Here is a 52029-nt window from a genome sequence, read left to right as displayed (position 1 = left end):
GAGAACGGCGACTTCACCGATCCCCTCTATTGGGGCTTGGAGTTTCCCGGGGGCGGCGCCATCTGCGCCAACGCCGGGGGCGCCTACGCCCGCTGCGCAAGCGCGGAGCGGACGCTCAACATGTTGAGCCTCGCTCGCCCTCTCACCCTGGTTTGGATTGACCGCGCTGTCTCAACCCCTTCTGGAGAATGAGCATGGACACCACGATCCCGCGGAACACGGCCGGCACGGCCGTCGCCAACGACAACGCCGCGTCCGACAGGGAGCCGTCCAGGCGGAAGCAGGCCGCCGCGAACCTGGTCAAAGCGATCACCGCGAAGGGAATGAGGGCGACCGCGGACGGCAAGCGGCTGTCTGTGACGGCTCACCTCAACGGAGCGTCGCAAGCCGTGGTGCTCCGCGGTGAGTCGGGCGACGTCCGGTGGTGCATGGTGTGGGAGCCCTTCCGCGCCGAGGAGGCTCCCGAGATCGAGCCGGTCCTTCCCATCGGCCAGGAGCAGGTGCTAGCCGGTCGGCTCCTGAAGGTCTTGGAGCTGGCGCAGATCCAGGTGTGACCGGGGTGCGGTACTGGACGTGCTTCCGCTGCTCCGCACGTTCACTGCGAAGGACGCGCACCGGGTTCACCAGCGCCCCAAGGAGGGCGCAGCGCAGCCGTAGCCGGCCTCTGAGCCGCCACGAGCGACACCGGAGACCAACCAGGAAAGGGGCGCGCTGTAAGAGGGGACGGCACGGCTCCACCGAGCCCCGACCGCCATCCGGCGTCGGGGCTCTTCCCTGTCCAGGTACCAGACAGGTACTAGACCGATGCAACTAGGGTGCCTTCAGGTCAATTTCCGTCCGCAATGTCGGGGATGCTGTCGTCATGGCGAACACGAGTGCGCGGATGCTGCGGTTGCTCTCCCTGCTCCAGACCCACCGGTACTGGCCCGGCACCGAACTGGCCGGGCGTCTGGGGGTGAGCCAGCGGACACTGCGCCGTGACGTCGATCGGCTGCGCGAACTGGGGTACCCGGTCGACGCCAACCGTGGTGTGGCCGGTGGCTACCAGCTGCGGCCGGGCACGGCGATGCCGCCGCTGCTGCTCGACGACGACGAGGCGGTCGCGATCGCCGTCGGCCTGCGCGCGGCGGCCGGTGGCGCGGTGGGCGGGATCGGGGAGAGCGCGGTGCGGGCGCTGGCCAAGGTCGTCCAGGTCATGCCGGCGCGACTGCGGCGCCGTGTCGACGCGCTGCGCTCCTTCACCGTGCCCGACCCGGGGAACGAGGGGCCGGCGGTCGACGCGGAGGCCCTGACCAGGATCGCCCAGGCCTGCCGGGACGGGGAGCGGCTGAGGTTCACCTACACCGCCCGCGGCGGTGAGCGCAGTTCGCGCCTTGTCGAACCGCACTGGCTGGTCGCGCGAGGACGGCACTGGTACCTGCTCGCCTGGGACGTCGAGCGCGACGACTGGCGCACCTTCCGGACGGACCGTCTCTCGGAGCCGCGCGCGACCGGCGTGCGCTTCCCCGCGCGCGAGGTTCCCGGGGGCGACGCCGCCGCCTTCCTGCGACAAAGGATCGCGGCGATCCCCACACGTCACCGCGTCGTGGTGGAGGTGCAGGCGCCCGCCGAGGAGGTGAAGCGGGTCGTGGCGGAATGGGGCGAGGTCGAGGCGACCGGCGAGCAGAGCTGCCGGCTGCGGATGAGCGTCGACGAACTGCACTGGCCGATACTGATCCTGGCCGCCCTGGAGGCGGAGTTCTCCGTGGTCGAGCCTTGCGAGCTGCGCGACCGGCTGCGCGACACGGGAAGACTGTTCCTGCGTTCCGTCGAGTCGACGGAAACCCCCTCTTCCGCGATAACGGACGGAAAGTGACCGCTTTATCGGCCACGGTTCTGCCATGACACAGCTCAACGAACAGACCGCGACGCTGCACGCCTACTTCGGCTACCGTGACGCGCCCGCCGCCCTGCGCTGGCTCGAAAAGGCCTTCGGGTTCGTCACGACCCTGGAGTTCCCCGACGACAACGGTGGCGTCATGCACGCCGAGCTGCGGCGTGGCGACGCGGCGATCATGGTGTTCTCCGACGACGAGGGCTATGAACGCGCTCCTCGCAAGGGGCCCACCTGCGGGCAGGGCACCTATCTCGTTCTCGCGAGCCCGGCCGAGGTGGACGAGGTGTTCGCCGCGGCGGTGGCGGCCGGCGCCGAGGTGATCTGGGAGCCCGCCGACACCGAGTGGGGCAACTACCGTTGCCGGGTGGCCGACATCGAGGGGTACGAGTGGACCTTCGGTGTCCACCGGCCCGGCGAGCCGGTCTCGGGGGAGTGGGATCAGGACTGATCTTCGCTGGGCGTGGTCGAGGAGAACCCCGAGGCCACGCCCACCGGGCGGGCGTCGTCGCTCTCCGGCGTGCTCCGTGGTCTTCCCCGGGGGACGGTCACGCTTCCGGTGAAGCCGCCGACCTCCCTCCCCGCACTGGACGCTGCGCGGTGGAGGTCGCACGGCCGTTGTCTCCGCCCGCAGGTTCCGGCCGGCCGTGGCCGGCGGCCCCGTTATACCCGGCCACCGGCCGGCTCGGCCGGAACCATAGCCCTTGGGAAGACGGGGCACCGACGGTCACCACGTCGCGCAGACGGTCTCCAACGGCATCGCCGCCGCGCACGGGGGAGCGGATGACGTCGACCACCCGGGCGAGGACGGCATCGGACGCGGTGGTGTGCCCAAGGGGACGGAGCGAGCGGTCCTCGCCCGGCCAACGGGGAGGGGTCGGCCCGGAGGCGCTGGTGGAGCGTACCGGCGCAGGACACGGAAAACGCCCCACCGCGTCGCGGGGGGCGTTCGACGTCATCGTCGGAGGCGAACTCCCCGAGCGTCCCCTCCCCGGGGCTAGCAGGGAGGGAGCCTTCGGTGAAGTCACGCCTCGTGGACGGCGGGCCGTCTCACAGGTCGATGCCGAAGGTCATCTCCAGGGCCTCTTCGACCATTTCCTCGGCGTCGCCTTCGACGACGGCTTCGGCGAACTCGCCCAGGTCCTCGAAATCAGGGTCCATTTCGTCCTCCTATGGGGGGTCAGCGGTACAGGTATAGCCCCTCGCGGGCCCTTGCGCCAGCCCGGTACCGGGGAGCCGCGGGATAGGTCCGGTCCGCAATGGAGGAAGCAGGGCGCGGGGAGAAACGCGCCTTCCCCAGCGCCCTTCACGGCCGCCCCCTTCCCGCCCGTAAACGGTGCCCGGCCGGGCCGCCCCACGGCGGGGCCTGCCCCGAAGACGCCGCCCCGTCGCGCGGTCCGCGCCGACGCCGGAATCATCCTTGACCGGCGGGCACGTGGCGCCGGCTGCGGCGGGAGTTCAGGCCAGCATGTCCTCGATGAGGTCGGCGGCGCGCCGCGTGCCGCCCTCGGCCCGCGCGTCGGCACGCAACCGTGCCGAACGGTGGGCGACCTCCGCGTCGGTGACCAGGTCGTTCAGGGCCGCCCGGAGGGCCTCGGGCGTGGCCTGCGCGGTGTCGATGCGGCGGGCCACGCCCAGGTGCACGAGCCGGTCGGCGTTCGTGAACTGTTCGGCGGCCTGCGGTACGGCGATCATCGGGACGCCGGCCAGCAGGCCCTCGCCGCAACCGCCCATACCGGCATGGGTGACGAAGGCGTCGGCCTGCTCCAGGATCGCCCGTTGCGGCACCCAGGAGTGCACCTCGAAGTTGGCCGGGATGTCGCCGAGCGGGGTTGCTCGACACCCCCCTACAAAAACGCCCTTGGGATGGTGCTGCAACACCATCCCAAGGGCTGAGCCACCACCTGTCCACACCAGGGAGTGACCTGTGGAGATCCTAGCCGCACTCGTCCCCGACCTCACCCGCGACGGAACGGCCTACACCGTCGCCGCCGTCACCACCGCCCTGTGGTGGCTGGCCGGCTGGCTCCGCTCCCGACGGGACTCCGACTCCGTGTGATGCCCGTGGCGCCGCCGTGCGCGACGCTGCGGGGACCGCACGGAGTCCACCCCCTACGCGAAGGAGCAGATGATGAGCAGCCAGCTGGAGACCCGCCGGGCGAACGCGGCCGGCTACGCGCTCGACCAGGCGCTCGCCGCCCGCCACGCCGGGCGGGCCGCCGACGCCGACTGGTACCTGAAGATGCACGCCGCGATCATGGCGAGCCCCGCGGCCGTGTTCGACGGCCAGGCGCCGCTGATCGAGGCCGCCCCAACGGGCGGCTACCGGCTCAACAGGGAGATGAAGGTCTACACCTCCTCCCAGGTGGAGGAGGTGCTGTGCCTGCGGCATGGCTGCACCCGTGCCGAGGCAGAGCGGGCCATGGCCGCGGCGGTGGCCGCGTGATGGCCGAGATCGTCACGTTCGGCTACGGGCACGGCGTGCCGCCCGCAGCGCACATCACCGTGGACCTACGGGTCCACTTCCGCGACCCGCACGTGTCCCCCGAGCTGCGGTATCTGACCGCCCGGGATCAGGTCGTGCGCGACGCGGTGCTGGCCACCCCCGGCATCCGCCAGGTCGTGGACGCGCTCCGGGCGGCGGTGCTCGCCTATCTGGCCGGGCCGAGCGGCGGCGACGTGACGGTCGCCGTCGGATGCGCGGGCGGTAGGCATCGTGCCGCGACCGTCGGGATGGAGCTCGCGGCCCTGCTGCTGCGAGACGGTGTCGCGGTGACGGTGGTCCACCGCGACCTGGAGCGGGAGGTGATCGAGCGATGAACGACTGCCCGTTCTGCGACATCATCCACGGCCGTGCTCCGGCACAGGTCGTCCGCGAATGGGACGACGCGATCGCGATCGTTCCGCTGCGCCCCGTCACCTACGGGCATCTGCTGGTCATCCCGACCATGCACGTGCCCGACGCGCTCGCCGACCCCGCGGTCACCGGGATGGTGATGCGCCGCGCGGTCGAGCTGGCACGCGAGCGGCGCCTCGCCGCGCTGAACATCATCACCTCGGTGGGCGCAGCCGCGACCCAAACCGTGCCCCACCTGCACATTCACATCGTCCTCCGCGTCGAGGGGGACGACTTGAAGCTTCCCTGGACCTGACCCCTGCTGAACCGAGAAGAAGGACGGCTTATGGGCTGGATGAGCCGGAAGAAGGACGACGACGAGACTCGACGTCGACAGCAGGACTCCCTGCGGGCGTCCAAGGAGATGAGGGCGCTTCGTCTCGCCGAAGCCGAGCGGATGCTCAAGGCGGATCCGACGAGCGAGATCGCGAAGGCCGCCGTGGAGGCGGCGAAGAAGCGCCTGTGACGTGACGCGGCCCGCCCATGGCTACCGACCTGCGGGCGGGCCGCTCTCCCAGTAAAGGAGTGCCACCATCATGACGCACGAGACCCCCCAGATGGAAGAGCCTGGGGAGCCGACGAAGGTCCGCGGGCTGCGGGAGACGCTCGCCGAGGAGCGTGCCCTCGCCGCGGTGGAGCGCGAGGACGTGCGTGCTCGCCGTGAGAGCGTCGCCGAGCACCGGCTCGCCCTCGCTCGGCTGCGGGAGCGCCTGCGGTCGGCGCGGCGGCAGCGTCGGGAGCGCGCCCTCGACGAGCGGGAGAGCATGGCGCTGGCCGGGCTGTACCGGCAGGCGTCGGTGTCGGGGGCGCGGGCTCGGGTGGCCGCGCAGATCCAGCAGTCGAGGGAGGCTCGCGCGCTGCGGGCGACGCGGGTCCGCTCGCTGTCGCTGGTCGTCGGCGTGCCCGTTCTGGTCGCGTTCGGCGCGTGGTCGACGGCGGGTGTGCACGCCGGCGTGACCGCCCTGCTGCACCTGCCGGCGGGGAGCGTCGGATGGTGGGCGGCGTGGATGGTGGAGCCTGCTCTGATGGCGGTGGTGTGTCTGATCATCATCGGTCGGGCGTGGCTGGCGTCGGCGGCGGATGGTGTCGCCGAGGGGGCGGGGTTGGATTCGCGGGCGACGGTCGCCGAGTGGGGGGCGCTGCTCGCGAGCATCACGCTGAACGTGGCGGGGGCGTGGCCGAGCGCGTTGACGTTGGAGGCGTTGGCGGCGATGGTGGCGCACTCGGTGGGGCCGGTCGGCGCCGCGGGGACCGCGTGGCTGCTGGGCGTGTTCACGGATTCGGCGACGCGGACGGCGCGCGCGGTGTGGGCGGCTCAGGGGGTGCAGTCTCTGGAGGAGATGGACTTGGGGCGGCGGGGTGCGGCGATGGTGGGGGTCGAGGAGGCGGAGGTCGCCGGCCGGGAGCTGGCGGCGGCGGACCGCGCCGAACCGGTCGCGAACCCGCGCCGGATCGAACCGGAGACCGAACTGCGAACCGAACCGGATCACGGGTCGGATCGGTCCGAGCAGGGCGGATCGCGAACCGAACCGGACCGCGAACCGGCTGTGGGTCCGGGGAGGGACCGGTCGAACGTTACTCCGATCCGTCGTCAGCGCGTCACCGACGAGGAGCTGCTCGCCCGTGCGCGCGAGGTGTATCAGCCGGGGATGACCGTGGGGCAGTTCCGGGCGCTCCTGGGGGTGGGGATGAAGAAGGCTCACCCGCTGCACCAGAAGCTGCGCGAAGAGGCGGTGTGACGTGGCCGGTAACGGAATACTCGAAGGTGAGACGGCTGGTAACGACCTCTCCGAAGGTAAGGGCGCGCCCGGTAATGAGGACGTCGTTACCCCTACCGGTAAGACCTCGAGGCCAGAGCCGGCCCCGGTGGGGTTGTTGCCGGTGGCCGGTATGGCGACGGGTGCGGTCGGGTCGGCGGCGAGCGCGCTGTACTCGGCGGCCGGCCCGTGGGGGTTGGCTGCGGGTGCCGCTGTGGCCGTGGGGGCCGGTGTCGCGGTCGCGCGCAAGCGCAAGGGCGGCGCGGAGGCGGCTGCCCGCAGGGCGATGCGGATGGGGCGTTCGCCTCGACTGCCGCGGTCGGGTCGTGGGGGCGTGGCGCGGTCGGGTGGCGTGGGCGGCTCAGGGAGGGGGCGTTCCGGGGGGGCGCCGCTGTTTGGCTCGTCGCGGCCCGGTGGTGTGGCTGGTGGACGCCGGCGTGGGCCTGGGGTTGCCGCCGGGGATGCGATCCGTGGGCGGCGTGCGGCTTCGGGGAGTCTGGGTCGCGGGAGTAGTGGTGGCGGTATCGGCGGGTCGGGTAAGCGCGGCGGTGCCGCTACCGGTAAACCGCTCTCCAGCATGTTCGGTAAGGGGAGTGGCGGTAAGCGTCGCGGCGGTCCGGCATCGGCTACCGGTCGGGGTGGTTTGCACCGCACCGGTAAGCGCGGCGGTACCGGTACCGGTAAGCGCGGGCCTCGCGTCGGGCGGGACGGTCTCACCGGTAAGGAGCGGGAACGGGTCCGTCGCGCTCATCGCTCCACTCGGGAGCCTCGGACCCGGGCGGGGCGGTTGCTGCGGCGGGCGCGCGGCCGGGTGAGTATGCGCCCGGCCGGCCGGGGTCTCGTGCGCGCTGGCCGGGCCGGTTACCGGTTGGGGCGGCGCGTTGGCCGGCTTACCCGCGTGGGGGCGCTGTGGCTGTGGGCGAAGGTTTCGCCGACCGCGGCGTGGGTGTGGGGCTGGTTTGTGCTGCGGGTGCGTGCGGCGTGGGCGGAGATGGCGATCTGGCGGTCTCTCGCCGACGCCGACGATGGCCTGCTCGACAGGTTCGACCCGATGCTGCGCGAGTCCGCGGAGGAGTGGGCGCGCAATGGTGGCGGCCGTGGGGCCGCTGGAGATGGAGTGATCGTGAATCTACAGGCGCAGAGGCGGATTCGGGCGGCGGCTCATGAGCTGGCCAGCGCGATCGCGGCCTATAACAGCGAGGGGATGTTGGAGTTCGTGGAGGGATTGGATGAGATCCCTGCGGCGCTGGCGACGGTGGCTGACGGGGTGCGCCGGTTGGCGGTCCAGTCGCTGGAGGAGCAGCCTCTCAACCCGGGGGTGATCGAGGCGATCGATCAGATCGCGACCGGCCAGTCGAACTTGGCGAACACCTCCATGCTGCTGGGGCCGCTGGCGCGGCACCTGCACCAGGAGGACATCGCCCGGCTGTACAACCAGCGCGTCAATGAGCACAAGTGGGATCAGGCTTACAACCAGCGGTAACGCGACCCTGGGAGGTGACGGTAATGGGGAGCAGGAAGCGGAAACGGGTAACGCTGGGCGAGTTCGGCCCGGTGTCGGGGCCGGTAACGGCGGCGGGTATGAGCCTGGCCGCAGCCGGGTGGGGGGGCGAGTTCGGCCTGTCGCCCTGGTATGCGGTGGCGACAGCGGGGGCGTGCGCGGCGGTGACGCTCGCCAACGCGGCCCGGGCGAGGCTGCCGGTGTTCGCGCGGCTGCACCATGTGGGCTGCTGGGTGGCCTATGGGGGGTGGACGTGGTCGGCGCTGGCGGGGACTCCGTGGGATGCGCAGTCGCTTGGCGCGCTGGCGGGGATCGCTGTGGTTACCGGTATCAGCGCGAAGGGTGCGGCGATCCACGTCGAGACGGTGGCTGACCACAGGAAGCTGGTGGAGGAGGCGACGCGCCGGCGTGGGCTGGCGGGTGAGTGGGAGCGGCGGCTCGCGACGGTGTGCCACATCAAGGGGGCACGTGTTACCGGGCTGTCGGAGTGGAAACGGCCCGTGCCCGGTAAGCCCGGTGAGACGCGCGTTACCGGTTACACCGTACTGGTAACGCTGCCGGACGGTGGTTACCGGTGGACCGACATCAACGCGAAGCGGCTGGAGCTTGCTTCCTCGGCGAACCTGCCCTCGGGGTGCGGGATCGAGGTGATGCAGGGCGAGGCTGCCCGCGAGGTGGTCATCGACGTGTCCACCGTCAACGTGTTGGCTGAGGATCTGCCGCTCGGGGAGATCGTCCAGCGCAGCATCTACGATCCGATCCCGGTCGGGATCCGCCGCGATGGCAGCATCATGCAGGTGAACTTGAAGTGGGCGTGGGCTTTGCTGATCGGCCAGACCGGCTCGGGCAAGTCCAACCAGCTCACGGCGCTGCTGGCCTACCTGCTGATGTGCGACGACGTCGTCGTCGTGGGGATCGACTTCAACGGGGGCAAGCTGTTCAAGCCCTATCTGCGGCCGTGGTTGAGGGGTGAGACGCGCAGGCCGGCGATCGCCGCGGTCGCGACGGATGAGACCGAGGCGGTGGGCCTGCTGAACTTCTTGATCAAGGGCATTTCGGCGCGGGCGACGGCCTACTCCGACCTCATGGAGCAGGTCGACGACGACAAGGTTCCGGCGTCGCCGCAGGTGCCGCACATCGTGGTGGTCTCCGACGAGTCCAACGACTTGCCGGCGTCGGTGAAGGCGAAGCTGGTCGAGCTGTCCAACCGTAGCCGCGGGGTGTCGATCCGCGGGGTGACGAGCGCGCTGCGGGCGGTGGATTTGGGCGGCAAGGGGCTGCCGATCGACCTGAACAAGCAGTCATCGGTGAAAATCAGCATGCAGGTCGACGACGATAACGAGCTGGGGTACCTGTTCTCCTGGGGGCGTCCGCCCCGACGGGAGGAGATTCCCGGCGTCGGGTTCGGGGTCGCTGCGGAAGAGGGGCGCAAGCCGGCCCTGTTTAAGGGGCCGCGGACCCGGCCGTCGACTGCGGCCGAGGTGGCGGTGGCCGCGGATGCGTGGCGGCCGGATCTGGACGAGGCCACGGTACTCGCGGACCCGGACTGGTGGCATGGGAGGTGGGAGAGGGCGAAGCAGACGTGGCTGGCGCCGAAGAAATCGTCCTCGCCGGCGCCTCAACCCGCGCCGAGCACGCCGGGCTCGCCGGCCGGGTCTACGCCGTCTGCGGCTGAGACGTCCACGCAGGTCCATGAAGGGGTGACTGCGATTTTCGAGCGGCTGGGTATCGAGGTGCCCGACGTGGGCCACGCCCAGCCGAAGGGCGCCGCGGTGGATCCGAGTTTCGAGGAGATCGTCGAGCAGGACCTCGGGGATGTGGGGATGCCGTCGCTGGTGTCGGAGGCGATCGAGTTGTGCGGCGACGAGGATCTGGTGCACATGGCCACGCTCGCCGACCGGTTCGGGGTGTCCTCTCGGCGGGTCGGGGAGCTGCTGCGCAAGGTGGGTGTGGAGCCGCGCAGGTCGCCGTGGCGCGGCGGCAAGGCGGTCGAGCGCGATGTTCTCGTGGCGGCCCGGGATCGGATCCGACGGGGCCTTCAGGTGGTGCCTGATGAGGTGTGGACGGTGTCTCCGGGTGGGGGGTGAGGCGCTACTCAGGCCGGTAGCGGCCCGGGTAGCGATACCGGAACCCTGGTAGCGCTACCCGGCCACAGTAGCCTTTTGACCTGCGAGAACGCTCTCGGTAGCGATACCGGGGGCACCTTTCATCCCCTCCCCCCGGGGGTGATGGAGATGCTTCGTGGGGGGTGTTCGGTAGCTATCGAAGGAGAGTCATGGCTGATATGGAGCGGCTGGCTCCCGAGCAGTGCGACGGGTTGGAGGCGGCGATCGCTGCGGCCCGGCGGATGGTCGAGGAAGCGGAGGAGCGCAAGCGGCGAGAGCGGGAGGCCGAGAAGAGGAAGAAGGGGGAGAATGGCTGACCGGGGTCGACCGGCCCCTATCTACCCCCCGAGGAGAATCCTGTGAGCATCACCAAGATCACCGTTGTCTGCAACAAGGATCGGGGCGCGTCGTGGCCCGCGTGCGCGGAGGCGTGGCAGCAGGGCCTCAAGGAGCGCGGCCTGCACGCTGAGATCGTCGGCGCCTCCGACGACGGCGCGCCGCTCGTCTCCCACCAGGGCGAGGTGTACGTGCTCGCCCGCGTGGAGGCCGAGGACGGCCTGCTCGTCAGCGCCGCCCCCTACCGGAAGTGACCATCCGAGGCGCCCGGCCCGTCCGCCGGGCGCCTCATGTTGACCCCCTGGAGTACACGTGGACGGCACCCCCGAGATCCTGCCGCAGCACATCCTCGCCCTGATGCACGCGCCGCCGAGCGCGGTGATCGTGGTGACCGGTGATGGGTGGGTTCGCGTGGCCGCGGCGGCGGGGCCGGGGGAGGTGGTCGTCTACTCCCAGGCCCGGCTTCTCGCCGAAGGGGTCGTGTTCACCCCGGACGGCCTGGAGGAGTTGGCGGGCCGGCTCACCGACGCGGTGGAGCGGCGGGAGCGGCTGGTCCTGGTGGCGTGACCCTGACATGCGAGAGGCCCTGCCTCTACCCTGACAGTGCGACCCGACAGGAAGGCAGGACCTATGTCTGATGGTACGACGTCGGAGAGTGTGGGGCGGCGGCTCGCCCGTGCCCGCAAGCGCCGCTCGCTCACCCAGGAGGGGCTCGCCCAGCGGTCCCGCTACTCGCGATCCCACATCGCCCAGGTTGAGCGCGGCCATAAGGTGGCGACGCCGGCGTTCGTGGCGGCGGCCGCTGCGGCGCTCGGCGTGAGCCCGGCCGAGCTGTACGGGCAGCCGTACCGGGGTTCCTCCGCCGAGTCTGATCGGGTGCACGCGGCGATCCCGGAGATCCGCCGGGCGCTCGCCTACGTCGGTGTCGGCCCCGACCTGGACGGCCCGGCCCGGCCGCTGTCTGAGCTGCGCGACGAGGTCGCGGCGGTGCGTCGGCTGCTGCTGGACACCCGCCTGGTGCAGGTGGGGGCTCGGCTGCCGGCGCTGCTGGAGGAGCTGGCCTGGCACGCCCACGAGACGGACGCGCCCGAGGCGTGGGCTCTGCTGAACCGCGCGTTGGCTTCGGCGGTGTCGTTGACGCGCCGGCTCGGCTACGCCGACTTGGCCGTGGCGCTGCTCGACCGCGGGGAGGACGCGGCTCGGCGCTCTCAGGACCCGCACCTGCCGTTGCTCGTCGCGCTGCCGCGGGCGCTGCTGCTGGCGGAGATGGCGCAGTGGCGGCCCGCGATGACGCTGCTGGACCGGGCGATCGCCCGGGTGGATCACGACCTTGCGGACGCCCGGGAGGTGTTCGGGTCGTTGCAGTTGCGGGCAGCGGTGACGGCGGCGCGGGCCGGGGATGCGGCGGCGGCGTGGGAGCGTTACGGGATCGCGGTGGAGACGGTGGAGCGCGGCCCGGTGGTGGACGTGCACGCCACCCAGTGGAGTGCCGGCAACGTCGCGTTGCACGGCGCGGCGGTGGCGACGGAGCTGCGGGACATGGACGAGGCGGTGCGCCGCGACCGGGTGATCGCGAGGGGGCGGGTGCTGGCGGGGTTGGCGGTGGAGCGGCGCACCCATCATGAGATCGACATGGCGCGGGTGCATGCCGAGGTGGGCGAGTACGACCGTGCGCTGGAGCGGCTGGCGGCGGCGGAACGGGTGGCGCCGGAGATGACGCGCCACCATCCGACGGCGCGCACGGTGGTGCGCTACCTGGTGGACGTGCGCCGCGCGCTCCCTGAGCCGTTGCGGGCGCTGCACTCGCGCATGGGGGCGTAGCCGGCCAACGTGTTGGCCGGGGGCCGGATGTTCCAATATGGAACATCCGGCGTTCGCGTTTTCGCCATGCTGTGATCATGGCTACCGACGATGAGATCGAGCGGCTCCGCGACCGTTTCGGCGGCGACTGGGACATCCGACGCTCCCCTGAGGGGATCACCGCGACGCACCGCCGCGAACAGCCCGACGCGAAGCGGGAGATGAGCGGGTTCCGCACCCGCGTGTCCGCGCTGGAGGGGAAAACGCTGGAGGCGCGGCTGGAGGTGCAGGAGGCGCTGCGCCGGGAGATCGGCTACCCCTACGTGCCGCCGCCGCGGTGGGAGCGCGGCGCGACGTAGGTGCCCCGGTGGGGGACGACGATGAGCACGCCGTCCTCGACGAGCAGGCGGATGGCGCGGCGCACGGTGGTGCGGGCGAGCCCGTACTCCTGGACGAGCTGGCTCTCCGAGGCGATCGCCCGGGCCGGACGCCAGTCTCCTCGGTGGATACGCGCTGTGAGGATGGCGGCGAGCTGGCGGTAGGGCGGGAGAGGGTGGCCGTGGTCGATGTGGCTGTCGGGTCCCAGGTCGCCGCCGAAGTCGATCATGGAGACGACGCTAGACCCGGGGACATATCGGACAGCGAGCAGCTACGTGTAGACACGTAGTGCGACGTGTCGATACAAGTGGGAGGGATATGGCAACCCCGCCGCCTCCTTCCGCGTCGAACATAAAGACGAGGAGGGAGGTAGTGAGACTCGCGTCAGACCCCCTGGGAGGAACCCCCGTGTACGTGACCCGCCCCCCGCAGTGCCGCCACCTCCTCCACCGGGCCGAATGGGAGGCCCTGCTCGCCGCGGTGCGCGGCCGTGGGTGCCGTCCCGAACTCGCCGAACGGGTCAGCGAGCAGACGCTGACGTTCCTGCGGGTGGACCGTGGCCGGCGGGGGCTGGTCGCCTCCCCGCTCGTGGATCTGGGGTGGCACGCCCTGATCTCGACGGGGCAGCCGTACCGCCGGCTCTGCGCGATCGTGGCACGCAAGGTGATCGCGCACCGGCCACGACCGGCGGCGGTGGGGGAGGAGTACGACGCGGCGATCATCCGCACGACGAACGCGATCCGCGACGCGGGCTACGACTGGGACCCGCTGGTATGGGGAGCGGGCGGCCCCGCCTGCGTCGAGTGCGGACAGGGGGTAGGAGCGTAACATTTCGATAGGGGACCCGCGCGCCGTGTGCGTCAGAACGTCTACGCGGGTCCCGTGAGCCGCCCATCTCGTGCGAGGAGATGGGCGGTTTCCTTTGCCTTGGCTGCGGATCGCAACCCTATACGTGAATACGGATCGCAACAAGGTTGCGATAGGGAAGCCTCCTAGGTCGAGGGTCGGGCGCGCTACCACTGATCTTGCGAGAGTGCCCCGGCCTTCAGGCCGGGGGTGAATCGCATCTCAAGAATGCTCTGGCCTCGGCTCAGTCCGGGCGTTTCTGTTGCGCGATGTAGTCCTTGACGACCTGGAGCGGGGCGCCGCCGCACGAGCCCGCGAAGTACGAGGGCGACCAGAACCGGCCGTGCATGATCGCCCGGTTGATCTGGCCGGTGAACTCCGCGCGCAGTCGGCGTGATGAGACGCCCTTGAGGCTGTTGACCAAGCTGGCGAGCGCGACCTTCGGCGGGTAGTGCACGAGGAGGTGGACGTGGTCGGCTTCGCCGTTGAACTCCTTCAGTTCCGCGCCGAAGTCCTCGCAGACCTTGCGCATGACCTCTTCGCAGCGCGTCAGCATCTCGTCGTTCATTACTCCGCGCCGGTACTTTGTGACGAACACCAAGTGCGCGTGCAGGTTGTAGACGACGGTTCTTCCCCTGCGGATATCGGGGTCCGGTTCCCATCTAGGTGACATAGACCAATGGTATAGAGTGGTCGCTATGCAGCTCCGGTACAGCTTCCGCGTGTACCCGAGCGCCGGTCAGCGCGCAGCGCTGGCAAAGGCATTCGGGTGCGCACGGGTCGTCTTCAACGACGCGCTGCGCGTCCGTGAGGAGGCCCGCGCGGCGGGGCTGCCCTACGTCACCTCGGCGGAGCTGTCCAAGCGCCTCACGGCCGCCAAGAAGACCCCGGAGCGGGCCTGGCTCAGCGAGGTCTCGGCGGTGATCCTCCAGCAGTCCCTGCGGGACCTGGACACCGCATACAGGAACTTCTTCGACGGGCTGAAGGGCAAACGCCCACGCATAGGAGCCCCGCGCTTCAAGTCGAAGCGGGACAGCCGGCAGTCGATCCGCTTCACCGCGAACGCGGCCTGGCGGATCACGCCCGGCGGGAAGCTGCGCCTGCCGAAGATCGGCGACCTCAAGGTCAAATGGTCCCGCACCCTGCCGTCCACCCCGACCACCGTGACCGTGGTCAAGGACGCGGCCGGCCGGTACTTCGCGAGCTTCGTCGTCGAGACGGACCCAGAAGTCCTTCCGCAGACCACGCATGAAGTGGGCATCGACCTCGGACTCGGGCACTTCGCGGTCCTCTCCGACGGGACGAAGGTCGACAGCCCGCGCTTCCTGCGCCGGGCTGAGAAGCGCCTGAAGAAAGCCCAGCGCGCCCTGTCCCGCAAGCAGAAGGGCTCCAGGAACCGGGACAAGGCCCGGCTAAGGGTCGCCCGCGCTCACGCGCGGGTGGCCGACGCGCGCCGCGAGTTCCACCACCAGCTCTCCACCAAACTGATTCGCGAGAACCAAGCGATCGCCGTGGAAGACCTGTCGGTGAAGGGCCTCGCCCGCACACGCCTGGCCAAGTCCGTCCACGACGCCGGATGGTCGGCGTTCGTGAGCATGCTGGAATACAAGGCCGCCCGCTACGGGCGGACCTTCGTGAAGATCGGCCGCTTCGAGCCGACCTCCCAGGTGTGCTCGCAGTGCGGCGTCAAGGACGGCCCCAAACCTCTGAGCGTCCGCGAGTGGACGTGCCCGGCCTGCGGAGCCGTCCTGGACCGGGACATCAACGCGGCGGTCAACGTCGCCAAGGCCGCCGGACTGGCGGTGTCAGCCTGTGGAGCGCAGGTAAGACCGGGACTGGTCCCGGCACCGCGCCGTGAAGCAGGAACCCACCCGAAGCGACCCACACACCCCGTGTGGGAGCAGGCGGGAATCCCGGGCCTTTAGGCCCGGGAGGATGTCAAGGTGTGCCCATTCGCCGCCCCCGACGGTCAGGGGCGGACACCCTGCCCTGGAGTGCTATGGAGTACGAGCTCGCCGTCGCCCTGGACGGCATCACCCTCGACGACGACGCGGCGGCCCTGCTCGCTGACGCGTTGGACGCTGTGCTGTCCGAGCGGCGCGGTGTCTGCTGGATGCACGCGGCCGGCGTGGGCGCGACGCCGGAGGAAGCCGTCGCGGAGTTGGAGGCCCGGGCGCGGACGGTAGCGCCGGGGCTGCGGGTCGTGGGCGTGGAGGTGGTCGGCGGGCTGTGAGGTCCGGCTGTCGCCCGTTCCCGCGTCGGGGGCGGGCGGTTTTGTGTTTCTTCTCTTCAGAGGCTTTTATTCAGAGGGGCTAGACAAGGGCGTACAGAGGGGCTATATTTATGAGTGTCAGCAGGAGAGAGGAACCCCCCGATGACGCTCACCACCACCGCCGCCGCCCAGATCGCCCGCGTCACCCGCGCGACCGTCACCACCTGGTGCCGCCTCGGAGCCGTCGCCGCGCGCAAGGTCGCCGGCCGGTGGGTCATCGAGGCCACCTCCCTCGCCCGCCGCATCGCCCTGGGAATCCGCCGCACCAAGAAGGAGACCATCGTGCAACACCTCACCCGCGCCGAGTACGAGGCCGCCGCCCGCCAGGCCGGACGCAAGCCTGCGCCCGACAACTACCTCCACGGGCGTCTTCAGCTGGGCGACTACGACGGGGAGCTGACCGGCCTCAAGCGCGCCGAGTACCAGCGCGCACTCGCCGTCGTCGCGGAGAAGGAGGCGGGCACCTGGTCCGCCCCCGCCAAGAAGAGCAGCAGCAGCTGCTACTACTGCGGCGTCCCCATCACCCGCCACGACGGCGAATGTGAGGACTGCGGCTCCCAGACCGCCGTGGCGAAGTGGCTCGCCTGACGCGCGCCCCGTCGCCCCGTAGGAGGTCCCCATATGTACTACCGCATCGACTGGGAGGCCCTGAACAGCCTCCCCCCGGCGGAGCAGATGACGGCCCTGGCCGACATCATCTCCAGCGTCCAGCGCGCGTGCAGCGCTGAGCGCGACCGGATCGTCCACCGCACCATCGAGGCCCTCGGCACCCAGAGGGCCGCCGCCGAAGCACTGGGCATGAAGCCCGCCCGCACTAACCAGATCGCGAAGGAGACTCCCGTGACCGTGCAGATCATCACCTGCGGCGGCCCCGCCGAGCTGTACCACCGCTACCCGGGCCAGCACGAGGCCCAACCGGTCCACGTCGAGATAGACCTGCGGCGCCGGACCGTCTCGGCCGACTATGACCCCGAGTCCGGGCCCGAGAGGGCCCTGGAGACGGCCGTCCACGACGGGTTCAAGCGCCGCTACCCGATCCCCGCGCTGACCTCTGCAGCAGCCAACGAGCTGCTGGAGCGCATCCGTCCCCTGGCGGAGCGGATGTGCTCAGACTGGGAGGAGCACTGGGACGGGAACAACCACGTCGCGGTGCTGGGCGGCGACGCCCTCGCCGCGGAGGCGGAGGTCGAGGCCCTGGTGGGCGACCCGCAGGATTGGGGAGACCACTGGGACGCCTCCGAGCGCGTCACGGTGTGGGACGTCGACGGCGCCATCAGCGGCGACGAGGTGGAGGAGTACGGCATCACCGCCGCCACCACCGACGCCGAGCTGGAGGGGATCGAGGAGCAGATCCTCGACGCCCTCACCGAGGTGTCGCCGTCCGGCGAGGCGGTCCTGGAGGGGGTGGATGAGTACCTGCGCTCCGAGCGCGACCGTCTCGTCGAGGAGGCGCGGGAGACCCTGTACTGGTCCCTGGTGGAGGGGGCCACTCCCGCTGGCCGTGCGGTCGACCCCGAGCCCGCTGGCCTCACCGTCCCCGACGAGGTCCTGTCCTGGGCCGAGGGGCACGGCTTCAGCACCGAGCGGCCCGACATCTATCTCCTGGTGGCCACCGAGGAGGACGCCGAAGATCTCGACGGCGAGATCGACTGGATGAGGACGCAGGCGCACCCGGATGAGGCCGGCAAGATCCGCACCGCCCTCGCCCAGCGTGACGCCTGAGACCGAGACGGCCCCGCCCAGGAAGTTCCCGGCCTGGTGATCGTCTCGCCCGACGATCGCATCTGAACACCACACCGAAGGAGAAGGAGAAGACCATGAAGGAAACCGCCACCCCCCTCGCCCCCGACACCTACGACGTCCTCGTCCGGCTGGACGAGATCATGGAGGTGTTCACCATGGTGGAGACCTACGGCCGGCGGGAGGTGGACGGCCCCGAGGTCGAGGCCGCGCTGGACGCCCTCCTCGCCCTGGACGGGCAGGGCGGCCTGCGGGTGAGCCGCACCCAAAACGGCCACCCGTCCTGGACGGAGACGGTCACCGTCACCGGACCCGAGGACACTTGGGTCACCGTCTCCCGGTGCTATAACTGGTACCAGGGCCACCTGAGCGGGTGGACCTTCGGCGGGTCGTGGCCCGGGTACCGCTTCCGCCGCGTGGTGCGGGAGGTGTACCGCATCGTGGAGAACAGGGAGAACCCGCAGGAGGGCGCGACCTGGGAGGCCGCGGTGGAGAGGCTCATCGAGATGGGCCTGTACGGGTGGGGCCGCCCCCAGCGGTCGGCGTGGGAGGAGGAGCTCCTCTCCGAGAGCGAGGCCCCCGCCTCGTTCCCCGAACGGGCGGACGTCAAAGCCTGGATCGGCGTCATCGGCGGCGTCGCCGAGCAGGTCGCGGCGCTGCCCGCCGAGTTCCACGCCTGGCCGTGGGGAGAACGGGTGGAGGACCTGTACCGGGCGGCGCACCAGGTGCTGGACCCCGCGCACCCCGCGCCGTCACGGCACGCCCGCTAACCGAGGAGTAGCGACGGCCCCGCCCAGGGCACGTGGGCGGGGCCACCCCCAGACGACCGTACCGAACCCCCTGAAAGCGGCCGTAATCCGTCAGCACCGGCGAGATCAGCGGAGTGGGTAGCGCGGCCGGGCGCCAGCGCGCTATGTTAGCTGCCAGATGCTCCCCGCGCATGCGGGGATGGACCGGATGTGTTGGTACACCCAACCAAACCTGTCTGGTAAGCCCCGCGCACGCGGGGATGGCCTCTTTTGAGGAAACTGCTGTATCGGATGGCCCCGAGCGGGGAACTGAAGGTTCCTCACTCGGGGCCGTTCGCGTTGGTCGTGAACTGGTTTCCCAGCCGCAGCAGCTACCATGAGGCCCATGAAGAAAAAGTTGCTGCTGCTTTCAGGCACGGCGCTGCCGTTGCCTGCGGCCATCCTGAGTGTGTCGCACCTGATGGCCGGCACGCCCCTCACGGAGTGGTCCGCCGTGCTGGGCGCCCTGGCGGCGGCTGGCATCATGCTGATGCTGTGGGGAGTGCTCACCCCCCCGCCTGCGGCCGGTGCCGCTTCGCGGTCTTAAAGCGCGAAAACGCCCCGCCCTCCGCGAAGGAGGGCGGGGCGTTGCGGGTCAGGAGCGGAACTTTGCGGAGGTGCGCAAAGTTTCCGTCCGGGCACGGACGGCAGCGAACTCTCAACCTAAGGTTGAGAGTTCGCCGACGAGCGCCCGCATCGCGGTCGGGTCCCGCCGCGCGGCGCGGTACCGGCCGGCGAGCTCCCGCGCCTCCGGGCTGCCCCAGCGGCGTGACATGCGCTGCTGGGGCGGGTGGTAGAGGTGCCACAGCGGGGCGCGGCCACGCCATCCCGGGCCGGCCAGAACGTTCAGGGCGAGCGCCCACGACTCGTCCTCCTGCCCCCAGCCGACGAACCGGGGGTCGAGCGGCACCGCGGCGTAGGTGTCCCGGCGCAGCACGACGATGCCGCCGCCCGGCCACCCCACGTAGGGCTGCTGGGTGAGGGGCATGCGCATGTGCGGCTCTGCGCCGGCGAGCACGTCGACGGTCGACCGCTCGCTCAGCCGGTGGACGCGGCCGTGCGGCATCGCCCACGCCGCGCCGGCCCGGACCGCGTCGATCGCGGCGTCGAGGCCGGGGGTCCAGCAGTCGGCGTCGGCGATGACGAGCACGTCTTCCTCGGCTGCGGGGAGCGCGTTGGCGACGGCGGTGGCCTTGCGCCAGGGGCCGCTGGCCTGTCCGATGAGGACTTGGTGGCCGGCGCGGCGCCAGCGGGTGACGGTCCAGTCGAGGGCGGCGCGGCGGTGGGGGCAGGGGTTGTCGGAGGCCCAGGGGAGGATCACAGTGACTCGATCGCGCGCACCCACGCCGCCAGCTCCTCCCTCGGGTCGAGCTCGACAGACCGGGCGAGCGCGCACTTCGACGCCGCCTCCCACCCGTTGCCGAGGAGATCGCGCAACGCCGCCTCCCATCCGTCCACGTCGTCGACGGCGATGAAGGTCCCGGCGTCGCCGAGAGCCTCACGCAGCCCGTCGGTGGGGGCGGCGATCGTGGGGATCCCCGAGGCGGCGGCCTCGACGGCGCACATCCCGTAGGACTCCTCCTCGCTCGGCATGAGCAGCACGCGGGTGCGCGCCCACACGTCCTCGCGCATCCGGTCGGTGTGTGGCTGCCAGGTGACGTTCGCCGCGACGCGGCGGTCCTGCCGGTCCTGCTGGTACCCGCCCTCCACCACCAAGAACTGCTGGTCGGGCATGCGCCGCGCGAGCTCGTAGAACACATCAGATCCCTTGGCGGGGATGGGGTTGACCAGCGTCACCATGTCCCCCGGGGTGGTGCGGTGCCGGTCGGGCCACACCGGCGGGTGCACCACCAGGTGCCGGCCGCGCATCCACCGGCGCAACGCCGCAGCGACATGCTGGCTGTTGGCGACGTACAGGTGCGCGCCCTGTTGGACGTCCCGGGCGATCCACGGCGCCGCCGAGTGCAGCACCTGCACCAGCCGGGCCCGGGCCGCCCGGGCGAGACGACGCGCCGCGGGAACCGACTTCAGATGGGAGACGACCACGTCGACGTCGAGCCGGTCCGGCGTTCCGGCGCGCACCGCGATCCCGTCCACCTCGGCGTCGGCCTGCTCGTCGGTGGCCCACACCTCGACCTGATGGCCGCGCTCGGCGAGCGCCCGCAGGAGCTCGTGCAGCATGATCTCCGCGCCCGCCCGGTGCGCCGGCAGGTAGTAGTGGGCCAGCGCCGCGATGCGCAACGTCCGCTCCTGCGGTATGCCGACGAGGCGCCGCATCGCCTCTACGGAGCGGCGCGCCCGCAGATACGCCTGATAGCGGGCCCGGTTCGCCCGGTACTGCGGCGAGCGCGTGGACGCCGCGGGCGCGTGGTAGAGGTGGGTGATGACGCCTTCGTGCCGCACCGGCTCACCCAGCAGCGTGGTGGCCGCCGTCCAAAACGCGTCGTCCTCGAACCCCCACCCGCGGAACCGCTCGTCCATTCCGCCGGCGCGCCACCAGGCGTCGGCACGGATCACCCACACCCCGCCGATCGGCCGCCGCGACTCCTCCACGACAGGCGCGTGCAACGGATCCACGCCGCGCGCGTACACCGCCAACGTCCCCTCCGGGGACAGGGCGCGATACCGGGTGTAGGGCAGGTGCAGCACGCCGTCTTCGCCGGCACCCGCGATGGCCGCGCGCAACGGGCCGGGCTCGGGGAGCGTGTCGGCGTCGCACAGCACCACCACCCCCTCGCCGGCCCGACGTACCGCTTCGTTGCGCACCCGGGCGCGGGAGAACTCGCCGTCGACGTCGACCACCATGTGCTGCGCGTCGGGGAGCATCTCCCGTAGCCGGGCCGCCACGTACTCGGCGTGGATCTCCCGATCCAGCTCGCCGCCGCGGAACGGTACACAGACGGTGACCTTCACCTGCGCCCCCTCGCCGCCGTCGCCGCGCTCCACAGGTAGTAGCCGAGCACGTCGCCCTCGTGCGCCTCGACGAGGCCCGGCCCGAGCTCGCGGCGCATCTGCGCGCCGCTCCAGTGTTCGCGGTGGATCTCGAACCAGTTCCCGCCCTCGGCGCCCTGGTCGTGGTGGGCGAGCGGCACCGACACGAGCACGTGGTGCGCCCAGTCCCGCATCCTCGCCAGCACCCCGCGCGCCTCCAGCTGTGTCATGTGCTCCAGCACGTCGGCGAGGATCACCAAGTCCGGCTGGCGGACGACGGTGTAGGGGTCGAGGTGGCGGATGTCGGAAACGATCACCCAGTCGTAGAGATTGAACAGGCCGAACGTGGTGATGTAGGGCGCCCACGCCTCCACACCGATCCACCGGCAACCGGGAGTCACCTCCCGCGCCAGCCGCACATAGGTACCCTCACCAGGGCCGACGTCGACCACCGTCGCCGGCGCGAGACGCTCGATCACGCCCCGCGCCCACTCTTTGCCCTCAGCGTCAGAGGTCGGCATCAGGACCCGCTACGGCCCTCAAGCCTGCGCTGCACGTAGGCGGCCACCGCGGTCAGCGCGGCCGTTCCTGCGGCGGCGGCGAGGGCCGGCCAGTCGATCACCTGGCCGACGACGACCTGGTCCGTGATGACGCCGGCGACGGCGACGAGGACGACCGAGATGAGGCCCTGGACGACGGTGCGCACCGCGCGGGAACGGGCGTCGGCGCGGGCCTCGGCCGAAGTGCCGGGCACCGGATTCGGGGAGCTGTGGGACATCGGATTCCTCCAGTAGAGAAGCCCCGGCCACTTCGGCCGGGGCGGGGTCAGATGAGGGCAGCGAGCGGGCCAGTCGTCACAGGTGAGCCTTGATGAACTGCGACAGGATCTGCTTCGCGGCGGCTCCGGTGATCTCATCGCCGAAGTGCTGCTTGGAGCCCTCTGCGCGTCGGGCCGCGAGCACCGCCTTGGAGGTCGCGGGGCCGTAGTGCCCGTCGATGCCGGCGGGGCCGAGATCGTGGCCCCCCGCGCGCAGAAGCTCCTGGAGGAGCTTCACACGCTCACCCTTGTCGCCTTCCTTCAGCCCAACCATGTCTGCTCCTGTCATGTCAAGGTGATCGACGGGCATGCCGTCGCGTACCCAGGCGTACAGCTCGTCGCCGGGGCACGAGGTGGAGTTGATGTCGCGGTGCCCCCGGATCGCGAGAGTGCGTCCCGCCTTCCGGTTCGCCTCGTCGTACAGCGCCCGGATCGCGTTGCGGGCCGCGGGGGTGGCGTCGCCGTTGCCGCCGATGAAGCACACGCCGATCCCCTGAGTGTTACGGGGCGCGGCGTGCGCGCCGACGACGAGCCAGCCACGGCCCTCGTAGACCTTGCCGTCGGTGTCGACGAGGAAGTTGTAGCCCACGTCGGACCAGCCGTTGGAGTCCATGTGGAACGCCTGGATCTGCCGCGGCGTCTGCGAGGGCGGCCCGGCGGAGTAGTGGACGACGAACTCGGTACGCGCCGACCAGGAGACGGTCTGGCGGGACCGGGGAGCACGCGCTCCCCACTGTGAGCGGGAGATGATGTCGACCATGCGGTCCTCTCTGGGGTCATGGAGTGGGCGTTGGGGCAGGCCCTGCGGGGCCTGGAGGGCCGGACGGCCCTGGGGGTCCCGGGGGGCCGGCCGGGCCGGGAGGTCCCGGGGGGCCGGGCTCACCCGCAGGGCCTGGGGGTCCTTGCTCTCCTTGCGGGCCGGCAGGGCCGGGTGGACCTGAGGGGCCGACGATCCCGACGCCGGGCTCACCGGCGGGACCCGGAGAACCGTCGCGGCCGGGGAACCCGCGAGGCCCCGGTGCCCCCGGAGGGCCGGACGGACCCGGAGGACCTTGAAGCGGCGGCGGCGCGGGCGTCGCGACCGGGGTGCCGCCGAGTTGTTCGACCTGGCGGGCAAGGGCCTCAGAGTCCTGGCGGAGCTGGGTGAGCTGGGCTGCGTTGACCTGCACCGCGACCGCCACTGCGCCGAACGCGACCGCCAGCGCCGCCGCGAAACCCAGCTCACGCAGCGTCCGCCACGACGGGCGGCGTGATAGCCAGCGCCTCATGACCCGACCCCGAGCATCGGTGCGACCCACTGCGCCAGCAGCAGCACGATCGGGACCACGATCGCCGACATCACCCATTTACGGTCAGCGGCGCGCTGCCGCTCGTCGGCCCGATGCTCCTCCCGGTGCGCCTTCCGCTCCTCAGTGACCTCGGTTTGCAGGGTCGCCAAGTCCTTCTCCACCTCGGCGAAACGTTGAGCCACCTGCACCTGGTAGGCGCTGAAGAGGTCGCTGGACACGACCCTGTCCAGGCGGGCGTTGACTTGCGCGAATCCTTCGCGCAGGTCAGTTCGCATGTCCGCGAGCGACCGCTGGAGTTCCCAGGCGCTCGGCTCATCAGACACTGAGCGCCTCCTTCCTGTGTTACTCCCCGCTCCCCGGTTCGAGGCCGGTGCCGGGCGGGGTGGTGTCGATTCCGCCGTCCTCGACCGGGGCGTCAAGCGGCGGCCCGACGACCACGTCGGACTCGGGCAGTTGCGGCTCGGGGCGCGGCAGCGGAGGCGGCAGCGGGATGATCGGCTCGTTGATCTCGGTCATCTCTCTCATCCGGGATAGAGGGGGGCGTAGGCGGGGTCGGCGACCGGGTCGGGGTTCAGGCCGGCGTCCACGGGCCGGGCGGGCCGGTACATCGGCCGGACCTGCACCGTCATGGTCACCGCCGGGCCGCTGCCGCGCACGGTGTAGCCCATGATCCGGTGCGGGCCATCGGCCATCGTCCCGGTGCTGTCGACGATGTGCACCACGTCCCCGAGCTGTAGACGCGGGTCGGGCAGGATCTCCACGCTGGAGGTCAGCGGGATCGGCCACGCGGTCCACGCCAGCACCTGACCGGCGATGGCGTCGGCGGTGTCGGCGAACTGCACCCACGGCGATGTGGGGAGCGTGAGCGCCTGCTCGCCGTAGCGGGCGATGGAGGCGGTGTCGGTGTAGCGGCGCGGCGGTCGGGCCGTGGAGGTGACCGTCTCGGCGGCCAGCACCAGCGACGGCGCGCCGCCGGCGGCGACGCGGACCTGGGCCGGGGTCGTGCCGCGGTTGTACATGACCACGACGGGCTGTGGCTGGTCGGGCAGCAGCTCCACCTCCACGGGCAGGTAGGAGCCGGTGTCGGAGATGAACTTCACCCGGGATCGGCCCGGGGTGCCTGATCCGGCGACCGCATACGGCATCGGGCAGGCCGTCTCCCAGGGGCGCTGGGTCATCTCCAGCGTCACGGTCAGCGTGCTTGAGGCCGGCACCGTGACCGCCGGCCCGGTGACCCTGTCCGCGCTGCCCGAGCTGTCCCACGTCCAGCCGGTGAAGCTGGCCGTGATGGCGTTGGCGACGCCATCGATCTCCTCACGTACCACCATCTGCCCCAGTTCGCGGGCCGCGGTGATCGTGGCGTCGGGCTCGACCTGCGCGCCCGGATCCGTCCAGTCTCGTGGGTGGAACCAGAACACGCCGGACTCGTCGAACGCGAAATGGCACATGTGGGCGTCGGCCACCTGTTTCAGCAGGTCCCACCAGGTGCCTGACACCTGGGGGGTGGCCATCAGCCGGTAGTCGGTGGCCGGGATGCCGGGGAGGACGTAGGCGGTGCGCCGCCAGGACTCCAGCACCGAGACGCTGCCCACGGCGCGGGCCACGCCCAGACACTCCACGGGGGCGCGACCGGTCAGGGTGATGTCGTACAGCCATCCGAAAATCGGGGCGGCGCCGGTGTAGGTGGGGGTGGCCCACTGCCCGTAGGGGCTGGACAGCCACCCGCGCGCGGTGACCCCTGCTGACAGGCTGGTGAACCCGATTTGAAACGTGATTTTGTTGGGGCGGCCGAGGGCGCCATACCCCGACGGCACTGACCATGTCAGCCCGGATCCGTTAACGCGGACGCCCATCCTCCAGCCGGTACCGAACGGGTCGACGGTCAGCTCCACCACGGTTTCCCCATCGGAAGCGTTCTCCGACCTGCGGAACCGCAGGGTGACCGTGGACGCCGTGGCGGTGGCGGCGCTGGTCGGCGCGATCCACCAGTCCACCATGAGGGTGGTCTGCTGGGTGATGGTGCGCCGCTGCGGCGCCCAGGTGATCGTGTAGCCACCGGAGGTGGAGTAGGGCCCATACGACCACGGAGCGTCACTGTCACGGAAGCCGCTCAGGCCAGTCCAGCTCAAGGCCGTACCCATGTTCGCGGCAACGCCCCTGTTCAGCGACGCAAAAAAGATCGCATCGCGCCGTGCGGGCGGAGAGTTGTACACCCCCGAGCAGCGCAGAGCGTGATCGACCACCCACGGCACCGACACCGCCGTCATCGAGGACGACATCACCGACGGCAGCCACGCCGCGCCGCGCAGCTGCTCGGCGCCATCCAGCGCCGCCACCTGCGCCGTGCCCGCGCGCGCGTCAGCGGTCGTCGACCGGACCCGGCCGCGCAACGCGGCTAGCCGTTGTTCGGCCAGCCCCCACTCCACCACCGCGGACTGCCCGGCCCGCGCGATGTCAGCCGTGGCCCGGGGCGCCCACGGGCTGTAGCGCTGCGCGGCAGTGCGTCCCGCGTCGCCAGACAGGGTGAGCGCGGCCTGCGCCGACTCGGCTCCCGAGCTGAGCGCGACCTGGGCGGGCAGCCCAGTGCTGTAAGCGCGATCGACCGACCACGACGTGACCTCGTCGGTGACGTCGACGCCGCCCAGACGAACGCGCGCGTCATAGGTTCGATCGCCGCGCTGTAGGGCGTCGGCCAGTTCGGGGCTACCGGTACGCACCCGATCTCACCTCCACCAGGTCCAGCGTCACGCTGTGGTAGGGCAGCTGCGGGGAATCGGCCATGTTCGCGATCGTGTAGGTGGGGCAGCCGTCCCCGATCGGCACGTCGCCCTCGGTCGGGATGGGGGCGTAGGCCAGGTGGGCGGCGCCGATGATGGTCAGACCGCTGCGCGCGGCCAGCACCGCCTGGGGGACCACGGTGACCGCGCCGTCGGGGGCATCGGCCGAGACGTAGGCCGACCCCGCGCCGCCCACCGCATAGCCGACCTCGCCGCCGTTGGAGTCGTAGAACATCAGCCTCGGCTGGGCGGTGGCGGCGATGGCGCTGGTCCCGGTGGTGGCCAGCCGCCAGTGCACGCCCATGCCCGGCATGACCGGCCAGCCGCGCGGCCCGTAGTAGGGGCCCAGCCACGTCAGCACCGCGCCGTCGGCCGGGTCGCGCACGCACGCCCACCGGTCGGCGCCGGTCAGCCCGACCATCAGGTCGCCTCCTCCGGAGATGGTCCAGTCCGCCACCGCCTCGGCGGTGGTGCCCGTGGCCAGCGGGCGCCCCCGCGACTGGTCGGCGGACAAAAGGTTGCGCGCGGCCGGGTCGATGACCTCTACCACCGCGCTGCCGGTGCGGGAGGTGTAGGTGACCTCGACGAGGTGGTCGTAGTCGACGGGGCGCAGCCGGTCCCACGCCCAAGCGGTTCGGCGGGGCGTCCGCCGTCCGCGTGACGCGGTGACTCTGCCGTCCAACGCCCGGAACTCCGCTGTCGCCAGGTCGCGAGGTCGGGTCCACGTGGTGGAGCGTTCCTCGACGGGGCGCATCCATCCGAGCGGCCCGATCCACAGGTCGCGCACCGCGGGCGCCGTGGCGGGCGGCAGCTGGGGTGGGGGCGGCGCGGGCTCGGTCCAGGCCAGCGGCACCGTCCAGGTGTGCGGCCCGTCGGCCTCGTACCAGTCCACGGTGAGCTGCCCCGACTTCGCCCCGCCCGACCCGGTGGGCGTGCGCCGGATCCAAAACGCCCTCGTGTCAGGGTCGGGGTCGGGGATCGCCAGCTGTCCGGTGACCCAGGTCAGGGTGCCTCCGGTGGGCGGGCTGGTGGGGGAGGAGGCCACCAGCGCCTGGGGGAACGACGAGTCCCAGGTCTGGGACTCGGTGGGGTCCAGGGCCAGCTCCAGGCCGGGCCCGGACAGGGTGACGGTGATCGACACGGCGCCCTCGGCGTCGATGCACACACACCGGTAGTCGACCTGCTGCTCGAATACGTCGGCAAGCAGGTCAGGGCCTGCCTGCGTCGAGGACACATAGCCGCCCAGTGACTGCAGCGGCACGGAGGGTTCCTCCCAGCCCATCGTCTGATCAGGGTTGGTCAGTCCGACGTGCACGCGCTCACCTCCTGCTCGCCAGGCGGTCGCCTTCTCGGGCGGCCCGCGCGATCTCCTGGGAATCGACCTGCAACACGATGTCGCCTCCGGTGGTGGCGACCTCGGCGAGGAGGGCCTCCAGCAGGCGGATCATGTCGCCCTGGGTCGTGGCGACCGTAGTGTCGGGCAGGTCGCCGAGGGTTGGCTGGATCACGGACGCGGCGAGGTCGTGGGAGGCCGCCGTGACGAGGGACTCGCCGCGGCGCATCCCCTCGGCGAGCATCCGCGCGAGGTTCTCGCCGGCCTGGTCCATCGGATGGGACCGCAGCGGTCCCACCCGGGCCGGGGAGAAAGGCCAGTAGTCGCGCACCCCCTGGGCGATTCCGGCCATCCGGTCCCACAGCAGCGCGGCCGCATCCTGGATCCCTTCGATGAGGCCGTAGATCACGTTCTTTCCGGCGTTGACCAGCCAGTCCCGCGCGCCGCCGAAAAACTCGCGGATCCGCCGGGGCAGCGAGGCCACGGCGTCGACGGCGCGGCCCACCCCGTCACGCAGGCCACGCACCAGGCCGCCGATCATCTCCACGGCGCCGTCGCGGGCGTCGCGCACCCCGCCCACCACCAGGTCGATCAGCGCGTCGATGCTGTCGTTGATCCGGTCGACCATGTCGGACACGGCGTCAGCCGCGCCATCCCGCATGTCGCCGAACCAATCGGCGACCGCGTCGGCCATGTCGCCGACCCACTCGGAGATCGCGGCGGCGGCGCCCTCGACGTCGCCCGCCATCTCCCAAAACGAGGTGGCCAGATCCACCAGCCAGATGATCAGGTCGGCGGCGGCGGCGACGATGTTGCCGATGCCCTCCACCAGCCACTCGATCGCGGGCATCAGCTGGTCGATCATCGACGCCCACGCCGACGTCTGCTCGGCGATCATCACCAGCAGCTCAGGCAGCAGCTCGATCACCGGCAGCAGGGCCTCGACCAGCGCCGGGATCAGCGGGGCCAGCGCCTCCACCAGCGCGGTCAGTGCCTCTGACAGCTCGGGCAGCACCGGGGCCAGCGCGTCCACCAGCGCCGTGGTGAGCGTCTCCAGGCCCGGCGCGAGCGCGGTCAACACGTCGGCGAGCAGCACCAGCACCGTGCCGGCCAGCTCGCCCAGCAGCGGCAGCAGCGGGGCCAGCGCGATCAGGATGTCGGACAGGGCGGTGCCGATCGCCTCCAGCCCGCCGGTGGCGATCAGCGCGTCGATGCCCTGGCCGAGCGCGTCGATGACCGCGGTGATACCGGGCTCCAGGGCGGCCAGCGCCGGCACCAGACCGTCGATCGCGCTGGTCAGGACCGGGCCGAACGCCTCGGCGATGCGGCCGACGGCGGGGGCGAGCGCGCCGATCCCCGAGACCAGGGCGGTGATGACCGGGGCGAGCGCCGACCCGACGTCGGACAGGCCCGCGAACACGCCCTCCAACGCCTCGACGCCCTCAGCCGAGGCGAGGAAGTCGTCCAAAGCGCCGGTCAGGGCCTCGATCGTGTCGAGGATCCCGCCGTCCCCGGCGGCCGAGAGCACGCTGCCGAGGATCCCGCCGACGTTGCCCGCGATGTCGCCGAGCTGGGAGAACGTGGCGATCGCGCCGTCGATCCACTCGGTGACCCGACCGCCCTCGGCCGCGGCGATGGCCCAGTCCTGGAAATCCTGGGTCGCGTCCGTCAGCGCGGCGCCGAGCCGCTCGACGTAGGGCAGCCCCTCGATGCCGATCGCGGTCAGCCCCGACAGCAGGTTGGGCACCGCCATCGCGGCGTTGTCGATCGCGGCCGCGGTCGAAGAGAACGCAGCGTCGAGGAACTCGACCGTGCGGGGCGCGGTGGCCAGCGATGTCAGGCCGCGCCCCATGTCGCCGAGCGATCCGGCGACCTCCACCATGCCCTCGCGCAGGGTCGGCAGCAGCACCTCGGCCACCCGGGTGAGCTCACCCTCAAGCGGGGCGAACAGGCCCTGCTGGACGGCGCGCTGCATGCTCTCCAGTGCTGGGGTGAGCTCGGACAGCTCAACCACTGCCGACCGTGCGGCCGGAGCCAGGCCCTCCACCGCGCCGGCCAGCGCCTCGGCGTCACCCTCCAGCGCGGCCTCAACCGCGTCCCCCACGCCGATCAGGCCGACCTGGAGCGTGGCCAGCGCCGCGCCGGCCGAGGCCGCGACGGCCGGAAGCGCCGCGGTGGCGCCGGCCAGCGGGGCCAGCGCCGCACCGAGCTGCACCACCTGGGCGGCGGCCACGGCCGCGCCCGCGCCCAGCGACGCGATCCCCCCGGCGGCCGCGCCGATCCCGGCCACCCCGCCCAGGGCCCGGCCGAGCCCGCCCAGGGCGTCTCGTAGCCGGTCCAGGCCCGACTCGCGCACCCGCACGGTGGCGGTGCGGTCCCGCGCCGCGGCGTCCAGCGCGCGCACGGTCCGGGCCAGATCACCCTGGTCCGGGTCCAGGCCGATCTCGGTGGTGATCCCCGACAGCTGCCGCTCGATCGTGCGTTTGGCGGCGATCGCGTCGCGGGTGATCGTGCGCGTGTCGATCCGGGTCGGGATGTTGACGGCGAGGGCGCGCTCCAGCCGCTCCAGCGACCGGCCCAGCTCCTCACGGAACCGGCTCGTGTCCGGGGCGACGCGAATGTTGACGCGGCCGACAGTAGGCCCACCGGGACCAGCCAAGGGGCGCACCCCCTCGACGTCAGGTCACGGCGCTTCGCGCCCTCGGTTGATCTCGGCCACGGTCAACAGGCGCGGCTTCCGCGTCGATCCCGGCCTTGGATGCGGCTTGAACCGGTACCGCTTGCCGACGTGCGCCTTCGTCTGCTCGCGGGTGAAATCGATCTGCTCCGCGGCCAGCAGCGCCGTATGAACTCGAGACTGCCACCGCCGCCACTCGCGCGGATCCGACCCCGTCGACTCGGCCGCCGCGGCCGCCGCGAACGCCGAGTCCGAGGTCAGGTGTTCGATCAGCTCCAGCACCAGCGACGGCGGTGGCCCCTCGCCGCGGCACACCGCCCGAAGGTCGACGCGGTACTCGCGCAGCAGGTCCGCGTACAGCGGCCCTCCGAAGTCGCGGATCAACTTTCGGAGGGCGACGGCCCCCCCAGGTCCTGGTCCTGGATGTAGCCCATGAGCACCTGGAACCGGGCCATCAGCGGCAGTCGGTCCAGGCGGCGCGCGGCGTGCTTGTCGGGGGCGGCGGCGGCCAAAAGCTTGACGGCCAGCGGCATGACGCCGCCCAACGCCTCGATGGGCGCGCTGCCGTCCTTGTCGGCGCGCAGGGCGCCGAGCTGGGTGATCACGTCTATGAGCAGCTGGTCGTGTTCGGACCCCAGCTGCATCAGGGGGCGCAGCGCGATCTCGTCGCCCTCGGGCATGGTGACGACGGTGGCGCTGCCCTTGGCCTGGAATGCGGTCAGGTCGATGGTGGACATGGGCGGACCTCCATGTGGGTCGATGGCGGGTGCGGACCAGGGGAGAGGCCCGGCGCGTGGGGGTCCGCGTCCCACACGCCGGGGGTATCAGGAGCCGCCAGCGGCGCGCTTCGTCCCCACCTGGAACAGGTAGTCCAGGTCGCTGCTGCCGAGCACGGTGGCCTGCACCGGGAAGCCCGACAGCGCTTCAGGGTCGAGTTCGACGTTGTCGGCGCGCAGGATGGACACCCGGGGCAGCCAGAAATCCGCGAACTGATTCCCGTCGTCCACGCGGATGTACATAGCTCCCTCGGTGGGCTGCGGCGTGCCCTTCAGCACGCTGTAGTAGTCGCCATCCATGACGCCGCCGGCGCCGTAGTACAACTGGTAGGCGAGCTCATCCCACTGCAACAGGGCGAACTGGAACATCTGCGTGACCGGCGAGATCGACTCGCGCAGCGCGGCGTTCTGCCAGGACCCGTGCACGGTCCTCTCCCCGCCCTCCTGGGCGATGGTCAGCGGGGACTCGCGTGAGGTGTGCCCCACCTCCTCCAACCCGACCGGGTTGAAAGGGTCGGTCGGCCGCGTCGCGGTGCCGGTGATGTCGAAGTACAGGTGCCCCTCGCCGGGGATGACGACAGCGGAGTCGTCGAGCATGCGTGGCCTCCTCGGGCACAGATGCGGACAGGAATCAGGTGCGGACCTGTGCGCCGAGAGGCGCATGTGTAGCTCAGCCCTGGTCGGGGCGCGCGTTGATCACGTAGGTGGCCTGGTAGCGGTACACGTCGTGGTCTTCAGAGTCCGAGGGCAGCAGCGTGGGCGCCGATGTCTCGGAGAACCATGCGATCGACCCGACGCCCTTCAGGGCGAACTGGGGATACCGGGATGCTCGATACAGAGCGTCGCGGACGGCCTGGGCGAGATCCTCGGCCGCGCTATCCGTGCCGGCCCACACCTGGGCATCCACCACGGCCTGGTCCAGGAACTCCGGGTGGATGCTGGAACCTCCGGCGCGGCGGACCATGATGAACGGCACCGGCATCCGGTCAGGAATGCGGGACCCCACCGTCACATCGGACGGGACGGCGGCCCGCACTGCGGCCACCAGCAGCGCGTCGGTGCGCGGGAGCCTAGCCATCGCGGGCTCCCATCGCCGCATGCAGCGCGTACACCCCCTGGGACGTGCCACGGTCCCGGGTGCCGACCCGGCCGAACTCGATCGCGAGCGCGTTGCCGTCCGGGTCGACGAGCTCGACGAACGCGTCACTCCGGCGCCCCGCAGCGACCTCGATCCGAGCGCGGCCGGTGGCCCGGTGCTGCGCCAGCCGCTGCCGCGCCACCCCGGCCAACCGGCCGGCCTGGGCGATCGTCGCCTCGTGCGCCTCATGCGCCGCGACCCGCTCAACCGAGCGATACACCTGCGCCATCGCCACCTCCCAACGGGATCGGCTCTTCGCCGGGGACGGGCCGGTCTTTGCGTTCGCGCAGAAGCGCGTCGATGTGCGCGGTGCGCGGGGACATGCCGTACCGGCGCGGCCGGCCGATCACGTCCCACCACGTGCCCCCCGCAGACACCCACCGCACCCGCGCCCACGCGCCCAACGGCGCACTCCGGCAGATCACCCGGTAGGTGGTGACCAGATCCTGGCCGACCGCCGACAGCTCGTCGGAAGTGACGGGCTGCACGGATGCGCGGATCCGCACCGGCTCGGACGCGGGGCCGACGACGACGTTGCCCAAGTCATCGAGGGTCTCCACCTCGGGGTAGACGTCGAGGGTCTCCTCGCCGCGGTCGAGCAGGCTCACGGCCAGCACCTCCCCGGCTCCCACGGGTCCGGGTGGCGACGGCGGGATCGCACCACCGGAGTGATGGTCCACGCCCCGCGGGACACGCCGAGCAGCGCCCATTCCGAGTCGAGGACGAGCAGGTACCCGGCGGCCGCCGCGGTGTTCAGCGAGTAGGAGTAGTTTCCCTCGCTCTCCTGCCGGTAGCCGTCCGGGTTTTTCAGGACCCGGGTGACCGCATTCGACTCGACCATCACCACCAGGGAGCGGTAGTTCGGGTCGGCCGCCCGCCCGTCCAGGTCCGCGATGCGAGCCCGCAGCATCGCCTCCACGTCATCGAGCAGCGTGGCGGCAAGCTGACGCTCCTCTGCGGTGAGGGGGCGCCCCATCCGCGCCTGTACGTCATCGACGGTCGCATACGCCACGGTCCGCCCCCTCCCCTGTCAGGAGCCGGAAGCGCCGGTCAGGCGCACGAAACGCGCGTCGTCGCGCACCGCGAAACCGATCTCCACCTCGGCGCGGATCGCGAACATGTTGCGCTGCCACAGGTTGAGGACGGTGCCGTCGGAGTCGGTCAGGGTGGCCTGGTCGGACTCGGAGATGGAGATGCCGGTGACCATGCCGTACATGGCGCTGGACCAGTCGCCGCCGAACCCGACCGTCGCCCCGCCGTCGTTGACGTGCTTGGACTTGTAGGCGGGGCGGCCCAGCAGGGTGCCGATCGAGCGGCCCTCCGTCTGGAGGTTGTTGATGAACAGCGGCCGGCCGTTGCCGTCCACCGCCTGCAACGCCAGTCCCTCGCCGGAGCCGTTGAACACCCAGGCGTCCAGGTCGCCGGACGCGTCGGACACCTCGACAATGGCCTGCACCAGGCCGTCGTAGAACCCGGCGGACAGGTCCACGGTGTCCACGGCCGCCAGCGTGTCGAAGCCGGTGCCTGGGGCCGGGCCGAAAAGGACCGTCTCGTCGAACGTGCGGGCGATGGCCCCCGCCAGCCGGCTGCGCAGCGCCGCGTACAGCGTCGGCAGGTCCCGGCGGAACTCCATGGAGAACGGTTCAATGACCGCCAGCTTGTACGGGGTGAGCGTGCGGTTGCCGAGGGTCCCCCGGGATACCGGCTTCTCCTCGGTCTCCGCGACCCACTGCGCCTCAGGGTCCCCGGTGATGATCGGGATGGTCACGCCCCGGCCCGGGATGTTGATCTGCCGGGCCAGCTGCATGACGATGGACTGCTCCTGGGCGTCCTGCCAGATCTCCTCGGACACGGCCGGGGGCAGGACCACGCCAGCGGTGGTGCGGTTGATGTCGATGCCCGCCATGCGGGCCTCCTCTCTACGCCCCGGTCACAGGGGCACGCGCCCCACGTGGGGCTACTGGTTGAAAATGGCTGCGAACTGCTCGGCAGGCGTGCCGCCGCCGGACGGCGCATGGCCGCGGGTCGGGTCGGGGGCCGGCCCCGGCTTGGGCTTGGCCGCCTCGACGCGGGTGGCGAGCTTGGCGGCGAGCACCTTGGCGCGCTCCTCCAGCTCCTCCTCCGACTCGCCGGTCAAAAACTCGATGAGCTCGTCGTCGAGGCCGTGGCGGCGGGCGGCCCGCTCACGCCAAAGTTCGTGCTGGGCGCGCGTGGCCGCGCCGAGCGCGTCCTCGTACTGGCCCTGGAGGCGTTCCAGCTGCGTTTTTTGGGCGTCCTCCAGCTCCCGCAGCCGCTCGGCCGCGGGCAGGAGTTCCTTCGCCCTGGTCTCGTGCTTGCGCGCGAGCGTCTTCCACTTGGCGGCCTCGGCCTCCCAGTCCTTCTCCACGCGCGGCCGGTCGGCGGGCTCCGTGTCGGCGGCCTGCTCGACGATGGGGTCGGCGCCGGTAGGGGCGTCCTGCTCAGACATGCGGTGCTCCCGTGTCGGGTCGGTTGATGCAGCCCCCTGTCGGGGCATGCGAAAACCCCGGCAGCCGTCCGGCTCCGGGGTGGTCTATGAGGGGTCAGGCTGCGGCGGCCTCGCGGCCGGTCTCCTGCTGTTCTCGGGCGCGCCGGTCGAGGTAGCGGCGCCAGTCCTTGAGGCTGGAGTTGGCGTGTTCGTCCCACAACCGCGACAGCTCCAGGTACTGGTCACGCCCCTCCCAGTCGTCGCGGTCGAAGACCGGCACGACCTCGCAGTCGCAGTTGTCGTGGAACGGCTCACCGGTGGGGCGGGCGTTACGCCCGCGGCCCTCGTGGCGGATCAGCGCCGCATCAGCCGACCGATACACCGGGCCCCTGCTCGCGAGCATCGTGCAGAACGCGCAGCTGTAGTCGCCCGTCAGACGACGCGCATACCCCAGCGCCCGCGGATCGTGACGCGCCGCGTCCACCATGGCCTGGCGGCCGGCGTCACGGGCGTGCCGCTCGGCGACCGTGACGGCCTCCTCGACGATCACCGCCGGCACCGGATCCTCCGGCGCGAACGCGTCCAAGCGCGCCTTGACCATCTCCCGCAACCCCCGGTCCAACGCCTCCGGCGCATAGTTGCGACGCGGGAACACCACCGGGCCGGCGCCGGCAGGCCCCAGGACGCGCTCACGCTCCTCCCGGTACGCCCGCTCCGCCAGCCGCCAAAAATCCAGCCGGCCGCGATACACCACCGGGTAGAGGGCTTGCACCAGCGCATCCCACTCGCCGCGCGACATTTGCGGACGCAGGCCCGCGCGCAACATCGGCACCAAGAACTCCCGCAGCGCCCGCAGGAACGCGTTCCACTGCCGCTGCCGCTCCAGAGGGGTCACGCCTCCACCTCGGCCGGCTCCCGCTGGGCGTCGAGCTCAAGGAACCGCACCGCCGGGTCCGAGTCCGACAACGCCCGCAGGCGACGCCGATACTCGGGGGAGAAACCCATCTGCTCCCACGCCGCCTCCTGCGGCAAAAGCCCCACCTGGTACAACTTCGTGACCGCGTCGGCCTTGGCCGCGTAGGTCGGCGTCGACGGATCCCGCCACACCGTCTCCAGACGGCGCGCCGCAGTGTCGTCATCGCCGACCACCCGCAGCGCGAGCCGCATCACCCGCTCCCAGCCTTCGCCGAACGCGCGCGCCCGCCGCTCGGCGCGCTTGACCAGCCGGGCCTCGCTGGACCGGATCGCGTCCGCGGAGGCGGGGTTGTCCGAGGAGAACCCGAGGAAGTGCGGCGGCAGGCCCGTCACCGACGCGACGAGACGCGCGTAATGATTGATGACCTCCGTGAAATTCCGCAGGTCAGCGCCCTGCAACTGGCCGATCTTCGCGTCGGCGTTACCCAACGCCAAAAACCGGCCGATGTAGGCCTCCCACACCGGGACCGGCTCGCCCCGCTGATCCTGGAAGTCCTCCTGGGACGCGCCGAGCACGTAACGCTGCGGGACCGCCAGCATCTCCTGCGCCGCCTGCAAGTTGGTCAGCGACCGACACGCGGCATCAGTCAGCCCGATCACGTCACGCATCTCCGTGACACCATCCCGCTGGCCCAGCCGCGCGCGGTTCGGCAGGCACACCACCGCGACCTCGTCCAACGCGAACGTGTCGGTCTCGACGGCACGCCACGACGCCCCCGACCGCTCGTAGCGGACGTTGCGGCCGGGCTCCGACCACACCACCCCCGACGGCTGGCCCGTGTCGTCCCGCGCGAAAACGCGGACGGCGGCCCGAATGCGCCGCGTCGCCGGATCGATGTCCACCGCCATCGTCCGCGCCGACTCCACCGTGATCACCGGCGGATCATCGGCCGACTCGCCCATGGACACCGTCACATACGACCGGCCGTACACGAGCGCGTCCAAGTGCGCGAGAGAGGACTCCTCGTCGAGCTCGTTGGCCTGCCACCAGTCCCACAGCCGCTCATCCGCCGACGCCTCGCCGCCCAGCCGGAACCCCTCGACGTCGAGGCGCTCCTCCAGGGAATCGACAGCCAACGCCGGCCAGTTGATGACCGTCTGGAGACGGTCCATCTCCGGCGGCAGAGCCAGCCCCACCGCCTCCAGGCGCTGCCCACCCTCGTAGTAACGGTCCAACCGCTGCAACCTTGGCGCCTGGGCGTCGACTTTGCCCAACAGCGCCTGCATCGCCTCCACGCTCACCGGAACACCACCACCCTCCGGTCAACAGGGCCGCCACGGCGGCGAGACTCAGGCAGCGCGAGATAGTCAGTGCGGGCAATGGTCGCGATCACCGCAGTCACCGCCGCGTCGACTTTCTCCATCGAATGCCGACTGCTCTTACCAATGCCAATGCCGTAAGGGTTCTCCCGCTCGCGGGCGTTGACGACGTGGCGGTGCAACACCGGGTCCCCGTCATGCGACGCCCGCCCGTCCTCGATCGCGGCCCGCAGCGACTCCGCGCCCTGCGTGAACCGCTTGAGCACCGCCGGGTTCGCCTTACCGCCCTGAGTGGACCGCATGTCGAACCGGACCGGGTTCTTCGGATGCGCGCGGACGCACACCCGGTCCCCGTACTCCTCGCCCCACTTGTCCACATACGACAGCAGCGGGCCCGGCTCAGCGTAGAACGCCACCACATCGAACCGCTCGAACACCTCGGCGATCGTCGCGTCAACCTGGAGACGGGGGACCTCCCAGTCTCGGGCCTCATCCGGGTCGGTGGGCGGCTCCCACACACGCCAGGTGAACAGGTGCCCGTCCGAGATGCGGCACAGGATGACCGCGGTCGCATCCCCTCGCTTCGACAGGTCCGCCGCCATCGCGACCTGATCCCCATCAGCGAGAACCTTTGTCGGGTCGGCGCACTTCTCCCAATCCGCACCCCGCACCCACGCATCACGCGCCTCGGTCGGCCGGTTCAAGTACTTCCGCTCCGAGTCGTCCGGACTGCTAGTGCCCTGCCAGATTCGGTTCATGATGAAGCTGCGGTCGACCCACCAGCAGTCGTCATAGACGAAATCCAGCGCCCGCCGCAGCGACCTCTCATCACCCATGTCCGTATCCGGCGGGGCCACCCGGGCGTCGTACAGGATCTTCATCGCCGCCCGGTTGCGGCCCTCCTCCTGGGCCACCCACGCCTGGTACGTCGCCTCCGCAACCGACCCGCGCTCGGGCCGCCATGCGTTCGACGTCTCCAGCATCCGGGAACCGGACTTCGCCAAGTTGTCCGCGAGCGTCGAGAAGAACTCGGGGCCGCCGTTCCCCGGCAACCAGTGCTCGGTCTCATCGCCGACGATGAACGTCGCCTCGCCGCCCTCCGCCGCCGCGGACGATGACGTCATGACGGCCAGCTTGCCCTCAGGCTGCCGGAAATACTGGGTCCTGCCAGGATCAAGCTGGAAGTCGGCAACAAGCCGCGACCCCTTCGGCGCGAGCGCCCGAACCATCCGCATCGTGTTCTCAGTCTGCGACTCCGCCGTGGCCGCGATCTGAACCAGCGGCATCCCCACCGGCCGGCCAACCACACCGCCGGGACGGTCCCGATCGAAGTCATCCAGGCGCACCGGCGCGACCAGCTCGGCGAGGGCCAGGAGCGCCGCGAACGGGCTCTTGCCCGACCCCTTCGCGAGCCGGCGCACACCGTGCGAGTACAGCCACCGGCCGGACTCATCGACCGCGTACCACCACAGCAGGAACCGCACCTGGCTAGGGACGAACTCCCACCGATGGCCAGCGTTCGGGCCGTTCGGATGGCGCAGGTACTTCGTTGCCCACCGGACAACCTCCCACCCCAACGTGTACTCGGGGACCCCATCGGGCATCGTGACCAGGCGGCCGCCCGGGTTACTGGGCGAACTTGGACTGCCACTCATCGATCGCCACCACCGCCGCATCCTCGTCGTCGTCCACCGCGGTACCGCGTTGCAGCTCAACCCGAGCGCGCCGGCGATCCCCTTCGGTCACGAGCAGGCTGCTCATGCCCTTCAGATACGCGGACAGGCTGGCCCCTTTGAGCGGGATCGTGTCCCGCAGGATCTCCCCGGACTCCGTCGTCCCCACCACCTGCGGGGAAAGGTCCCGGCTGATCGACTCGGCGAGCAGTGCCGCCGTCGCCCAATCGGAAGCCTCGTAGAACACCGCCTGCCCCGACGCGGCCAGGGAGTCGTACCAGGCGCGGGCGATCGGGTGCCACGACTCATTCGCCGGCGGAGCCGGGACGGGAGTCGGACTTCCAGCGGGGGCGCGGGTGATCTCCACTGGGGTCCCGTCGTCCTGCGCCTTGTTCATCCGGCGTCGCTGGTCCGAGCGTTTCGGCACGGGGCCGCGGGTTCCTGCCACCACGCCCACCCCCTTCCGCATGGAGGTTACGCACGGTCACAGAACTTCGAGGGTCCGAACTTGAAAACCCGTAGTGCCTGGCAGCGGCTATGACGCAGCGGTCAGGAGCACCTCCGGGGGGAGGGCATCCCCCCACCCTGTTTACGCTGCGTGATCGTCATCGGTTTGGGCTTGGTTCGATCGCACCTGGATGTGGACGTTCTTTCCGTTTTCGTTTCGCGCGTGCTGCTGCTCGCGCTTTTCCGCCTTCGCTGCTGCTCTTGGTCCGATGGTGACGGCGGCACAGCGACCGGAGGTTCTCATCGGAGTGGTCGTCGCCCGGGGTGATGTGGTCGACATCGGTCGCCGGCCGGTCACATCGCTCGCCATGCTCGGTCCACGTGCACTGGCGGCCGTCGCGGTCGAGGATCCGTGCGCGGATGGCCGCCCAGTCGGAGGGGAGCCGCTGTCGCCGCGTTGAGGATGCCCAGCCGGGCATTAGCGGTTCCTCCGGTCACCCGGCCAGAACCCATTCTCGTCGTAGTGCCACTGAGCGCAGATGCGCCTGGCCCGGTCGCCGCCGACGTGCTTGTCGAGCTGGCGGACACACCTGGTGAAGTCTCCAGGGGTCCCCCATCGGATGCGCAGGGCGCCGGCTCCGTTCTTCCAGTACCGTTCGAGGTCGTTTGCGGCCATGCTCACCTCCGACGCGCGAGACCGGTCTCGGTTGCCTTTGTGGCCGGGCGTGGCCACGAGGGACACGCGGGGGCGCTCCTGGCGCGGCGCCGCAATACGGTGTTCGCGGCAACCCCCCGCTATGCAGGAGACGTGCGATGCATCAGGGACCCCATGACCCCCACGGGCAGTGGCAGCATCAGCCGCCGTACCCGCCCGCGCACTACCAGCCGCGTGTCAGGAAGAGCGTGGAGAAGCAACGCGGCCTAGGGGGGTGTTCCCACACGGTGCATTTGGCCTTGACCATCTGCACCTGTGGCGTCTGGGGGATCGTGTGGTTCGTGTGGTGGCTGATCCGCATCGCCATCCCCAAGCGGAAAGTCACCAAGCACTATTACTGAGGAGGCAGCATGCCCAAGTTCAGGATCCACTACTACACCTCCCGTGAAGCGAGGGAGTGCGCGATCCAGAACGCGAGCTGAACGCGCTCGGCGCCCAGGGATGGGAGCTGGTCGCCATCGACTCGGCTCCGACGGGCACGGTCGCCGCGTCGAGATATGTGCTGAAGCGACCGGCGTTCTAACGACCACCGCCACCATGATGTCACTGCGCGGTTACATGCGATTACGAGATCATGAAGCGCCTCTAGATGAAGGAGAGTCCATGGCCATCACACCGCCCCCGAATGTGAACGCCGAGGCGTGGGAGGGGGCATCGAACGCGGTTGCGGTATGCAAGGCGGGCAACGTCACGGCCGGCCAGGTCCTGGCAACGGCCGCCCTCGCCAAGGCCATCGCCGAACTGACCAAGGCGATAGAGCAGCACATGGCGATAGAGCGGCAGAGGTTGAGGGCCAGGTAGCCCCTCCGGCCCGGACACCCCCAAGTCCGGGCCGGAAGGCTCTTCGGGAAGGACTGCGGGCGGGCACGAAAAAGGCCCGACCTGTGAGGGCCGGGCCTGGTGCTCATCGGGACTCTTCAGTCCATTTGATCACACAATAGCGTTGCAGCGGCTCACGCGCAACTCACGCACCTTCCGGTGCCCCGCATGCCCATTTCCACCCCACCACGACCCGCCCCGGCGCCGACAAGTACTTCAGAGAGTCGTCGTCTCGCAGTCCCAATTTCGCCGCCTGCCTCGGGGTCACCGAGATGACGACCGTGGCCGGCCGGGCCTCGAAGAACTCCCTCGCGGCACGCTCCTCCTTCTTGCCGGTCACCAGCAGGCTGTCCCAGCCGCGCGGCCGCGCACCGTCCGGCAGGAGGGGGGCTACGTGCTGGAGCCACCAGTCGAAGCGGGCGCGCCTCTGCTGGAGGCGGCGCCGTTCCACCTCTCCGCCCTCGAAGGTCGCGACCGCAGCGTTGATGTCGTCAGGGGTCATGACACCAGTCTCCTCTCCCGTGACGCCCGCCACACGCGCTTGACGTCCTCCAGCCGGTACACCGGACGGCCCCGGCCGTCCGTCCCGCACGCCTCGATCAGCGCGGGCCGCTCACCCCGCGGCCGCGCCCACCCCCGGATCGTCGAGTCCGCGCAGGCCATGCCGAGCGCGGCCATGTGGGAGGCGAGCACGGTCGCCGTCGCCGCGACCCCTTCGGCTTCCGCCGCCAACGCCGCGCGCAACTCGTCCACGTCGTGGACGAGCGGCTCCTCGTGGGAGTAGCACACCGCCCGCACGGCGCCCGGCCGAACGTAGAGCACGGCCCCGCACGCGCACCGCCCGGCGAGGATCCGCGGCGCCGGACGGTCCACGGCGCGCCGCACCTCACCGACAGCGTGCACGATCTCGTCGACGGCCTCATCTGCCCACTCGGCGGCGGCGATGCGGGAGGCGTGGGCGTGCAGCCAGCGGGCCATGCCGGCCAGCGTGTCCTCCGGCAACGGGCCGGCCATCTCGCCGGCCAGGACCCGCACCCACGTGGACAGGGTGCTGCGTAGGACGGCGGCGGCTTCGGAGGCGCGCACGTCGATCGGCAGCGGCACCGCGCCCGTTCCCCGGCCTCTGGTCGCGCCGAGGGCGGTTTGGCGGGCGAGCGCGATGTCCAGGTCGACGTCGAGGCCGTGCAGGCCGTCGTCGCCGTGGACGGCGGCGAGGGCGGCGCGCATCCGGCCGACGCAGGCGGCGCAGACGACGCCGGTGGCGGGCTGGGCGCAGAGCCGGCACGCAATCCCCATGGTGACCCCTCACGTGTTCTTGTCCCCGTATGCTGTGGCCTGTCCCTGGTCGGACAGGTGGGCGCGGGGCTCGCGGTGGCGCGCGAGCCCCTTCGCGCGTCTCAGGGGGTTTCCTCCTGGAGGGCCTGGGTCCATTCGTGGATCTCGCCGAGGACGGCGCGGAGCCGGTCGTTCTCGGATCTCAGCCTGTCCCGGGAGTGCCGGCCCAGGTCTCTCAGCAGGTCCAGGTAGCGGATCCGACGGCGGGCCGCCTCCAGGTCTGCGCGGAGCCGGTCGAGCTCGGCCTCCAGGGTGGGGGACTGCGCGGCGCCGTCGAGCTCGTGGAGCCGGTCGGCGGCGCGCTGCTGGGCGTCGAGGGCCGCCCCTTCGTCTGCCATCTTTACTCCCGGTTTGCGTCTGTATGGGCCTGTAGTGACTTGTGGGGCTCTTGTGGCCCGTGGGGGTAGTCGGGGGCGAGAAGCCCGCCCCCGACGCGACTGTGGGGATTCCAGGGCCTAGAAGGGCGGTTCGTCGCCCCGGCCGGCGCCGAACCCGCCGCCCGACGCCCACGAGTCACTGGACGGCGCCCCCGACCGAGCCGGACGCTGACCGCCGAACCCGCCCTCGCCGGCCCCCTGACGCTGCGTCTTCGTCACCTTGGCGGTGGCGCTGCGCAGCGCGGGACCGACCTCTTCAACCTCGACCTCGAAGACGGTGCGCTTCTCGCCTTCCTTCGTCTCATACGACCGCTGCTTCAACCGGCCCTGCACGATGACGCGCATACCACGCTGAAGGCTCTCGACCACGTTCTCGGCGTAGGCCCGCCACACCGAGCAGGTGAGGAACAAGGACTCGCCGTCCCGCCACTCACCGCTCTGCCGGTCGAACGTGCGCGGCGTCGAGGCCACACGGAAGTTCGCCACCGCGGCGCCGTTGGAAGTGAAGCGCAGCTCGGGGTCGTCGACGAGGTTGCCGACGAGCGTGATCTGGGTTTCGCCTGCCATGTCAGGACTCCTGTCCATCGAGTTCGTCGAGGAAGGCGAGGGTCGCCTTCCTCACTTCATCCGTCAGTACTCCGGACTGCGCGATGGCCTTCCGCGCGCCGGACATGGTCCGCGTCGTCGCGATCACGACCGCCGCACACCCCGCCGCCCTCCGGTCGAGCGACCCGGCCGGCGACGCCGCAGCCGCCGCCCGGGCGCGAGCCACCAGCTCGCCCCTGGTCACTTCCGGCCCCGCATCTCACCCACCGCCCGCGGGTCGTCGAAGTCGACCATGCGGGCGTAGTGGAATTGGGCTTGCACCGTCTCCACCCCGATCGCGCCGTTGCGGTTCTTGGCGACGTTCAGGTCCAGCTCGCCCGCGCGGTCGGTGTCAGGGTCGTAGGCTTCCGGCCGGTGCAGCATGATCGCGATGTTCGCGTCCTGCTCCACCGCCCCCGACTCGCGGAAGTCCGCGAGTCCGGGCATCTTGTCCTGCCGCGACTCCACCCCTCGGTTCAGCTGCGCTAGCACGACGACAGGGATGTCGAACTCCTTGGCCAGGATCTTCAACCCGCGTGTGGTCTCAGCGATCGCCTGCTGCCGGGTCTCCGCGCCCGGCATCGTCATCAGCTGGAGGTAGTCGACGATCGCGATCCGCGCCGGACTGCGCCGAGCCATCGCCCGCAGCCGGGATCGCACCGTCGCCAGCGAACACAGCGACGAGTCGTCGATGATCATCGGAGCTTCGGCGACCCGGGCCGCCGCAGGGGCCAGTCGCGACCATTCGATCTCGCTGAACTGGGCACTGCCGAACCGGGCGAGATTGACGTCGGCCTCGGCCGCGCACGCCCGGTCCATCACCTCGTCGGCAGTCATCTCCAGTGAGAACAGGACCGCGGGCATGCCGCACTCCACGGCCGCCTTGCGGAGGATGTCGACGGCCATCACCGACTTGCCGGAGCCGGGCCGGGCGCCGATGACGACCAGCTGGCCCGGCGCGAACCCGGGGACGAGCCGGCGCAGCGTGTTGTAGGGCGGGGGGACGAGGTTGTCGACGGTGCGGCCGGCTTCGAGACGGTCGATGTATCCGGGCATACGTTCTCCTGTCGAGAGTCCTACGAGGGAGTTGGCGGTCGCGGGCTCCGTGGCCCGGTCGGCCTCGACGCGGGCGCGTTCGAGAAGGTCGTCGACATCGCCGCGGCCGGAGTACCCGATCTGGGCGATGCGGGTCCCGGCCTCGACGAGGCGGCGCAGGGCGGCTTTGTCGGCGACGATGCGGGCGTAGTAGCCGGCGTTGGCGGTGGCGGGCACCCGGTCGTAGCACTCGGCGAGGTAGGGGGCGCCGCCGGTGGCCAGAGCCTGCCCGCGCTTACGAAGTTCGTCGTGGACGGCGACGGCGGAAAGTTCCTTGCCGTCGTCGGCCATGTCGCGCACTGCTTCGTAGATGGCTTGGTGGGCGGGCCGGTAGAAGGCCAGCGGGTCGGGCAGGATGTCGGCGACCTGGTCGAGGGCGCGCCGGTTGTCGATGATCGATCCGATGACGACCTGTTCGGCGTCGATGTCGTGGGGCGGCTCCTGGGGGGTGTCGCTGACAGGGGCGAGGTGCCGGGGCTGGGTCATGACGCGGCTTTCTGTCGTTCGTACTTGCAGAAGGGGCAGTGGTCGACGCGACGGGTGTGGGCCTCACATAGTTCGGTGGCGCGGGGCCTGCGGCGTGCACGCAGGCCGTCGACGGCCGCTTGGAGGTCGCCCTTGCGCGCCATGGTGGTGAGGAGGCCGTGCAGGGACGTGATCTTCTGTTCGGCTTGGAGCTGGGCGATGACGGCGGCGGCTTCGGTCTCGGTGGCGCCGGTGGCGTCCATGACGATCTCGACCGGGTTTTTCTCTTCTCTCGTCTTCCTCCTCCGTCGGTCACCAGAGGAGGCGTAGGGGGCCTCCTGGCGCGTTCCGGGATGAGGGGACTGAGGGGATTGAGGGGAAGGGGTCCCGGAATCCGGGACCCTGAATCCCGAAAACCGGGACCCTGAATCCCGAAAACCGGGACCCTGAGCGTCGCCGTTCCGACTTTCAGCGTCCTGGTTTCCGGGACCCTGAACGTGGCCCTCCAGCCCATCAGCGTCCCGGATTCCGGGACCCTGAAAGGGGGGGAGCGCCGCCCCCTCCGGGGCCATGGGGGCGATCCGGTAGCCGGCCCGCACCCCCTTCTGGCCGCGGCGCACGTTCTCCAGGACCCCCTTCTCGACGAGGGCCTTGAGTACCGCGTAGCGCTGGCTGCGGCTCTTGAGGCGACTGCGGTGAATGAACCGCTCGTCGTCCTCGACGCCGGGCCAGCACACCCGCGTGTGGTCGCGGGCGCCCTCGGCCAGCACGATGAGCACGTAGCGCTCGCGTGGCGTCAGGCTCGCGGGCGCGTAGTCGAGCACCTCGACGATCAGCCGCACACCCATGTGGTTTCCCTGCTCGGTAGTGGCGGATGGGGTCAGAACTGGGGGGCGAACCCCGCCGCGTCGACGAAGACGAGCTCGTCGTCGCCGGAGCGGTAGAGGTGTCCGCCGCGCAGTGGGCGACGGCAGGCGCGGCAGGTGGGCGGCGTCCGCCGAGCGACCCATCCGCGGACGTCACAGGCCGGACAGGCGGTGAAGTAGGCGCGCCCCCTACCGCCTCCCGCGAGAGTCCACGCGGGGTGCCCTCGGTGGCGGGTTCGCCGCCGCCACCCGTTCGCGTCCCAGGACGGCGCCGCGGCCTCGGCGGGGTGGCCGATGAGGACGAGTTCACCCCCCGGCCACGCACACCCGCACCTGCCTTCACAGGCGCACGCGCGGGCTTCAGCGAGGGCGTGGGCCTTCTCGACGCGGGGGACGCCCGGCCCCTTCACCTCGATCCAGATGCCCACCTGGGGCAGCCAGAAGTCGGGGACGTAGACCGTCCCTGAGGGGAGCGTGATCGTCTCCGGCTCGTAGGCCCATTCAACGCCGAGGGTGTCGAGGGTCGCGGCCCAGGACGCCTCCAACGCGGATCGGAACGTCACGCCTCCGTACCAGGTGGGCCGCGCCGCGATCGTCATGTCGCCGTCCAGCTCCTCGGTGGGGGCGTGGGCGGCACGGACGAGCATCTGCTCGATGTGGACGCGGGCAAGCTCGCCTATGTGGATCATCGTGGGGATGTTCTGGGGATTCACAAGTCTCCTCGTGTCGTTGGGGAATGGTGTGGTGCCCGCCCCGGGCGTTGCGCCCGGGGTGCCGGCTGGGTCCGGACGGGCGGTCAGGCGGCGCGGGGTCTGGGCGCCGCAGGGGTGGTCAGGCGTCAACGGGGTGGAGGGTGACGCGCCCGGGCGGGAACGGCGGCAGGTCGACGTCCTCATGGAGCGCCTCTTCGTAGGGCAGCTCCCACAGGGACCCGTCCGCGATGTCGCGGACGACGAGGCGGCGACGTTCGTATGAGCCATGTCGGCTCACCGCCTCGTCAGCGACGAACGTGTAGCCGTGGGCCACCTCTCCGTCGTCGGCCCACCGGAGCTCGTGGATGTCCCCGGCGACGGCGAGGGGGACGGTGCGGGTCGCCATGGCGTTCTCTCCTGTTCGGTTAGGCCGCTCGGGTGGCGGTGTCGACCCGGATCGGCATGATCAGGTGGCGGCGGTGGTCGTCGCCGGCCGGGCGGAGCAGGGCGGGCTGGCGTCCGTCGCGGAGGGTGATGCGCGTCTGGGGGGCGCCGACGTGGGTGAGCGCGTCGGCGAGGTAGCGGGGCGCGAACGCGATGTCGACCTGCTCGCCCTCCCAGGCGGCGTCGAGGACGTCCTCGCCGTCGGTCGCGCCGGCGACGGTGACGGCGATCCGGCCGGGGGTGACGTGGAGGTGGACGGGCAGGCCCCGTTCGGCGACGGCGGCCACGCGCAGGACCGCCTGGCGTAGGCGGTCGGTGTCGACGATGCAGTCGGCGCCGGCGAGAGCGGCGTCGAGGAGTTTGGCGATGGGTGGCGCGGCGGCGTCGATGAGCCGCGTGGTCATGGTGCGGCCGCCGGCGGACAGGCCGAGGATGGCGTCGTCGCGGTGGAGGGTGACCTGGTCGCCGTCGAGGGTTTTGACGGCGTGGGCGAGGGCGGCCGCGGGGACGAGCAGGTCGCCCTCGACGGCTTCGAGGGTGGGCGCCCAGCCGATGGTGTGCTGGGCGGCCCGGTACCGGTCGGTGGCGGTCAGCGTGATGCCCCCGGCGGCGAAGGCCAGGCGGATGCCGGTCAGTGTCGGCAGGGTGATGTCGGTCGCCGCGGCGGCGTGGGTGTGGGCGACGGCTGCGGCGAGGTCGCCGGCGGGGACGGTCCCGATCTGTTCGGGCATGGCGGGCAGGGTCGGGTAGTCCTCGACCGGCAGGGTGGGCAGGGTGAACTTCGCGGGGCCGCAGCGCAGCGAGATGCGCGCGCCGTCTCCGGTGAGGGTGAGGTCGCCGTCGTCGAGGCGGCTGATGGCCTCGGCGAGGGTCCGGCCGGGGAGGACGGTCACGCCGGGCTCGGCGACGTCGGCGGGGAGTACCGTCGTGCCCGAGGTCTCGTAGTCGAACACGGAGGCGACGGCCTCTTCGTCGCGGGCTGCTATGCGGATGCCGGCCAGTACCGGCACGGTGGGCCGGGCGGGGAGGAGGCGGGCGAGCCGGCCGATCTCCGCGGCGAACCGGGTGGCGTTGACGGTGAGTTTCACATCTGCTCCATTCCGGGGATGACGAGCTGGGCGGGGTCGAATGCCCGTTCGGCGATGTGACGGGAGAGCCGGGTGGCTGCCTTGGCGCGAATCGCGGCGTCGAGGTCGATCCCGGCGCGGCCCGCCATGGCGTAGGTGACGATGGCGACGTCGGCCAGCTCCTCGGCCAGGTTGGCGACGTCGCCGCGGCGTACAGCCTTGGCGACCTCTCCGCTTTCCTCGAGGAGGAAGCGCAGCGAGCCCTCCAGGGTTTGGTCTGCGATCCCCATCCGGCGGAGCAGGTCGGCGACGATCTGGGAGTTTTGAGCGCTGCTCATCGACGGCTCCTCGCGGTCTTGCGTCGGGCGTTGCGGGCGTCGCGGATGCCGTGCGGCTCATCAGGGCGCCCGGTTGGCAGTGATGCCACTCTATGCCACATAGATGTGGCATGCAAGATGTGGCCAGAAGAAGATTGCCATGGTTGAATGGCCGCATGGATGATGCCAAAAAGAGTAGGCCATTGAGGCTGTGCCACAATGTGGCTATGAGCGCCGACCGCACTCCCCGCACTCCCGAGCTGGAGACCGTCATCGAGCAGCACGCCGCGCTCAAGCGGCTCGAAGAGGCGACTCGGCAGGCCCGCCTCGACCTCGGCGCCGCACTCGCGGCCGCCCGCGCGGCCGGCGTGCCCCAAAAGCGCATCGCCGAGGAAACCGGCGAGAACCGGGAGACGCTGCGACGCTGGGAACGCGCCTTCGACGACCACCGCGCCGCCTCCTGACCCCACGCCTGCGACCGGCCCGATGCCGGGCCGGTCTTCGGCGTGCACGGGGACGCTCACGCGGCCCCTTGCGCCTCGGGGATGACCGCGCGCTGGGCACGCCGGCGCAGCGACACGCGCTCTTCCGGCGTCATGCCGCCCCACACGCCGTCGCGCTCCGGCGTGACCACGGCCCACAGGAGGCAGGCGACCCGCACCCCGAACGGGCAGCCCTCGCACACCTCACGGGCGACGGCGACGCTTTCTCCCCGGTCGGGGAAGAAGATGCCGACGTCCATGCCCTCGCACGCGCCGGCGACCGGGGCCTCCACCTCCTCCCGGCGGGCGATCGCCTCGGCCGCGAGCGGCAGTACCGTCGCGACCAGCCGGTCGGCGTCCCGCAAGGGACGGATCACGGGCTCGGCGGGGCGAGGCCGCGGGCTACGGCGGACCTGCGGCGGCGGCCCCGACTCGGGCCTGCCTGCCACGTCCCAACGGTTGTAGCAGACGCTGCACCACTGTCGAGCGTGGTGCGGCCGCTCCCGCCCGCACGCCGCGCAGATGATCACGCGGCGCACCTTCTTGCGCGCCATCACGCCACCGCCACTTCGGGCCAGGTGACCTTGTCGAGGCGGGCGATCTGGGCGGCGGGCAGTTCCACGGCCGGGTGGCCGAGGTGCTGGAGGCCGGCGGCGCGCAGCCACCAGGCGTCGCACTGGTTGTCGTCGGCGACCTCGATCCCGGCGCGCTTGTACAGGGCGAGCGTCATTGCGGTCTTGTCGGCGTTGCCCTTGCCCGCGGCGTAGGCCTTGAGCGTGGCGGGGCTGACCAGCGCGTAGGGGATCTGGCGCTCTACGAGCAGGGATCGGACGGCGCCGTGCACCATCCCGGTGATCCCGGCCGCCCGGGCGTGGGTGGGCAGGTCCTCGATGACGACGAGGTCAACGCGACGGTCGGACGCGGCGCGGTCGACGCGGTCGCGGATCTCGACGAGGCGCGCGTCGCCGGTCGATCTCGGGTGAAGGGTCTCGGTGGTGCCGTCCGGGTAGGCGATTCCGGTGGCGGTCATGGACAGGTCGAGGCCGATGACGCTGGGCGGGGTCACTGTTCCTCCTGAGCGGTCTGGCGGGCGGTCTCGGCCGCGACGGCACGCGGCCCGTGAGTCTTGATGAGGCGCCGGATCTCGGCGGCAAGCTCCGGATCGGCGGGCGGCGCGAGGCAGACTTCGACGGCCTCGTCAAGCGGGGAGGGGGTCCGGCGGTTCACTCGCCCTCCTCGTCGACGTCGTCGAGGACGTCGGCCCAGTCGGGGGTCGGGAACGGGTCGAGCAGCCGGGGGTCGCCCACCCCGTAGGGGGCGGGGGTCCAGTAGTCCATGCGTGTCTCCTCGGGAGGCCCGGGACCCTGCCCCTGCGAGGGTCCCGGGCGGGTTGGTGCCGTGCCGGCCCGGGCACGTCACGGGCCGGCACAGCGGTCTAAGGGGTGAGCCGGGCCAGAAGCGGCCACAAGCTGGCGAGCGCGGCGAGGACTGCGACGGTCCACAGGAGGCTCACCGGGCACCGCCCGGTTCGGCCGGCGTCGGCCAGTCCACGACCTCGGCGTCCACAACCTCGCCCGTGTCCGCATCCACCCCGGCCGGAGGTCCCCCGACAGGCGGCTGCGGCGCGGCCTGGTGGCGCTGTTCTGCGGCCACCTCCTGGGCCGCCCGCAGCTGCTCGCGCCGATACTCCGCCGAGGTCGGCACCCACTTCGCCAACCGGTGCGCGGCCGTCTTCAACCACATCGCCTCCTCGTGCCGCTGCCACGGGGAGTACGGAGAATCGGCGCCCTGCGACAGGGCCTTCGCCTCCTCGACCTGCTTCCGGTTCAGCACCACGACCTTCGACGTCGCCCCGTCGCGCATCACCGCGTAGGCGTAGACCAGCCGCAGCCGCCCGCGATCCTCCAGGTCCCAGTCGATCTCGTGCTCGGGACGCTCGTCGCGACCCGGCCGGTAAGCGAACCGGTCGGCCTCCCGGACGACCTCCACGATCACGGAGGAGACCGCGCCGGCCCGGTAGATCAGCTCGATCTCCCCCTGGTAGCCGCGGATCCCCTGCACCTCCAAGCGGCCCTTGACCTTGCGCGGAACCAAGTAGAACTGCTCGCTGCCCGGAGTGAGGCCGAGCTGCGCGGCGTCCATGAGCGCCCCCATGAGCGCCCCCGGGTTGTTCGCCGCGGCCTCGGCCAGCTTCGGGTCGCGGCGCAGCGCACCCACGGCCAGCCGGACGAACATTTCCGGCTTGACATGGGATGGCATGACCTGGGCGAGGTCGGCCTGGTACTGCTCGACCAGGGCGCCGGGGCCGCTGGCGCGGGTGGCGATGGCGTTGGTGATGGACTGGCCCATGTCAGATGTCCTTCTTCCGTGCGGGCATGAGCGACTTGGTGGTGCCGTCGGGGTTGACGACACGGGTGGCGATGCGTTCACCAGCGACGGTTGCGCGCCGCCGATCCCCGATCAGGTCGAGCACCTGACTGCACAACCGCCGCTTGACGGCCTCAGCGGCCCGGTGGGCGTCGACCGCGGCCAGGTAGTCCTCGGCCAGCTCCGGCGGGATCTCCACGTCCTCGTCGACCACCGCGTCGGGCAGCCGCCGGATGACCTGGTAGGTGGCGGTGGAGGAGTCGATGCCGGGGCGCACACCATCGCGCACCGACCGCATGAACAGGTCGGCCTCGGTACGCAGCGTGGCCAACTCGACCTGCTGGTCGGGGTCGGCCGGGTCGAGATCGATCACGTACTCGCGGTAGTCGGACCCGGCGATCAGCACCGCGACGTGGGCGCGGGACAGGCCGAGCGTGTCCAGGTACCACAGCACCTGGCACCGGTAGTAGATGGGGATCTCATCGGTCCCCGGCTCGCCCCACCCGCCGTCCTCCCGAGCGGTCTTCACCTCCAGCAGCTCGACGGGGCCGCCGTCGCGCGGCACGAGGAGCCGGTCGGGGTTGGCGAGCTGGTAGGGGCGGGCGGTGGACACGTAGGTGCCCGCGCCGACCACCTCGAACTCGGGGTGGAAGTCGGCGAAGGCCTCGGCGATCGGGGCTTCCAGCCGCTTCCCCCACGACATCCGCGCGTTCTCGGCCTGCGGCTCGGCGGTGCCGCGCTTGCGGTGCCACAGGGAGAACCGGGACTCCCAGGGGGACAGGCCGAGGATCGCGGCGATCTCGGATCCGCCCAGCCGGGTCGCGCGGGCGGCGTGCCATTCGGGGGAGCCGGGCTCCCAGTCGCCGACCTGCTCGGCGGTGGGGGTGGCGGTCTTCGGCTCGGTCATCAGAACGGGACCTCCGGGCTCTCCTCCGCCGTGTCGTTCTCATCGGCGTCGACCTTGCAGGTCGGCATCTGGCGGGGGTACACGTGCACGGCGCGCGCGATCTGACACCCGGCGCACTGGCATTCGGGCCCTCGGCCGAAGGTTCGAACGGCGTGGCCGGCGAGAGCCACGTCGACGGCCTGCCTCAGCGTGGACCAGGCGGCGGCACACTCGGACCGCTCCTCAGCGACCGCGGCCTCTCGGCAGTCGCAGGCTGGATGGTGGTTGACGCACTCCCCGTATCGGGGGTCGAGCGTGTCAGCGGGCGGGGTGTAGTCGACGGAGGTCCCGTCGCGGAAGTGGATACTCATCGGGGATCCTCCGTGCTAGGCAGCGCGTCGATGGCGGCGAGGGTCGCGTCCAGCGCGGCGGCGCGCCGCTGGATCGCGTTGACGGCGTGGCCGGCCCGGGCGATCCGGGCGGTCGCGCCGGCGAGCAGTAGGTGCGCCTCCTGTCCGACCTCGCCAGCGAACATCAAGTCGGGCCAGATCTGGAGCGCGTTGCGCGCTGCGACGAGGGCTTCGATCGCGGCGTCGATGTGGCCGACGCCGTCCTCAACGGTCGGCCCGCGCCCGTTCCGGTCACCCACGGCGGTGCCTCCCCTCGCGGCGCACGCCCGCAGCGAG

At 71.2% G+C, this 52029-nt stretch carries 71 protein-coding genes and 1 pseudogene (1 of these 72 only partly in view); 27 read left to right on the top strand and 45 right to left on the bottom strand.

What is annotated here, in order from left to right:
- The first annotated feature begins 194 nt into the window (after positions 1-194).
- The 3 genes from ACYVHU_RS12690 (at position 195) to ACYVHU_RS12680 (ending at position 2324) form a co-directional block, all read left to right on the top strand.
- On the top strand, positions 195-554 hold the full coding sequence (locus ACYVHU_RS12690; protein ID WP_432940668.1) for a hypothetical protein: 360 nt from the start codon (positions 195-197) through the stop codon (positions 552-554).
- A gap of 308 nt (positions 555-862) precedes the next feature.
- Entirely contained in the window at positions 863-1855 is a 993-nt protein-coding gene (locus ACYVHU_RS12685; RefSeq protein WP_078761101.1) for a helix-turn-helix transcriptional regulator, read from the top strand.
- Between the two features lie 25 nt (positions 1856-1880).
- Positions 1881-2324: a VOC family protein gene (locus tag ACYVHU_RS12680; protein WP_498948541.1), complete on the top strand. Its 444-nt coding sequence runs from the start codon at positions 1881-1883 to the stop codon at positions 2322-2324.
- A 1007-nt stretch (positions 2325-3331) separates the two neighbouring features.
- Here ACYVHU_RS12680 and ACYVHU_RS12675 read toward each other — a convergent pair.
- Positions 3332-3700, bottom strand: a pseudogene (locus ACYVHU_RS12675) (nucleotide disphospho-sugar-binding domain-containing protein); the annotation flags it as partial.
- 100 nt (positions 3701-3800) lie between these two features.
- Here ACYVHU_RS12675 and ACYVHU_RS12670 point away from each other — a divergent pair.
- From ACYVHU_RS12670 to ACYVHU_RS12610, 13 genes are all read left to right on the top strand, one after another.
- Positions 3801-3932, top strand: a complete 132-nt coding sequence (locus ACYVHU_RS12670; protein ID WP_498948540.1) for a hypothetical protein — start codon at positions 3801-3803, stop codon at positions 3930-3932.
- Positions 3933-4004: 72 nt separating this feature from the next.
- The gene (locus ACYVHU_RS12665) at positions 4005-4319 is read left to right on the top strand and encodes a hypothetical protein (RefSeq protein ID WP_498948538.1); all 315 of its coding nucleotides are present in this window, start codon (positions 4005-4007) and stop codon (positions 4317-4319) included.
- Positions 4319-4693 carry a RapZ C-terminal domain-containing protein gene (locus ACYVHU_RS12660; RefSeq protein ID WP_498948537.1) on the top strand — a complete coding sequence of 125 codons (375 nt, stop codon included), beginning with the start codon at positions 4319-4321 and terminating at the stop codon, positions 4691-4693. Before ACYVHU_RS12665 ends, ACYVHU_RS12660 begins: the two co-directional genes overlap by 1 nt.
- Positions 4690-5025, top strand: a complete 336-nt coding sequence (locus ACYVHU_RS12655; RefSeq protein WP_498948535.1) for an HIT family protein — start codon at positions 4690-4692, stop codon at positions 5023-5025. Before ACYVHU_RS12660 ends, ACYVHU_RS12655 begins: the two co-directional genes overlap by 4 nt.
- Positions 5026-5064: 39 nt before the next feature.
- Positions 5065-5235 (top strand): hypothetical protein, encoded by a 171-nt coding sequence (locus ACYVHU_RS12650; protein WP_498948533.1) that lies wholly within the window; start codon positions 5065-5067, stop codon positions 5233-5235.
- 70 nt (positions 5236-5305) lie between these two features.
- Complete coding sequence (locus ACYVHU_RS12645) at positions 5306-6508, top strand: hypothetical protein (RefSeq protein WP_498948531.1); 1203 nt, start codon at positions 5306-5308, stop codon at positions 6506-6508.
- A 979-nt stretch (positions 6509-7487) separates the two neighbouring features.
- Positions 7488-8009, top strand: a complete 522-nt coding sequence (locus ACYVHU_RS12640) for a hypothetical protein (protein ID WP_498948529.1) — start codon at positions 7488-7490, stop codon at positions 8007-8009.
- 23 nt (positions 8010-8032) lie between these two features.
- Positions 8033-10114 carry an FtsK/SpoIIIE domain-containing protein gene (locus ACYVHU_RS12635; protein WP_498948528.1) on the top strand — a complete coding sequence of 694 codons (2082 nt, stop codon included), beginning with the start codon at positions 8033-8035 and terminating at the stop codon, positions 10112-10114.
- A gap of 188 nt (positions 10115-10302) precedes the next feature.
- The gene (locus tag ACYVHU_RS12630; RefSeq protein ID WP_498948526.1) at positions 10303-10449 is read left to right on the top strand and encodes a hypothetical protein; all 147 of its coding nucleotides are present in this window, start codon (positions 10303-10305) and stop codon (positions 10447-10449) included.
- A 42-nt stretch (positions 10450-10491) separates the two neighbouring features.
- On the top strand, positions 10492-10722 hold the full coding sequence (locus ACYVHU_RS12625; RefSeq protein ID WP_498948525.1) for a hypothetical protein: 231 nt from the start codon (positions 10492-10494) through the stop codon (positions 10720-10722).
- 58 nt (positions 10723-10780) lie between these two features.
- Positions 10781-11035, top strand: coding sequence for a hypothetical protein (locus ACYVHU_RS12620; protein WP_498948524.1), 255 nt, complete (start codon positions 10781-10783; stop codon positions 11033-11035).
- Positions 11036-11098: 63 nt separating this feature from the next.
- A complete protein-coding gene (locus ACYVHU_RS12615; RefSeq protein ID WP_498948523.1) occupies positions 11099-12289 on the top strand; it encodes a helix-turn-helix domain-containing protein in 1191 nt (396 codons plus the stop codon).
- A gap of 77 nt (positions 12290-12366) precedes the next feature.
- Positions 12367-12627 (top strand): hypothetical protein, encoded by a 261-nt coding sequence (locus tag ACYVHU_RS12610; protein ID WP_498948522.1) that lies wholly within the window; start codon positions 12367-12369, stop codon positions 12625-12627.
- On the opposite strand, the gene ACYVHU_RS12605 is transcribed toward ACYVHU_RS12610, so the two are convergent.
- Positions 12588-12875, bottom strand: a complete 288-nt coding sequence (locus tag ACYVHU_RS12605; protein ID WP_498948521.1) for a GntR family transcriptional regulator — start codon at positions 12873-12875, stop codon at positions 12588-12590. The genes ACYVHU_RS12610 and ACYVHU_RS12605 overlap by 40 nt on opposite strands.
- 179 nt (positions 12876-13054) lie before the next feature.
- Between ACYVHU_RS12605 and ACYVHU_RS12600 the strand changes: the two genes are divergently transcribed.
- Positions 13055-13474, top strand: coding sequence for a glycine-rich domain-containing protein (locus ACYVHU_RS12600; RefSeq protein ID WP_498948520.1), 420 nt, complete (start codon positions 13055-13057; stop codon positions 13472-13474).
- A gap of 262 nt (positions 13475-13736) precedes the next feature.
- Here ACYVHU_RS12600 and tnpA read toward each other — a convergent pair whose 3' ends face one another.
- Positions 13737-14165 (bottom strand): IS200/IS605 family transposase, encoded by a 429-nt coding sequence (gene tnpA, locus ACYVHU_RS12595; protein WP_498948518.1) that lies wholly within the window; start codon positions 14163-14165, stop codon positions 13737-13739.
- 25 nt (positions 14166-14190) lie between these two features.
- On the opposite strand from tnpA, the gene ACYVHU_RS12590 reads away from it, so the two are divergent.
- The 6 genes from ACYVHU_RS12590 to ACYVHU_RS12565 all read left to right on the top strand — a co-directional run bounded on the left by ACYVHU_RS12590 (position 14191) and on the right by ACYVHU_RS12565 (position 18839).
- Complete coding sequence (locus tag ACYVHU_RS12590; RefSeq protein WP_498948516.1) at positions 14191-15417, top strand: RNA-guided endonuclease InsQ/TnpB family protein; 1227 nt, start codon at positions 14191-14193, stop codon at positions 15415-15417.
- Between the two features lie 74 nt (positions 15418-15491).
- Positions 15492-15725, top strand: a complete 234-nt coding sequence (locus ACYVHU_RS12585) for a hypothetical protein (RefSeq protein ID WP_498948514.1) — start codon at positions 15492-15494, stop codon at positions 15723-15725.
- A 141-nt stretch (positions 15726-15866) separates the two neighbouring features.
- A complete protein-coding gene (locus ACYVHU_RS12580; protein ID WP_498948513.1) occupies positions 15867-16352 on the top strand; it encodes a helix-turn-helix domain-containing protein in 486 nt (161 codons plus the stop codon).
- A gap of 33 nt (positions 16353-16385) precedes the next feature.
- A complete protein-coding gene (locus ACYVHU_RS12575; protein WP_498948511.1) occupies positions 16386-17486 on the top strand; it encodes a hypothetical protein in 1101 nt (366 codons plus the stop codon).
- A 95-nt stretch (positions 17487-17581) separates the two neighbouring features.
- The gene (locus ACYVHU_RS12570) at positions 17582-18274 is read left to right on the top strand and encodes a hypothetical protein (protein ID WP_498948510.1); all 693 of its coding nucleotides are present in this window, start codon (positions 17582-17584) and stop codon (positions 18272-18274) included.
- Between the two features lie 364 nt (positions 18275-18638).
- Positions 18639-18839 carry a hypothetical protein gene (locus ACYVHU_RS12565; RefSeq protein WP_498948509.1) on the top strand — a complete coding sequence of 67 codons (201 nt, stop codon included), beginning with the start codon at positions 18639-18641 and terminating at the stop codon, positions 18837-18839.
- Positions 18840-18950: 111 nt separating this feature from the next.
- Here the strand turns inward: ACYVHU_RS12565 and ACYVHU_RS12560 are convergent, their stop codons facing one another.
- The 5 genes from ACYVHU_RS12560 to ACYVHU_RS12540 form a co-directional block, all read right to left on the bottom strand.
- Positions 18951-19613, bottom strand: coding sequence for a glycosyltransferase family protein (locus ACYVHU_RS12560; RefSeq protein ID WP_498948507.1), 663 nt, complete (start codon positions 19611-19613; stop codon positions 18951-18953).
- Positions 19610-21238, bottom strand: coding sequence for a glycosyltransferase (locus ACYVHU_RS12555; RefSeq protein WP_498948506.1), 1629 nt, complete (start codon positions 21236-21238; stop codon positions 19610-19612). The genes ACYVHU_RS12560 and ACYVHU_RS12555 overlap by 4 nt, the downstream gene beginning before the upstream one ends.
- Positions 21202-21744 (bottom strand): class I SAM-dependent methyltransferase, encoded by a 543-nt coding sequence (locus ACYVHU_RS12550; protein WP_498948504.1) that lies wholly within the window; start codon positions 21742-21744, stop codon positions 21202-21204. Before ACYVHU_RS12550 ends, ACYVHU_RS12555 begins: the two co-directional genes overlap by 37 nt.
- Positions 21744-22001: a hypothetical protein gene (locus ACYVHU_RS12545; RefSeq protein WP_498948502.1), complete on the bottom strand. Its 258-nt coding sequence runs from the start codon at positions 21999-22001 to the stop codon at positions 21744-21746. Before ACYVHU_RS12545 ends, ACYVHU_RS12550 begins: the two co-directional genes overlap by 1 nt.
- Before the next feature lie 76 nt (positions 22002-22077).
- Positions 22078-22800: a peptidoglycan recognition protein family protein gene (locus ACYVHU_RS12540; RefSeq protein WP_498948586.1), complete on the bottom strand. Its 723-nt coding sequence runs from the start codon at positions 22798-22800 to the stop codon at positions 22078-22080.
- 292 nt (positions 22801-23092) lie between these two features.
- Here ACYVHU_RS12540 and ACYVHU_RS12535 point away from each other — a divergent pair, with 292 nt between their 5' ends.
- Positions 23093-23293: a hypothetical protein gene (locus tag ACYVHU_RS12535; RefSeq protein ID WP_498948500.1), complete on the top strand. Its 201-nt coding sequence runs from the start codon at positions 23093-23095 to the stop codon at positions 23291-23293.
- Positions 23294-23304: 11 nt separating this feature from the next.
- Here the strand turns inward: ACYVHU_RS12535 and ACYVHU_RS12530 are convergent, their stop codons facing one another.
- From ACYVHU_RS12530 to ACYVHU_RS12440, 19 genes are all read right to left on the bottom strand, one after another.
- Positions 23305-23604 carry a hypothetical protein gene (locus ACYVHU_RS12530; RefSeq protein ID WP_498948499.1) on the bottom strand — a complete coding sequence of 100 codons (300 nt, stop codon included), beginning with the start codon at positions 23602-23604 and terminating at the stop codon, positions 23305-23307.
- A gap of 67 nt (positions 23605-23671) precedes the next feature.
- A complete protein-coding gene (locus ACYVHU_RS12525; RefSeq protein ID WP_498948498.1) occupies positions 23672-23845 on the bottom strand; it encodes a hypothetical protein in 174 nt (57 codons plus the stop codon).
- Between the two features lie 5 nt (positions 23846-23850).
- Positions 23851-26046, bottom strand: coding sequence for a hypothetical protein (locus ACYVHU_RS12520; protein WP_498948497.1), 2196 nt, complete (start codon positions 26044-26046; stop codon positions 23851-23853).
- A complete protein-coding gene (locus tag ACYVHU_RS12515) occupies positions 26033-27421 on the bottom strand; it encodes a hypothetical protein (RefSeq protein WP_498948496.1) in 1389 nt (462 codons plus the stop codon). Before ACYVHU_RS12515 ends, ACYVHU_RS12520 begins: the two co-directional genes overlap by 14 nt.
- A 4-nt stretch (positions 27422-27425) precedes the next feature.
- Positions 27426-30098, bottom strand: coding sequence for a phage tail protein (locus ACYVHU_RS12510; RefSeq protein ID WP_498948495.1), 2673 nt, complete (start codon positions 30096-30098; stop codon positions 27426-27428).
- A gap of 24 nt (positions 30099-30122) precedes the next feature.
- Positions 30123-30500, bottom strand: a complete 378-nt coding sequence (locus ACYVHU_RS12505) for a hypothetical protein (RefSeq protein WP_498948493.1) — start codon at positions 30498-30500, stop codon at positions 30123-30125.
- Positions 30497-30853, bottom strand: coding sequence for a hypothetical protein (locus tag ACYVHU_RS12500; RefSeq protein WP_498948491.1), 357 nt, complete (start codon positions 30851-30853; stop codon positions 30497-30499). Before ACYVHU_RS12500 ends, ACYVHU_RS12505 begins: the two co-directional genes overlap by 4 nt.
- Before the next feature lie 87 nt (positions 30854-30940).
- Positions 30941-31489: a phage tail tube protein gene (locus ACYVHU_RS12495; protein ID WP_498948490.1), complete on the bottom strand. Its 549-nt coding sequence runs from the start codon at positions 31487-31489 to the stop codon at positions 30941-30943.
- 73 nt (positions 31490-31562) lie between these two features.
- Positions 31563-31970, bottom strand: coding sequence for a phage tail termination protein (locus ACYVHU_RS12490; protein ID WP_498948488.1), 408 nt, complete (start codon positions 31968-31970; stop codon positions 31563-31565).
- A complete protein-coding gene (locus tag ACYVHU_RS12485; protein ID WP_498948486.1) occupies positions 31963-32250 on the bottom strand; it encodes a DUF5403 family protein in 288 nt (95 codons plus the stop codon). Before ACYVHU_RS12485 ends, ACYVHU_RS12490 begins: the two co-directional genes overlap by 8 nt.
- Positions 32234-32638 carry a hypothetical protein gene (locus ACYVHU_RS12480; RefSeq protein WP_498948484.1) on the bottom strand — a complete coding sequence of 135 codons (405 nt, stop codon included), beginning with the start codon at positions 32636-32638 and terminating at the stop codon, positions 32234-32236. The genes ACYVHU_RS12485 and ACYVHU_RS12480 overlap by 17 nt, the downstream gene beginning before the upstream one ends.
- Positions 32635-33042 (bottom strand): Gp19/Gp15/Gp42 family protein, encoded by a 408-nt coding sequence (locus tag ACYVHU_RS12475; RefSeq protein WP_498948483.1) that lies wholly within the window; start codon positions 33040-33042, stop codon positions 32635-32637. Before ACYVHU_RS12475 ends, ACYVHU_RS12480 begins: the two co-directional genes overlap by 4 nt.
- A gap of 18 nt (positions 33043-33060) precedes the next feature.
- Positions 33061-33936 (bottom strand): phage major capsid protein, encoded by an 876-nt coding sequence (locus ACYVHU_RS12470; protein WP_498948481.1) that lies wholly within the window; start codon positions 33934-33936, stop codon positions 33061-33063.
- A 51-nt stretch (positions 33937-33987) separates the two neighbouring features.
- Entirely contained in the window at positions 33988-34497 is a 510-nt protein-coding gene (locus ACYVHU_RS12465) for a hypothetical protein (protein ID WP_498948479.1), read from the bottom strand.
- A gap of 94 nt (positions 34498-34591) precedes the next feature.
- Entirely contained in the window at positions 34592-35371 is a 780-nt protein-coding gene (locus ACYVHU_RS12460; RefSeq protein ID WP_498948477.1) for a VG15 protein, read from the bottom strand.
- Positions 35368-36693: a phage portal protein gene (locus ACYVHU_RS12455; RefSeq protein ID WP_498948475.1), complete on the bottom strand. Its 1326-nt coding sequence runs from the start codon at positions 36691-36693 to the stop codon at positions 35368-35370. The genes ACYVHU_RS12460 and ACYVHU_RS12455 overlap by 4 nt, the downstream gene beginning before the upstream one ends.
- Positions 36690-38195, bottom strand: coding sequence for a terminase large subunit domain-containing protein (locus ACYVHU_RS12450; protein WP_498948473.1), 1506 nt, complete (start codon positions 38193-38195; stop codon positions 36690-36692). The genes ACYVHU_RS12455 and ACYVHU_RS12450 overlap by 4 nt, the downstream gene beginning before the upstream one ends.
- 142 nt (positions 38196-38337) lie before the next feature.
- Complete coding sequence (locus ACYVHU_RS12445; RefSeq protein ID WP_498948471.1) at positions 38338-38811, bottom strand: phage terminase small subunit; 474 nt, start codon at positions 38809-38811, stop codon at positions 38338-38340.
- 498 nt (positions 38812-39309) lie between these two features.
- A complete protein-coding gene (locus tag ACYVHU_RS12440) occupies positions 39310-39507 on the bottom strand; it encodes a hypothetical protein (protein ID WP_498948469.1) in 198 nt (65 codons plus the stop codon).
- A gap of 436 nt (positions 39508-39943) precedes the next feature.
- On the opposite strand from ACYVHU_RS12440, the gene ACYVHU_RS12435 reads away from it, so the two are divergent.
- Both ACYVHU_RS12435 and ACYVHU_RS12430 read left to right on the top strand, forming a co-directional pair.
- Positions 39944-40069, top strand: a complete 126-nt coding sequence (locus ACYVHU_RS12435) for a DUF4177 domain-containing protein (RefSeq protein ID WP_498948467.1) — start codon at positions 39944-39946, stop codon at positions 40067-40069.
- A gap of 80 nt (positions 40070-40149) precedes the next feature.
- A complete protein-coding gene (locus tag ACYVHU_RS12430; protein ID WP_498948465.1) occupies positions 40150-40347 on the top strand; it encodes a hypothetical protein in 198 nt (65 codons plus the stop codon).
- 163 nt (positions 40348-40510) lie between these two features.
- Here ACYVHU_RS12430 and ACYVHU_RS12425 read toward each other — a convergent pair whose 3' ends face one another.
- From ACYVHU_RS12425 to ACYVHU_RS12380, 10 genes are all read right to left on the bottom strand, one after another.
- Positions 40511-40867, bottom strand: a complete 357-nt coding sequence (locus ACYVHU_RS12425; protein ID WP_498948463.1) for a hypothetical protein — start codon at positions 40865-40867, stop codon at positions 40511-40513.
- Positions 40864-41661: a hypothetical protein gene (locus ACYVHU_RS12420; RefSeq protein WP_498948461.1), complete on the bottom strand. Its 798-nt coding sequence runs from the start codon at positions 41659-41661 to the stop codon at positions 40864-40866. The genes ACYVHU_RS12425 and ACYVHU_RS12420 overlap by 4 nt, the downstream gene beginning before the upstream one ends.
- Positions 41662-41762: 101 nt before the next feature.
- Complete coding sequence (locus ACYVHU_RS12415) at positions 41763-42038, bottom strand: hypothetical protein (protein ID WP_498948459.1); 276 nt, start codon at positions 42036-42038, stop codon at positions 41763-41765.
- 117 nt (positions 42039-42155) lie between these two features.
- Entirely contained in the window at positions 42156-42644 is a 489-nt protein-coding gene (locus tag ACYVHU_RS12410; RefSeq protein WP_498948457.1) for a single-stranded DNA-binding protein, read from the bottom strand.
- A gap of 219 nt (positions 42645-42863) precedes the next feature.
- Positions 42864-44243, bottom strand: coding sequence for a replicative DNA helicase (locus ACYVHU_RS12405; RefSeq protein WP_498948455.1), 1380 nt, complete (start codon positions 44241-44243; stop codon positions 42864-42866).
- Positions 44240-45070, bottom strand: coding sequence for a hypothetical protein (locus ACYVHU_RS12400; protein WP_498948454.1), 831 nt, complete (start codon positions 45068-45070; stop codon positions 44240-44242). Before ACYVHU_RS12400 ends, ACYVHU_RS12405 begins: the two co-directional genes overlap by 4 nt.
- 32 nt (positions 45071-45102) lie before the next feature.
- On the bottom strand, positions 45103-45801 hold the full coding sequence (locus ACYVHU_RS12395) for a PDDEXK family nuclease (RefSeq protein WP_498948452.1): 699 nt from the start codon (positions 45799-45801) through the stop codon (positions 45103-45105).
- Positions 45802-45919: 118 nt separating this feature from the next.
- Entirely contained in the window at positions 45920-46186 is a 267-nt protein-coding gene (locus ACYVHU_RS12390) for a hypothetical protein (RefSeq protein WP_498948450.1), read from the bottom strand.
- A gap of 19 nt (positions 46187-46205) precedes the next feature.
- Positions 46206-47312, bottom strand: coding sequence for a DNA polymerase III subunit beta (dnaN, locus tag ACYVHU_RS12385; protein ID WP_498948448.1), 1107 nt, complete (start codon positions 47310-47312; stop codon positions 46206-46208).
- A complete protein-coding gene (locus ACYVHU_RS12380) occupies positions 47309-47629 on the bottom strand; it encodes a nucleoside triphosphate pyrophosphohydrolase family protein (protein WP_498948447.1) in 321 nt (106 codons plus the stop codon). Before ACYVHU_RS12380 ends, dnaN begins: the two co-directional genes overlap by 4 nt.
- Positions 47630-47835: 206 nt before the next feature.
- Here ACYVHU_RS12380 and ACYVHU_RS12375 point away from each other — a divergent pair, with 206 nt between their 5' ends.
- A complete protein-coding gene (locus tag ACYVHU_RS12375; protein WP_498948445.1) occupies positions 47836-48072 on the top strand; it encodes a hypothetical protein in 237 nt (78 codons plus the stop codon).
- Between the two features lie 56 nt (positions 48073-48128).
- Here the strand turns inward: ACYVHU_RS12375 and ACYVHU_RS12370 are convergent, their stop codons facing one another.
- The 8 genes from ACYVHU_RS12370 to ACYVHU_RS12335 all read right to left on the bottom strand — a co-directional run.
- Positions 48129-48644, bottom strand: a complete 516-nt coding sequence (locus ACYVHU_RS12370) for a WhiB family transcriptional regulator (protein WP_498948444.1) — start codon at positions 48642-48644, stop codon at positions 48129-48131.
- A complete protein-coding gene (locus ACYVHU_RS12365; protein ID WP_498948442.1) occupies positions 48644-49156 on the bottom strand; it encodes a hypothetical protein in 513 nt (170 codons plus the stop codon). The genes ACYVHU_RS12370 and ACYVHU_RS12365 overlap by 1 nt, the downstream gene beginning before the upstream one ends.
- A complete protein-coding gene (locus ACYVHU_RS12360; RefSeq protein WP_498948440.1) occupies positions 49153-49317 on the bottom strand; it encodes a hypothetical protein in 165 nt (54 codons plus the stop codon). Before ACYVHU_RS12360 ends, ACYVHU_RS12365 begins: the two co-directional genes overlap by 4 nt.
- A gap of 282 nt (positions 49318-49599) precedes the next feature.
- Positions 49600-50439 carry a recombinase RecT gene (locus tag ACYVHU_RS12355; RefSeq protein WP_498948438.1) on the bottom strand — a complete coding sequence of 280 codons (840 nt, stop codon included), beginning with the start codon at positions 50437-50439 and terminating at the stop codon, positions 49600-49602.
- A 1-nt stretch (position 50440) separates the two neighbouring features.
- Entirely contained in the window at positions 50441-51364 is a 924-nt protein-coding gene (locus tag ACYVHU_RS12350) for a YqaJ viral recombinase family nuclease (RefSeq protein WP_498948436.1), read from the bottom strand.
- Positions 51364-51714: a hypothetical protein gene (locus ACYVHU_RS12345; RefSeq protein WP_498948435.1), complete on the bottom strand. Its 351-nt coding sequence runs from the start codon at positions 51712-51714 to the stop codon at positions 51364-51366. The genes ACYVHU_RS12350 and ACYVHU_RS12345 overlap by 1 nt, the downstream gene beginning before the upstream one ends.
- A complete protein-coding gene (locus tag ACYVHU_RS12340) occupies positions 51711-51992 on the bottom strand; it encodes a hypothetical protein (RefSeq protein ID WP_498948433.1) in 282 nt (93 codons plus the stop codon). Before ACYVHU_RS12340 ends, ACYVHU_RS12345 begins: the two co-directional genes overlap by 4 nt.
- A protein-coding gene (locus ACYVHU_RS12335; RefSeq protein ID WP_498948431.1) for a hypothetical protein crosses the window boundary here: on the bottom strand, positions 51985-52029 show its end. 171 nt of this gene lie beyond the right edge of the window; the window shows 45 of its 216 coding nt (coding positions 172-216); its start codon lies beyond the right edge, outside the window; it ends in the stop codon at positions 51985-51987. Before ACYVHU_RS12335 ends, ACYVHU_RS12340 begins: the two co-directional genes overlap by 8 nt.

The sequence above is a fragment of the Marinactinospora endophytica genome (assembly GCF_054780875.1).
The sequence above is the reverse complement of the archived record's forward strand: the minus strand, read 5'-3'. Positions and strand labels throughout refer to the sequence as shown.

Coding starts and splice junctions, on each gene's coding strand:
- ACYVHU_RS12605 (WP_498948521.1), bottom strand. CDS start 12,875: ATGATCGACTTCGGCGGCGACCTGGGACCCGACAGCCACATCGACCAC.
- ACYVHU_RS12615 (WP_498948523.1), top strand. CDS start 11,099: ATGTCTGATGGTACGACGTCGGAGAGTGTGGGGCGGCGGCTCGCCCGT.
- ACYVHU_RS12635 (WP_498948528.1), top strand. CDS start 8,033: ATGGGGAGCAGGAAGCGGAAACGGGTAACGCTGGGCGAGTTCGGCCCG.
- ACYVHU_RS12540 (WP_498948586.1), bottom strand. CDS start 22,800: ATGGTCGACATCATCTCCCGCTCACAGTGGGGAGCGCGTGCTCCCCGG.
- ACYVHU_RS12465 (WP_498948479.1), bottom strand. CDS start 34,497: ATGTCTGAGCAGGACGCCCCTACCGGCGCCGACCCCATCGTCGAGCAG.
- ACYVHU_RS12400 (WP_498948454.1), bottom strand. CDS start 45,070: ATGGGTGTGCGGCTGATCGTCGAGGTGCTCGACTACGCGCCCGCGAGC.
- ACYVHU_RS12655 (WP_498948535.1), top strand. CDS start 4,690: ATGAACGACTGCCCGTTCTGCGACATCATCCACGGCCGTGCTCCGGCA.
- ACYVHU_RS12680 (WP_498948541.1), top strand. CDS start 1,881: ATGACACAGCTCAACGAACAGACCGCGACGCTGCACGCCTACTTCGGC.
- ACYVHU_RS12550 (WP_498948504.1), bottom strand. CDS start 21,744: ATGCCGACCTCTGACGCTGAGGGCAAAGAGTGGGCGCGGGGCGTGATC.
- ACYVHU_RS12545 (WP_498948502.1), bottom strand. CDS start 22,001: ATGTCCCACAGCTCCCCGAATCCGGTGCCCGGCACTTCGGCCGAGGCC.
- ACYVHU_RS12645 (WP_498948531.1), top strand. CDS start 5,306: ATGACGCACGAGACCCCCCAGATGGAAGAGCCTGGGGAGCCGACGAAG.
- ACYVHU_RS12405 (WP_498948455.1), bottom strand. CDS start 44,243: ATGACCCAGCCCCGGCACCTCGCCCCTGTCAGCGACACCCCCCAGGAG.
- ACYVHU_RS12415 (WP_498948459.1), bottom strand. CDS start 42,038: ATGGCAGACGAAGGGGCGGCCCTCGACGCCCAGCAGCGCGCCGCCGAC.
- ACYVHU_RS12390 (WP_498948450.1), bottom strand. CDS start 46,186: ATGGCGACCCGCACCGTCCCCCTCGCCGTCGCCGGGGACATCCACGAG.
- ACYVHU_RS12355 (WP_498948438.1), bottom strand. CDS start 50,439: ATGGGCCAGTCCATCACCAACGCCATCGCCACCCGCGCCAGCGGCCCC.
- ACYVHU_RS12530 (WP_498948499.1), bottom strand. CDS start 23,604: ATGCGAACTGACCTGCGCGAAGGATTCGCGCAAGTCAACGCCCGCCTG.
- ACYVHU_RS12350 (WP_498948436.1), bottom strand. CDS start 51,364: ATGACCGAGCCGAAGACCGCCACCCCCACCGCCGAGCAGGTCGGCGAC.
- ACYVHU_RS12685 (WP_078761101.1), top strand. CDS start 863: ATGGCGAACACGAGTGCGCGGATGCTGCGGTTGCTCTCCCTGCTCCAG.
- ACYVHU_RS12690 (WP_432940668.1), top strand. CDS start 195: ATGGACACCACGATCCCGCGGAACACGGCCGGCACGGCCGTCGCCAAC.
- ACYVHU_RS12590 (WP_498948516.1), top strand. CDS start 14,191: ATGCAGCTCCGGTACAGCTTCCGCGTGTACCCGAGCGCCGGTCAGCGC.
- ACYVHU_RS12380 (WP_498948447.1), bottom strand. CDS start 47,629: ATGAGCAGCGCTCAAAACTCCCAGATCGTCGCCGACCTGCTCCGCCGG.
- ACYVHU_RS12580 (WP_498948513.1), top strand. CDS start 15,867: ATGACGCTCACCACCACCGCCGCCGCCCAGATCGCCCGCGTCACCCGC.
- ACYVHU_RS12410 (WP_498948457.1), bottom strand. CDS start 42,644: ATGGCAGGCGAAACCCAGATCACGCTCGTCGGCAACCTCGTCGACGAC.
- ACYVHU_RS12430 (WP_498948465.1), top strand. CDS start 40,150: ATGGCCATCACACCGCCCCCGAATGTGAACGCCGAGGCGTGGGAGGGG.
- ACYVHU_RS12565 (WP_498948509.1), top strand. CDS start 18,639: ATGAAGAAAAAGTTGCTGCTGCTTTCAGGCACGGCGCTGCCGTTGCCT.
- ACYVHU_RS12495 (WP_498948490.1), bottom strand. CDS start 31,489: ATGCTCGACGACTCCGCTGTCGTCATCCCCGGCGAGGGGCACCTGTAC.
- ACYVHU_RS12370 (WP_498948444.1), bottom strand. CDS start 48,644: ATGGCGCGCAAGAAGGTGCGCCGCGTGATCATCTGCGCGGCGTGCGGG.
- ACYVHU_RS12345 (WP_498948435.1), bottom strand. CDS start 51,714: ATGAGTATCCACTTCCGCGACGGGACCTCCGTCGACTACACCCCGCCC.
- ACYVHU_RS12470 (WP_498948481.1), bottom strand. CDS start 33,936: ATGGCGGGCATCGACATCAACCGCACCACCGCTGGCGTGGTCCTGCCC.
- ACYVHU_RS12570 (WP_498948510.1), top strand. CDS start 17,582: ATGAAGGAAACCGCCACCCCCCTCGCCCCCGACACCTACGACGTCCTC.
- ACYVHU_RS12665 (WP_498948538.1), top strand. CDS start 4,005: ATGAGCAGCCAGCTGGAGACCCGCCGGGCGAACGCGGCCGGCTACGCG.
- ACYVHU_RS12440 (WP_498948469.1), bottom strand. CDS start 39,507: ATGGCCGCAAACGACCTCGAACGGTACTGGAAGAACGGAGCCGGCGCC.
- ACYVHU_RS12490 (WP_498948488.1), bottom strand. CDS start 31,970: ATGGCTAGGCTCCCGCGCACCGACGCGCTGCTGGTGGCCGCAGTGCGG.
- ACYVHU_RS12610 (WP_498948522.1), top strand. CDS start 12,367: ATGGCTACCGACGATGAGATCGAGCGGCTCCGCGACCGTTTCGGCGGC.
- ACYVHU_RS12375 (WP_498948445.1), top strand. CDS start 47,836: ATGAGCGCCGACCGCACTCCCCGCACTCCCGAGCTGGAGACCGTCATC.
- ACYVHU_RS12650 (WP_498948533.1), top strand. CDS start 5,065: ATGAGCCGGAAGAAGGACGACGACGAGACTCGACGTCGACAGCAGGAC.
- ACYVHU_RS12575 (WP_498948511.1), top strand. CDS start 16,386: ATGTACTACCGCATCGACTGGGAGGCCCTGAACAGCCTCCCCCCGGCG.
- ACYVHU_RS12660 (WP_498948537.1), top strand. CDS start 4,319: ATGGCCGAGATCGTCACGTTCGGCTACGGGCACGGCGTGCCGCCCGCA.
- tnpA (WP_498948518.1), bottom strand. CDS start 14,165: ATGTCACCTAGATGGGAACCGGACCCCGATATCCGCAGGGGAAGAACC.
- ACYVHU_RS12525 (WP_498948498.1), bottom strand. CDS start 23,845: ATGACCGAGATCAACGAGCCGATCATCCCGCTGCCGCCTCCGCTGCCG.
- ACYVHU_RS12630 (WP_498948526.1), top strand. CDS start 10,303: ATGGCTGATATGGAGCGGCTGGCTCCCGAGCAGTGCGACGGGTTGGAG.
- ACYVHU_RS12500 (WP_498948491.1), bottom strand. CDS start 30,853: ATGTCCACCATCGACCTGACCGCATTCCAGGCCAAGGGCAGCGCCACC.
- ACYVHU_RS12420 (WP_498948461.1), bottom strand. CDS start 41,661: ATGGGGATTGCGTGCCGGCTCTGCGCCCAGCCCGCCACCGGCGTCGTC.
- ACYVHU_RS12425 (WP_498948463.1), bottom strand. CDS start 40,867: ATGACCCCTGACGACATCAACGCTGCGGTCGCGACCTTCGAGGGCGGA.
- ACYVHU_RS12585 (WP_498948514.1), top strand. CDS start 15,492: ATGGAGTACGAGCTCGCCGTCGCCCTGGACGGCATCACCCTCGACGAC.